This window comes from Streptomyces sp. NPDC004647 (assembly GCF_040609575.1).
Classification (GTDB): Bacteria; Actinomycetota; Actinomycetes; order Streptomycetales; family Streptomycetaceae; genus Streptomyces.
Genome location: NZ_JBEXKU010000025.1, coordinates 1 through 55221, shown reverse-complemented (window position 1 = coordinate 55221; position 55221 = coordinate 1). Strand labels below are relative to the sequence as shown.

The following is a 55221-nucleotide window of genomic DNA, read 5'->3' as shown; positions in this document are numbered from 1 at the left end:
GATGTTGCCGAGGTTGGCGGTCTCCGCGTTGTGGTAGTTCCAGTAGCTGGTGGTCATCCGGGAGATGATGTCCTCCAGCAGGTTCTCCAGGTCGTGCTGCGCCGTGTGGAACCAGGTCTTGATCTCGTCGAAGGTGCTGTAGGACGGGCTGGCCCAGTGGGTGCCGACCTCGTTCATCTTGGAGTCGATCGAGGCCATGGTCGCGGTGATGGACGCGGCCTCGCGTTTGACCGCGCCGATCGCGTGGTTCAGTGCCGCGAGGTCGGCGAGCCACTGCTCCAGAGTCGGTTGTTCCGCCATCTGCGGGACACCTGCCTTTCACCAGGTCCGAAGTCCAATCCCGCCGCGCGGTCGGCACGGTCGTCCCGTTCCGCGCCGCCGGCGGTCACAGCGCCTCCCCCGGCGGGAGGTCCGCGGGCAGCAGCGTGGTGAGCAGGTCCGGGTCCGCCGCGGCCAGGTCGGCGGTGCTCAGGCCCAGCTCGGCCACCCGCTGGGCGTGCCGTTCGGTCATCAGCTGGAAGACCTGCCGGGCGCTGCGCCCGTTGCCGAACCGCTCGCCGCGCGTCAGGGTCTCGAAGTAGCCGTGCAGCGCCTCGGTGGTCTCGGGCGCGACGGTGTACTCGTGGCTGTCGGCCTGGTGCCGCACGATGCGCACCAGTTCCCCGGAGGAGTAGTCCTCGAAGTGGAGGGTGCGGGTGAAGCGGGAGGCCAGGCCCGCGTTGGACTCCAGCAGCCGGTTCATCTCACCCGGGTAGCCCGCCACGATGACGACCACTTCGTCACGGTGGTCCTCCATCAGCTTCACCAGCGTCGAGACGGCCTCCGCGCCGAAATCCGTCAGGTGTCCCTGCGGCACCAGCGAGTACGCCTCGTCGATGAAGAGCACCCCGCCCAGTGCCCGCCGGAAGACGGCGGTGGTCCTGGGCGCGGTGTGTCCGACGTACTCGCCGACCAGGTCGCCCCGGTCCGCCTCCACCAGGTGGCCGCGGCTGAGCAGTCCGAGGGCGGCCAGGAAGCCGCCGTAGAGCCGGGCGACCGTGGTCTTGCCGGTGCCGGGGTTGCCGGCGAAGACCAGGTGGCGGCTGAGCGGCGGCGGTGAGAGCCCTGCGTCCCGCCGGACCTTGACCATCTGCATCAGCTTCGTGAGGGTGACCACGTCGCCTTTGACACCGTCGAGACCGACGAGCCGGTCCAACTCGGCGTGCAGGTCGCCGAGTTTGTCCGCGGCCTGCTCGGTGTCGCCGGACGCGTCCTGGTCGCGCGCACCGCCGCCGTCCGCTCCGGCCGGACCCGCGGCGTGCGCGACAGCGGGCACGGCGGTGCGACCCTCCCCCGACCCCGCGGGCGCCAGCGTGGGCAGTAGCGGCTCGGACACGCCCTCCACCCGGCAGTCCTCGGCTGTCACCTCCGACTCCTCGTCCCGCACCAGGTCCTGTTCGGTCCCGTCCACGGTGCAGTGGCGCAGCAGGACGCGGGAGCGGGCTCCCGCGTAGACGGCGGGGAAGCGGCTCCCGGTGAAGCGGCAGTCCTCGTAGCGGCCTTCGCCGCCCTCCTCGACGAACAGCCCGTTCTTGGCGGCCGATGCGACCGTCGTGCCGCGTATCCGGGGCCGGGCTCCGGCACGGACGACGATGCCGCTGCCGGCCGGTTCGCGGACCGCGCCGCCGTCCACCACCGCCGTGCTGCCCTCCTCCAGCAGGAGACCGGCGGTGCCGCTGCCGGTGACCGTCACGTTCTCCAGCTGGGCTCCGGTGTCCCGGCCGATCCGCACCCCGGTCTCCGCGGTGCCGGTGATCTCGCAGTCGGCCAGCAGCGGACGGTGCGAGGTGCGCAGCCGCACCCCTTCCCGGGTGCCGCTGATCCGGCAGCCGCGCACCGCGGCGTCGCCGCCCTCCACGCACACCCCGGCCAGCTCGGCGCCGGTCACCTCGCAGTCGTCCGCGAGCAGTTCGGCCCGCTCGGTCACCCGCATCCCGTACTCGGGGCTGTCGGCGACGGTGCAGCCGCGCACCCGGGCGCGGGCTCCGCCGCCCAGGTGCAGGGCGGTGTAGGCGGTGTCGCGCACGGTGCAGCCGGCCAGCGACACGTCGGCCTCGCCGACCGCGTACAGCCCGTTGGCGGCGGTGCGGGCGAAGGTGGAGTCGTACGCGGCGACCGTGCCCGAGCCGCTGACCACGAGCGCGGTGTCCTCGCAGTCGACCGCCCGCACCGCCGTCAGCTCCGCGGCGGCCTCGGCGGTGACCAGCACCGCGGCGCCGGAGGTGTGGTGCACGTGGCACGTGTCCAGCAGGACGGCGCTGCCGCCGTCCGCCAGCACTCCGGCCCCGGCGGTGCGGAAGATCTCGCAACCGCGCAGCCGCACGCCCTGGGTGGCGCGGGTGGCGCGGGGCTCGGTCCCCGGGGGAAGGGCCGAGCCCCCGTTCCTGGGATGCGGGTCGCTCTCCCGCAGCGGGCCGCCGTCCGGGCCGGCGCGGCGGCCCGCCGTGCCGCGCAGCCAGACGCCCTGCCCGCCCGTCTCGTGCAGCCGGCACTCGCGCAGCGCGGCGCCCGCGTATCCCTCCGCGAAGAGGGCGGCGGCGCCGCTGCCGCGTATCTCGCAGCGGGTCAGGGTCGCGTGGGCGCCGGCGGTCAGGACAACGCCGCGCCCGGTCACTCCGTCCAGCAGCGCGTCGGTCAGCTCGGCCCGCGCCTCGTCTCCGGCCACCAGGCCGTCCCCGGCGCAGCCACCGACGGTCAGGCCCTCCAGCGTCGTGCGGCTGGTGCCCGTGAGCCACAGGGCCGCACCCTCGGCCTGCCGTACGGAGCAGCCGGTCAGCAGCGGTGCCGCCGCTCCGGCGACCTCGACGCGGCCGCCGGTGATCTCGCAGTCCCGCAGCACCGGTTCGCCGCCGCGCAGCAGCACGGCCGCCTCGCGTGGCGCGGTGGCGGACAGGACGAAACCGCGCAGTTCGGCGCGGCCGGCGTGCACGGTCACGGCCGGGCCCCGCGCGGCGACCAGCCGCACCTCGCCCTTGGCGACCAGGCTGACGTCCTTGTCGAGCACGACGCTCTCGGTGTAGGTGCCGGCCTGGACGGTGATCAGGGCGCCCGGCCGGGCTCCCCGCACCGCCGCTCCGATGGTGCGGTGCGCGCCCCAACTGCCGGGCGCCACTCGCTGCGCGGCCGCCTTCACCGTGAGCCCCCCGCCGTGGCCCGGGCCCGCACGCGGCGGCCGGTCACAGACTGCTCCCCAGGTCGGCCAGCCAGCCGAAGAGGCCGAAGACGCCGACGGCCAGCGGCAGACCGGCCACCGCGAGGAAGGTGGCCACCGCCGACGGCCACGTGGGGCGCTCCTGCTCGACGGGGCGCAGCGCGGCACCGAAGGCGAGGAACAGACCGCAGCCGACCAGCACCAGCCCGGCGGCGAAGGCGGCGAGCGGCCCGGCGGCGCGGGAGTCGAAGAGGTACTCGGGCAGCCGGATCGCCAGCGCCAGCAACCCGATTACTCCGGCGGCCAGTTGCGGCAGTACGGCGGCCAGCACCCGCACCGAGCCTGCCTGGAGCAGCAACCCGACGCTGACCACGGCGACCAGGGCGAGCGCGCAAGTACCTCGGGAGGCGCTCAGGACCAGCAGCGCGGCGGTGAGCACCGTCGCGGTCAGCACGCTGAACAGGGTGAGCAGCGCCTTGCCGCGGCGCACCACGGTGGCCACGTCCGCACTGTCCAGGGCCGGCGCCCCGGTGTCCGGTCCGGTGGGGACGAGTACCGCGATCTGGCTGGTCACCCGGGGCAGCAGGCCGGCCACCAGGTACAGCGCCAGGGCCAGCAGGGCGGCCGAGCCGGTGAGGCCCGCGTGCAGCGCGGTCAGCGGCACCACGCACAACGCGGCCACGGCGGTGACCAGTTGGAGGACGACGGTGGACGGCGCCGGCAGCGCCACCAGCCCGGCGAGCGCGCCGAGCGCGGCGGTGACCGCGACCAGCACCGGGGTGGCCACCGGCCCGTGCAGCGGTGCGGCCAGTCCGGCGCAGGCCAGCAGTGGGCAGGCCGTCAGCGCCAGGAGCTGGCGGACACCGCCCGGCAGCGGCCAGTTCTTGCGGGTCGCGTACCAGGCGAGCAGCGCCGAGGCCAGCGCGGCGAGCGCGAAGAGCAGCACGGCCGGACCGGCCGGCCGGTGCGCCCCGAGCCATCCCGCGGCGACGACGGTCACCAGCAGACCTGCCCCCAGCACCGCCTGCGCGCGGCGGCGGGCGCTCCACAGACCGCTGTCCTCACGCGCCGCGGTGACCTGTTCGTCCAGGTCGGTGACGGTCAGCTCGCCCCACTCGCCGTCCCGGTGGTCGCGCAGGTAGAGCGTGGCCCCGTCCATGATGCCCGCGCCGGCCAGCGAGTCGCCGGGGGCCATGGGGGAGCCCCCGGACTCGACCAGCGACCAGACGGGAGGCATCGCCTCGGACTCGGGCTGGCCGCACAGGGCGGCGAGCCGAGGAGCGTACTCGGCGATCGGGGCCTGCGCCGGGAGCGCGAGGTCGACGCGCCTGCGTTCACCGACCACGGTGACCCGGCAGCGTTCATCGGGCACGGACGATTCCTTCGGTGGTGTCGAGCTTCGGGGCCGCGGGGCCGTGGCGGGGCCCGCGCGCCGCAGGGGAGTCAGTGCCGCCAGGTGGATATGTTCGACCACTCGGCGTCGCTGTAGTTGTTCCAGTTCACGTGCATGGCGTGGGCGATGCGGCCGAGCACCCCGTCGGGTCCGAACAGGCCGTTGGCCGCCAGGTCCCACTCGTTCTGCATGTCCTGGTAGTAAGTGGCGGCCTGGCTCTCCCGCCAGGCGTCCGCCAGCGGGGCCAGCTGGGCCTTGAGGCCCTGGAGTTCGCCGGAGATCTCGCCGGCCCTGGTGTTCAGCCAGCCGCCGGCCGCGGCGAGCCCTTCGCCCACGTAGATCGGGGTGCTGTCGACATCGGCCATGAATCGCTCCTAGTGAGTGCGCCGGGATCGGCGGAGGAACACGTGGCTGTCAGGAGAAGTTGGTGCCTGCCGGTGGCTTGGGCACGTCCCCGCCGAGCGCGGCCAGGTTGTTCAGGTTCTGCTGCTCGGAGTCCTTGTAGTTGACGTAGTTGCCCTGCAGCCCCTTGGAGATCCCCTCCAGGGCGTCGTGCAGCATCCGCGCGTAGATGTCGTACTCGGCCATCAGCGTCTGGAACTGGTTGTGGGCGATGCCCTGCCAGCTCGCCTCCAGGCTGGTCACGTACGTCTTCAGCTCGCTCAACTGCCCGGAGATCTCGGCCGCCATGGACGAGGTGCTGCTGGAGGCGTTGGCCAGGTACTCCGGTGTCACCCGGTAGGTCACACCGCCGACGCTCACGGAAGGCTGGTCAGCCATGGTGGGGTCCGCCCCTCTCGCTCGACACCCGTGCAGTGAAACATCGCCGCGGCCCCGGCCGGGCTGTCGCGGACCCAAGTGAGCAGCGACTGAGCAGGTTCTGAGCTGCGGACGCCCGGCGCCGCGCGGTGGCTGCCCCGGTCAGCTCACCGCTGACGACTCGCGCTCACTCTGGCGCGGAGCCCGGCTTGTCGATCCCCAGCCGTCTGGTGCGGTGCCGCACGCGTGAACCTGTCGGTCTACGAGTACGGCACCCCTCACGGGCGAAGCTCCTGCGATCTTGTGATGCCGCCACGGATTTGACAGCGGACCTTCCTCGGTCCACCCTTTCGCTACTCAATTAGTGAAAGGGTGGTCTGCCGGATGGTCGAATACCGTATCGACCGGCGCAGCGGCGTTGCCACCTATCTGCAGATCGTCCAGCAGACCAAGCAGGCCCTGCGGCTCGGCCTGCTGGAGCCCGGTGACAAGCTCCCCGCGGCCCGCGAGGTCGTGGAGGCCACTGCCGTCAACCCGAACACGGTGCTCAAGGCGTACCGCGAGCTGGAGCGGGAGGGGCTGGTCGAGGCCCGGCGCGGGCTCGGCACCTTCGTCCGCAGGTCGCTCGGCACCGCACCGGGCGACTCCCCGCTGCGGGCCGAACTCGCCGAGTGGGCGCAGCGGGCCCGGGCGGCCGGGCTGGTGCGGGACGACGTGGCCGCGTTCTTTGCCGCCGTACTGGACGAGTACTTCGAAAACACCCGAGAGGAACAGCGATGAGAACGACCGCCATCGAGGCGACCGCGCTCGGCAAGCGGTTCTCACGGCGCGGGGACTGGGCGCTGCGCGACTGCACGTTCCAGCTACCCACCGGACGCGTCTGCGCGCTCGTGGGACCCAACGGTGCGGGCAAGTCGACGCTGATCGCCCTCGCCGCCGGGCTGATCGCCCCCACCGAGGGCACGGTCACCGTGCTCGGCGGGCACCCGGCCGACGCCCGGCCGAATATCGGGTACGTCGCCCAGGACAAGCCGCTGTACCCGCAGCTCACCGTCGCCGAGACGCTCCGCATGGGCGCCGACCTCAACCCCGGCCGCTGGGACACAGCCACCGCGGAGCGGGTCGTGGCCGGCGGCGACCTGGACCCCAGCGCCCGGATCCGCTCGCTCTCCGGCGGCCAGCGCACCCGCGTGGTGCTCGCCCTCGCCCTGGCCAAACGGCCCGAACTGCTGCTGCTGGACGAGCCGATGGCCGACCTCGACCCGCTGGCCCGGCACGAGCTGATGGGTATCCTCATGGGCACAGCCGCCCAGTACGGCACCACGATCGTGCTGTCCTCGCACATGATCGCCGAGCTGGAGGACTCCTGCGATTACCTGCTGTTGATCGGTGACCGCCGCGTTCGCCTGGCGGGCGACATCGACGACCTGCTGGCCGCCCACACCCTGATCACCGGCCCCGCACGTGAGACCACCACCGGCACTGGCTGCGACCTGGGCCCGAACACCGTGGTGGAATCCCGTACCACCGGCCGCCAGCTCACCGCCCTCATCCGCCCCGCGGGCCCCCTACCCGACGACTGGCAGACCAGCGAGCCCTCCCTGGAGGAGCTGGTTCTCGCCCACCTGCGCAGCCCGGCAACGCCCCCACTGACGCTCGACCCCATACGCATCCCCGCCAAGTCCCAGGAGACGACCGCATGACCGGCCTTGCCTCCACCGCCCCCGCACCACCCACCCGGCGTCCTTCCGCTGCGCCCCGCCAGACCCGGTGGCTGCTGCGCCTGCACCGCCCGGCGCTGTGTGCCTGGGCAGGGCTCGTGCTCGTGGTCTCGGCCGGGCTGCTGTGGCTCGGCGGCCCGTTCACCGACGCCGCTGCGGCGGCGTGGCGGCAGTACGACGCATGTGGCATGGCGGCGACGTGCGCCTACGACCAGCTCGCAATCCTGCACTACAGGGACTTCTATCAGTACGCCATGGTCGCCGTCCTCGCCGTCCCCTTCCTCGTAGCCGCCTGGGCCGGCGCCACGCTGACCAGCCGGGAGCTGGAGACGGGCACTGCCCGACTGGCCTGGACCCAGTCGGTGTCCCCGGCCCGCTGGCTCGCCGCCAAGCTCGCCGTCCCGGCCGCGCTCATCGCCGTCGGCACCGGCCTGCTGGTCGGGCTGTATCACCTCGCCTGGTCCGCCGGGCGGGGCCGCTCAATCGACTCGGCCAAGCCCTGGTACGACAGCTCGAACTTCTTCGCAGGCGGCCCCACCACCGTCGCCCTGGCCCTGGCCGGCCTCGCCGTCGGCGCCCTGGTCGGCCTCGTCTGGCGCCGCTCCCTGCCGGCTCTCATCACCTCCGTCGTCACCACAGCCGGCGTGTTCGGCATCATTCACCTGGCACTGCCCTACCTGTGGCCCAGCGTGACCCGTGTCAGCAGGCTGACGCTCGACGCCCCGGCAGGCACAGGGCTGACGGTCGACGAGGGCGTCCTCACCTCCACCGGCGCCCGGCTACCCGACCCATGCGACAGCAGCAGCTTGCAGCAGTGCCGCGCCACGTACGACGAGCTCGACGCCGTCAGCTACTACCGCGACTACCATCCCCTCTCCCACTACTGGCCCCTCCAGCTCACCGCGACCGCCCTCACTCTCGCCATCGGCGCCTTTCTGGCCCTCGCCGCGTTCCGCATGCTGAAGCGCCATACCGGCGGGATCTCGCCCCGCGAGAAAACCCCCGCATGACCGCCGGTCTTCGCCATCCGCAGCCGCCAGGCGAAACGGCGGGCAGCACGGAATCTCCGACCGGCGGCGAACGACCGTCTCACCGGCTGATGTCTGCCCGCCCCACCAGTCCGGCCCGCGGTCCGTACGCCGGCCGGGCTGGTGGGGAGTCTGCGTCCCCGGCAAGACCTAAGAGGTTGGTGGTTGCTGTTCGCCGGGTGCGACTGGTCGGGCCGGTGCCTGGACGTCGGCGTCCTCGACCGTTCGGCTCCAGCGCGACCTCCCGCGCGGGCCCCGGCCAGGACCAGGCCGGGACGGTTGACGACACAACGCGGGTGACTGCGAGCGCGTCGGCAAGCCCGGCGAGCACAAGTAGCCCTGCGGTTGTCGTAGAGGTGGGCGGGCCCGGCCTCTTGAGACGGCAGGTCAGAAGGTCAGAGCAGGCGGCGAAGCAGGCGCTCCTTCCAGTTGGTGAAGGGCGGGTAGGCGAGCCGCACAGTGTCGAGGAGCAGCGGCTTGTCGAGGACGGCCCTGCTGTGGCTGAAGGTGTCGATGGAGTGCTTGCCGTGGTAGCGGCCGATGCCGCTCTCGCCGATTCCGCCGAATGGGAGTCCGGGGACGGTCAGATGGGCGTTGGGGATGTTGAACGACAGTGCGCCGGAGGTCGGAGGAGGTCTTGGCGGTCAGGCGGCGTCTGCTGTCCGAGGAGGCGGTGAAGGCGTAGAGGGCCAGGGGTTTGTCGCGTGCGGTAATGACAACGGCGCGAGCGCCAGCATCACCGGGTAGTTCCAGGGGCTGATGATCAGCACCGTGCCGAGGGGCTCCCGGACGATCCGGGCCCGGGCGGGCAGGAGTGTGAGCGGGACACGGACCCGGCGCGGACGGAGCCACGCGGTGAGGCGGGAGAGCGTGTGGTCGATCTCGTTGACGGTGAAGCCGATCTCGGTGACGAACGCTTCGGCCCGCCCCGTGCCGAGGTCGGCCTTCAACGCGTCCTGGAGTTCGGTCTCGTGGCGGCCAGCACGTCGCGCAGCGCGCGCAGTTGGGCGCGTCGCCAGGCCACAGGCTTGGTGCGGCCCTCGGTGAAGGCGGCGCGCAGACGGGAGACGGCGGTGGCGACGTCGGTCGGAACGTCCTGGTGAGGTGCGGCATGGCTCTGGGGCGCCGGCGCGCGTCAGCGGTCGGCCGCAGCGGAGCGGGTTGGACGTACAGCCCGTCCAGGAAGGCCAGCAGGAGTTGTTCCCGCAGTGCGGGCGTGGCCGCGTTCAGGAGGTGGTTGACAGTGGCCATGCGCTGCGGAAGCCGTCCGTCACCGCCGAGGTCGGCGCCGGCCAGGATCGCGGTGTATTCGTCCGGCGTGAGGGTGCTCGGGTCGAGGCCGGCGACGAGAGCGAGGGTGTCGGCGTCCGGGGTTGCCGGGCCGGCTTTCAGGGCGGCCTCGTTCGCCTCGGCGAGACACCTTCGGAAGTCCGCGAGGCTGTCGAGGGTCGCGCCGTGCAGCGAGATGTGGAGGTTCGCCGGGGAGGACTCGTAGCGGAACTGCGGTTGGGTGAACCAGCCGCGGCTTTTCAACTCGTCGGCGAGCACGAAGATGTCGAGTTCGGGATCGGTGCTGACAAAGGCGGCCATGTTGCCGATGGGGTCGCCGAGCACCTTGAGGCGGGGTGTCGACCGCAGGTGGTCGATGACCTGCCGGGACGCGGTGCGGGTGCGTCGCGCGATGTCGAGGTAGCCCTCGTGGCCGAGGTAGCGCATCACGGCCCAGGCGGCACCGGTGGCACCGGCCGAGCGGCTGCTCTGGACGGTGGTGTTGATGATCGTGTAGCCGGACCAGCGCGAACAGGCGAAGTGGGCGTGGCGCCGCAGTTCCGCGTCGCGGAAGAGGACGACGGACGCCCCCTTCGGGGTGTAGCCGTACTTGTGGAGGTCGGCGGACATGGAGGTGACTCCGGGCACGGAGAAGTCGAACGGCGTTATGTCGTCACCGAGTTCGCGGAAGAACGGCAGGACGAATGCGCCCACGCAGGCGTCCACGTGGCACGCCACGCCGCGGGAGGCCGCCGTCGCGGCGATCTCCTCGACGGGGTCGAGCACCCCGTGGCCGTAGGAGTAGGCCGAGGCGACGATCAGGACGGTCCGCTCGTCGACCGCGGCGGCCATGGCCGCGGGGTCGGCCGTGAAGGTCTCCGGGTCGACGGGCACGCTCACGGCGTCCAGCCCCAGGTACTGGGCGGCCTTGTAAAACGCTGCGTGCGCGGTCTCCGGCAGCACGATCGACGGCGTGGAGACGTCCGGCCGGCTGTCGCGTGCGGCGCGGACGGCGAGCATGATCGACTCGGATCCGCCGGTGGTGAAGATCCCGCGGGCGTCCGCATCGGCGTTGAGCAGGTCGGCTGTGGCTCCCACCACCTCGTTCTCCAGGACGGGGGTGCTCGGGAAGGCGTCCGGATAGAGCGCGTTGTTGGCCAGCAGCCGGGTGAAGGCGGTGGATCCCAGCTCGACCAGGTCGGGGTCACCGGAGTTGTAGGCGTAGGCCATCGCGTGTCCGTCGGTCACCCGCAGGTCGTGGACGCGGATGGCCTCCAGGGCCTCCAGGACGCGGGCTGCCGGCTGGCCGTGGGACGTCAGGCTCATGGGAGCTCCATTTCAAAGAGTGCGTCGGCGGGTGCCGACGCTGGTTCGGGAGAGGTCGGGCATCGTGCGGGAGAACAGCAGGAGTAGCGGCACGGAAGCGAGGAGGAATACGGCCGGTACGAGGCCGACGCCGAGGACGATCGCCGTCTGACCGGGGCCGTGCGGGCCGGGCGTCTTGCCGGCGGCGAACGAGCCGGTTGCCAGGACAGCGGCGAAGAGGGCCGGTCCGAGGGCGTTGCCCGCGGTCTCCGCCCCGGTCCAGGCGCCCGCGAGCGCTCCCCTTTCTCCGTCTTCGCCGCCGGACGGCCGCGCGGTGAGCCGGGTCAGTAGCGCGAAGGGGATGAGTTGTTGGGCGGCGAAGCAGCAGCCGAAGACGACGGAGCAGCAGACGACGAGCGCGGTCGAACGGATCTGCGCGCCGAGACTCAGGGCCAGTGCCGCAGCCGCGTACGCGGTCACGGCCGCGGCCAGGCAGGTCACCGGGCCGAACCGCTCGGCCGCGCGCCGCCAGACCGGTGTGAGGAAGAGCGCGGGTACGAGGGCGGCGGCGAAGAGGACAGACGTCAGGGCCGTGGACTGGAGCCGGTAGGACGCGACGTACGGAATCCCGGCGAGGGCCATGGCGATGGCGAGCGTCTGCACCACGTAGGAGCCGGCCAGCAGGACGAACGCGCGGTTGCCCAGCACGGGGCGTCGCCCGGCAGTTGGTCGCGGCCGCTGAGGTGGCGACCGGACACCACCGGTCAGTGCCGCCCGTCCCGCGGTCAGGGCGGTGACGAGAGTGGTCGCGGCGATGAGCGTCGCCACCGTGACACCCATGACGAGGTAGCCGGACCGGCCCCCGCCCGCCGCGTCCACCAGCAAGGAGGCGCCCGCCCCCGCCAGCAGAATGCCTGCGATGAGACACACAGTCCGCCAGGACAGGAGCCGCGTCATGGCGGCGGGATCGTCGGTCAGCTCGCCGGGCAGCGCCACGTACGACGCCTGGAAGCAGGCGTACCCGATACTGGCGACGACCGACGCCACGGTCGCCCAGACTGCACTGACCCACACGGTGCCCTGCGGCGCGGAGAACAGCAGTGCGAAGCCGGCGGCCAGGCCGAGCGCACCGCCGACCAGCCACCGGGTGCGGCGCCCGCGTCGGGCGGCGCTGCGATCCGACAGCCTCCCGGCCACCGGAGCGGCCAGAACCTCCCAAGCCTTGCCGATCACGAGCACGAGCACGGCACCGCCGGGCGGTATGCGCAGCGTGTCGGTGTAGTAGAAGACCAGCAGCAGCCCGGACACCGAACCGAACGCACCGGTGCCCACCGCGCCGACACCGAACAGACCCGGTGGCATGGCCCTCACCGGGTCGCCCCCGCGGCGAAGGGGTACCGGTGTCGCCAGGGCCGGGCCCGCTCCAGGCGACGGGCCAGCCTCAGCAGGAGCCCTTCGCCTCCGGGGCGCCCGATGAGCTGGATACCGACCGGCAGGCCGTTCGGGCCTTCGCCCGCGGGGACGCTCACCGCCGGCAGGCCCGCGAGGTTCGCAGGCAGGGCGAAGGGCTCCGATCCCACGTGGCTGATGTCGACACCGTCCACCTCGGTCGGGGCGGGGCCGTCTGCGGGCCACGCCTCGCCCACCGCCATCGGTGTGGCCAGGACGTCCACCTGCTCGAAGACCGAGCGCAGCGCGTCGGCGATGCCGGCGCGCTCCTGCCGTGCGCCAGCCAGATCCGCCGCGGTGAAGCCGTCCGCCGCCTCGAGGGCCATGCGCGTCAGCGGAGCCAGCGCCCGCGACTTCCGCGGCCACACTCCCCGCCGAGCGAGGTGCTCCTTGAGGAACGCCAGGTGGGTGACCAGGAAGACCGGGTAGGGGTTCGGCAGTCCGACCGCCAGGTCCACCTCGTCGAGCGCCGCGTCCTCAACCAGCACGCGGTACGCCTCGTAGACCACGTCGGTGACGGCCCTCCCGCACCGGGCGTAGCCCAGATCCGGCGACCAGGCGATCCGCACACCAGCCGGCAGCGGCTCGTCGAGGCGTGCCAGTACGGGCTGACATGCCCCCTCGGCCAACACGTCGAGCAGCAGCGCCGCGTCGGCGACCTCGCGGACGAGCGGGAACGCCGCGTTCAGGGAGTCCCCGTCCTCGCCGGGCAGGAGAGCCTGGGCGGGCAGCAGTCCGACCAGACCGCACAACGACGCCGGCGTGCGCAAGGAGCCCCCGGAATCGGTCGCCGTCGCGAACGGCACAAGCCCGGCAGCCACCACGGCCGCCGATCCCCCGCTGCTGCCGCCCGGCGAGCGGGCCGCGTCCCAGGGACTGCGCGTCACCCCGTTCGCCGGAGTGGCGGTGATGCTGTCCAGGCCGAACTCGGCGGTGGTCGTCTTGCCCACCGGCACCGCCCCCGCAGCGAGCAGACGCGCCACCCACACCGAGCTATCACGCTCCGGCCCGGCATCGGCGCAGGCCAGTGAGCCGAACCCGGTCGGCGCCCCCGCCAGGGCCTGGAGGTCCTTCACCGCGAAGGGGACGCCTGCGAGCGGGCCGGGGTCCCGGCCCGCGGCGACGGCCTTGTCGATCCTCCGTGCCGCAGCGCGAGCCTGCTCCGGCGTGTGGAGCGCGAAGGCGTTGATCGAGGGTGAGGAATTAAAGGAGCCCGTGGAGGCCGAGGAGAGCGACTGCACGACCTCCTCCGCCACCGCACGGGCCGACAGTGCCCCCGTCCGGATAGCGGAGGCGAGCTCAATGGCGGACTGCGAACCTGGAGATTGCATGGCGGGGACGTTAAGCTGTGCAAACACTGTTGTCAACGGCGTTAGTGCAAGTAGGATGGGGCCCATGCCATCGACGAAACAGTCCCGCCGGCGCCTCACCCGGGGCGAGATCCTCCAGGCGGCAGCGGCCATCGCGGACCGTGTCGGGCTGGAGTCCCTCACCATGCGGACCCTGGCGACGGAGATCCGATCCGACCCGACCGCGGTCTACCGGCACTTCCGTGACAAGCAGGAGTTGCTCGACGCCCTGGTCGACCATGTCCTTGGCGACCTGAGGTACCCGTCGGGCGCGCAGGACTGGCGGGCGATCGCCCGGGAACTGGCCCTCTCCCTGCGCGACCTGCTGCGCGCCCATCCCGGCGTGGCCATGCTGATCGCAAGCGGCCCGCCCACCCCGGGCAGCGTGGAAGCCACGGCCAAGGCGCTGCACCTCCTGGACGCCGCCGGCGTGCCCCCCGAACTGGCCGTACGCGCCCATCGTTCGGTGATCAGCTACGTGGTGGGGTGGGTGCTGATCGAGCAGAACTCCGGCGCCCAGCAGGGCTCGTCACACTTCGCCGCGGCACTGCTCCTCGCCCAGCAGCACCCCAGCACGGACCCCACGGCCGTGGCCCGGGCGACCGCCCCGGACCGTTCGGCGCCGGGCGAGTTCGAGTTCGGCCTCGACGCCTTCCTCGACGGACTCACCGCCCACCTGCCGGCCAAGCTCCGCGCACCGGCGTAAGGAGGCCGCGGCTCCGGCGTGCACCTGCGCACATGGTCAGCCGCCCTGCGCGGGTGACGCCGGCCGGCCACGACTGGGAGTACGGCCACGGCCACTGAGACCCCGCCGGGGAGCACGGAGGGCGCGTCGCCGCCCTCGACCTCGGCCCCGCCTTCGGGTACGGCGACCGCGCGGAACTAGCCGGCGACCGCCTCGTCCTCGCTCGTCACCCCGTAACGCACCAGCACACCCTCGCCCCGAGTGTCTTCGGCCTGCCCCATGCCAGGTCTCAAAAAGAACAAAACATGAGAAACCAAGGGTCACTTGCGCTGAAGGACCTGAGCCGACGGAGCCCGTCCTGGACGTGGTCGTCCCCGTGTTCAATGAGGAGAGAGATGTGGAGCCGAGCGTGCGGCGGCTCCAATCTCACCTGTGCGAGACATTCCCCTATCCGTTCCGTATCACCATCGCCGACAACGCCGGCACGGACAGCACCCCGCGGATCGCCGCTCGGCTGACAGACGAACTACCCGAAGCACAGTGGCTTCGGCTGGCCGAGAAGGGTCGCGGCCGGGCGCTGCGTACCGCCTGGTCGCTCTCGTCGGCCCCCGTACTCGCGTACATGGACGTGGACCTGTCCACGGAACTGACGGCGTTGCTGCCGCTCGTGGCCCCGCTGCTCTCCGCCCACTCCGATATCGCCATCAGCACCCGCCTGGCCCCCGGTTCCCGGGTGGTGCGCGGCCCCAAGCGAGAGATCACCTCTCGTTGCTACAACCCCTCCTGCGCTCCGTCCTCGCCGTGGGCTTCTCCGACACGCAGTGCGGATTCAAGGCGGTGCGGCGTGATGTGGCCGAGCGACTACTGCCCCTCGTGCGGGACTCAGAGTGGTTCTTCGACACCGAACTGCTGGTGATCGCCGAGCGTGCCGGGCTGCGCATCCATGAGCCGTGGCGCTGATCGCCGCCGTCGCGGCCCGGCTCGCGCTCTACCGTCTCCGGGACGGCATCCTGCGTCCGGTGGCCGCGATGGCCGTCGCCCCGCTCGGCCTCCTCGCCCATCTCGGCTGGGTGGGTCACCAAATGGGCGACTACGGCGGCTACTTCAGGCTTCAGTCCGGTGCCTGGGCCCACGAGTGGGACTACGGCCGGCACACCCTCGACGTCCTCACATCCGTCCCGGTGGGCCACTTCGACTATCTCTCCGCCTGGCCCTTCGCGGACCTGATCGGCGTCGGTGTCGTCCTGCTCGCGCTCGCACTGCTCCCGCTGCTGATCCGGCTGCGTCCCCCGGCCGTCCTGATGGTCTACACCGTCCTCACCGTCGTCCTCGTCCTGGGCAGCCAGCAGATATTCGGCAACGTCTCCCGCCATACCCACCAGCTCATGCTCCTCGGCATCGCGGCCCTGGCTTCCGGCTCGTACGCGGGCTACGGCCTTTTCGAACTCGGCGTCCCGTAACCGACGGACCCAGGATTGGATGCCCGATGACCACGACCCTGACCACCGCCAAGCAGTCGGCCTCGAGTCCGGCACACCGTGCTCCTACACGCGATCCAGGTCCCGTACGGAACCCCACCGGCGCCCCCGAGCAGGGCGACTGCTCGACCGACTGACCCCCACGGACCTCCGGGTGCTCCGGCTCTACCTGTTCACGCGCCTCGGGCTGTGGCTCGTCGTCTACTGCACCGCCTGGCTGTCCCCTGCCGGATCCGACGCAGGACACCCGCCCCATGGCTGTCCCGCTGGGAGCAATGGGACTGGGTGCACTATCAACACATAGCCTTCCGCCACGGCGAGGTTGACCAGCCATGCGGTGGTGGACGTTGCTGCCGGGGTTGGCCATACCGTCGAGGGCCGGGGGGAACGGAACGAGGACGTCGCAGTCTTCGAACAGCAGGTCGGAGCAGGAGGGCCAGCTTCACCGGTATTTTGCGAACCATCCGGCCCGGGTCTGCGTCCTCCTCGCCGAGTGTCTCCGGCATACCCCGTCCGTCCTCATCCGCAATCAAGGAGAGCCATCATCGACACGCTCAGATCTCCCCTGCCCAGCCGATCTGCGCGGCCCCTTCGGCTCGGCGTCCTCCGCCCGGCGCTGCTGGGTGGTGCCGCGGGCGCTGTAGTGACCGTTGTATTCCTGACCGCTCTGTGGTGGCCACGGTCCGAGGTGACGTACCGCAGCAGCGCTCCCTCGTCGGTGACCTACGAAGATGCTGAGCCCCACTATCTGGGGCTGGTGCACGAACACAGCCTGTCCGGGCAGCACTCCTACGAACTGGTGATCGGCAGGGATCCCGGACTGTCCTATGGGCACAGGGTGGGTGTCGACACCGATCTGGGCGCGGACGGGGTCGAATCCACCACGTGGACGGCCTCAGGGGTACGCGTCCGCTTCCCAACCGGTCACGAGGTCTTCGTCCCGGCGGAGTTCTTCCTGCACGGCCGGTGACTCCTGGGCAGTGCCCCTACGAGGCTCGTCGAGCAGTGGAGGTGACCGTCGTTGGGCAGAGGAGCACCGCTCGTGGTCGGCATATCAACTGGAGCAGTGGCGCAGTCGTCTGGGGCCCGGGAGCGGGTCGGGATCCATGCCTCCCGAGAACTGGAATCCCAAGATCGCTCGCGAGCTCTGGAGCACCCTGGAGGTTGCGCAGGCCGGTGGCGCGGGCGGCCTGCGCAACCTGCCCCTGCACGACGCCGCCCAGAACCAGATCTGGCTGGAGATCGTTCAGCTCGCACTCGACCTGCTGGCCTGGCTGCCGATGCTCGCCCTGACCGGAAAACCCCGGCTCTGGGAGCCCCGTCGCCTGCGACTACGGCTGTTCTCCGCCGCCGCCCAGCTGGTCACCACCGCCCGCCGCCGGCACCTGAGATTCACCCACCACTGGCCCTGGACCAGCGTCATCACCAGCGCGATGCAGCGGCTAGCGGCTCTCCCGAACCCCGGCTGACCAGCAAAAACGCCCTTTCCCTACGGCCACAGCACCGACCGGAGACGTGGAACCCGGCGCCCATCCGACGCGACAGCCGGGCCACCAGCCTGGCCGCAATCCCCCGACCAGCCGAAACGGCGCACCGGACGACCCGACGAACCGTCACGAAATTTCGAGGTCAAGCAGATACAACCAGCCTGAACGCACTTCCCAATGTTCAGGCGCCTCTTGCCCATGAAGGCACAAGTGGCTACCTGGTTCTACGCATTCAACACTGGCACCAGTGGCACGAGGCATAGCCGACGCGCAGCAGCACGGGCACTTCGCGCCGCCGCGCCTCCGCGAACGCCTCAGCGGACCACGGCCACCAGTCGACCAGGTTGTGGGCGTGCTGAAGGAGATGCGGGGACGTTTCGTGAGCCAGTCGGTTCGGCATGTTCCCATCCTGTCTCATTGAGCCGTATCGGGGAGTTATCCACAGGGCTGCCGGAAAACTCGAAGAAGCGGAAGACTTGCCGCTGGAACGATCGCTGCTGGAGGGGGAAGCACATGGCGGGCTCAGTGGCCGTGCTGCGGGAAAGCCATCGGGCGGAAGCGGAGCAGCTGTTGATGCGCACCGTGGAAGAGGAGGTGCGCCGCTCCGCGGGCGCCTCCCATGCCGGAGGGCATGGGGGAGGGCCCCCGGACGGGGCGGTTCTGCTGGGGCGGGCGCGAGCGGCGCTGGACGATTTGGCGGCGACCGCAGCGGAGGAGTACGGCGCCTATGTGCGGGCCCTGGACGAGTCGGCGGAGGGCCGGAGGCCGCTGGGCGATCGGCTGTCGCGTGACGCGCTGGGCACGCCCGCGCTGGTGACGGTGGTGGCGGCGGTGGCCGCCTGCTGCACGGACCTCGGGTACGGCACGTCGGCGGGCACGGCGCTGGGCGCGGGCGCCATGGTGGCGGTGGCCGGCGCGGCGACCACGGTCGTGAAGCTCACGGCGGGGCACTGGCCCTCTGCGCAGCGGGACGCGGGGCGGCGCAACCAGCCGGGCGGCGCGGAGCAGTTGAGGCTGCAGTGGCTGACGGCGCTGGAGGTGCGGGGCATACGACCGTTCCTGGACCAGCAGCGGATGCTGGCCGCCGCGACGCGCCGCGGCGGCGGCTCGGCCGGGGTGACCTCAGCCGGGGGCCGGCGTTCCGGCGCCGCGGCGTCGCGGGGCCCGCAGCTACGCGGCGGGGACAAGAGCGCGGCGGCGAGGCGGCGGAGCGTGCTCGGGCAGTCCTTCGGCCACCTGCCGGAGGAGGACGGGCCGTTCGCGGGGCGGCGGGCGCAGCTGTTGCAGATAGCCCAGTGGGTGCACGCCTCCCGGGCGAGCACGGAGACGAAGCCCACGGTGGTGGTGCTGCACGGCCCGCCGGGCTCCGGCCGCACCACCCTGGCGGTGCGGGCCGCGCATCATCTGCGGGACCAGTTCCGCGGGGCATGCGTGGTGGACCTGCGCGGGGGCAGTCCGGAAGAGCAGCCGCTGCCCACCCGGGACGCCCTGCTGCATCTGCTGAACCGGCTCGGCGCGCCTCGTGAGCAGTTGCTCTTCCGGGAGCGCTCCTCCACGGAGCAGCAGCTCAAGCGGCTGGGCGAGCTGTACCACCAGCATGTGACGGGGCTGCCGGTCACGGTCGTCCTCGATGACGCCTCCGATCCGGAGCAGGTGCGGGTGCTGCTGCCGGAGCGTTCGGACAGCGTGCTGCTGGTCACCTCCCGGGTCCCGCTCGACCTGCCGGCCGACCTCCCGGCGCGGGTCCACCAGCTGGCCGTCGAGCCGCTGGAGGCCGCCGGTGCGGAGGAGCTTCTGCAAGCGGTCGCGGAGCAGTCGACGGGGCCGTACGACATGGAGGCCGGGGACCGCATCCGCGAGCTGTGCGGAGGGCTGCCGCTGGCCCTGCGGGCAGCGGGTTCCTCGCTCGGGAGCCGTACGCCGAGCGGGCTGGCCGCCGATCTGGAGGCGTACGGCCCGATGGACCCGGTGGAGCGCGCGCTGAGGCTGCGCTACGCGGACCAGCCGGACAGCGCTCGCCGCTTGCTGCGCCGGCTGTCGCTGGCGGGACGGGCGAGCCTGGGCGCGGCCGCGGCCGCCGCGCTACTGGCCACCGACGAGCAGGCGGCGGAACGGGGGCTGACCGCCCTGGCCCGGGCCGGGCTGATCGAGCACGTCCGGGGCAGCCGCTACCGGCTGCACGACCTGGTGCGCGGCTTCGCGCACGCGCGGCTGATCGACGAGGAGGACCCGGGTGAGCGTTCCGCGGCGCAGGAGCGGCTGATACGCAGCTATGCGGAGCTGGCGGATTCGGTCATCCGGCTCGTCGACGGCAAGACGTCGACCCGCGCGGATCAGTTCGGTTCGCATGGCTTCACCTCGCTGGACGCGGCGCTGCGCTGGCTGGACGACGAGTCGAGCTTCATCACGGCCGCGCTGCGGCACGCCGAGGACGTGGACCAGTCGGCGGTGCTGCATCTGCTGGGCGCGCTGTGCGACTACTGCCTGCTGCGCGGCGACCTGTACCGGCTGGGCGAGCTGAGCGAGCTGACCAAGGCGGCCGACCGGGGGCTGCTGGTGCGGTCCGTGCAGTGGCGCACGGGTGTCGCGGCCCGCCAGCTCGGCGAGCTGGACAAGGCCCGTACGACCCTGTCGTCGGTGGTGGATCTCTACATCGAGGCACAGCACCCGGCGGGCGCGGCACGCGCGCTGCGTGATCTCGGCATCACGCTGCACCACCAGGGCAATCTGCCGGAGGCAGCCGCGAAGCTCCGGGAGGCCCTGGCGATCCAGACGGGCGAGGCGCTGCGCGGCGACCGGGCGTGGACGCTGCACGCGCTGGGGGCGGTGGAGCGCGACCGGGCGCATCTGGCGGAGGCCTTGGAGCTGCTGCATTCCGCGCTGGAACTGCACCAGGGCAGCGAGAGCCTGCACGGCCAGGCGTGGACCCACTTCCAGCTGGGCCAGCTGTATCTGCGCATGGGCGAGGTGCCCGATGCGGAGGAGCAGCTGCGGCAGGCGCTGGACGAGTACGGGAGCACGCGCGACGGCCGCGGCGAGGCCTGGGCGCTCACTCAGCTGGCCCGCGCCCGGATGGTGGCCGGGGACGCGGAGGCGGCGGCGGACGGGCTGCGACAGGCGCTGTCACGGCACCGGGAGAACGAGGACGCGCGCGGCGAGGCCTGGACGCGGTACTACCTGGGCCAGGCCCTGGAGGAGCGCGGCGAGCACGATGTGGCTGTCCGCGAGTTGGAGGGGTCACGCACGATGTTCAGCCGGATGCGGGATGTGTACGGGCTCGCTTGCGCACGGCACCACTCGGCCCGGGTCACCCGCGACCAGCGCGCGGAGCGGACGGGCAGCCTGCGCAACAGCGGTTTCGCCCGGCAGCTGCTCCAGGACGCACGGCAGGACTTCCACCGGGTGGGCGTGGCGCACGGTGAGGCCTGGTCGTGCATCGAGCTTGCGGTGATCGACGCCGGCAACGGCCGGACGGCCCAGGCGCTGGAGCTGACGGAAGAGGCTGGCCGGCTGTTCGCGGGCTACGGGGACCGGCGCGGCGAGGACTGGGCGCGGTTCCTGCGCTGCACGCTGCTGCCGTTCGCCTCGGCCGGCGGCTCGGTCGTCGGCACGGCGGTCGCCCAGGAGGAGCTGACGCAGCTGCTGCGGGACTCTCACCCGGCACGCGAGGGGAAGCTGGAGGACTACGCGGAGGCGTATGCGCTGATATTGGAGCGGGGCGTCGAGCCCGAGACCGGCTGGCAGGCCTGGAGCCTCGGCATGGTCCCCGACCGCCACTCCCGTGAGGTCATGGGGGTGAGTGTCACGGCGCTCCCCGGATAGCCCGGGCGTCCGCCATGGCCTGCCTCTCAGCCATAGCCCGGGCGCCCACTATGGCCAGGGCCGGGGCGTCCACCTGGTCCGGCCATGGCGGAGAGCGCGGCGGCGGCGCGAGCGGACTGATGCGGTCAGCCGCAGAGCACCGGACCGCCCGCCCGGCGGGATGCACGTTCGGCACCAGGGCGGGCCACCGGGGCGTCAGTCCCGTTCCGGGGCGGCCGGGCCATCCGGGCGGGAGGCTGCCGGCGCCTCCTCGAAGTCGACGCGCTTCATGTGCTTGTTCATGCTCTTCATCAACAGCCACACCGCCCCGCCGATGAGCGCGAAAACGATAAAGCCGAGGACGCCGGGCGTCACCTTGTTCTCGTCCAGGTCCTTGGCGAGGGGGACGAGCTGCGTCATGGCGAGGTGGGTGGTGGGAAACGTCATGGGGTCAATTCTCGCGGATGCCCGCGAAGAGGTCGTCCTCGGGGAGGGAAGTGTCCACGAGCGACCTCACGAGCTCGTACTCCTCCGTGGGCCAGACCTCCTGCTGGATCTCCATCGGCACACGGAACCAGCCGCCGTCGGGGTCGATCTGGGTGGCGTGGGCGAGCAGGGCCTTGTCACGGATGGGGTAGAACTCCGCGCAGGGTACGTGCGTGGTCAGCGTCCGCTCGGCTCGCTGGAACTCCTTCCAGCGCTCCAGCCACTCGCCGTACGGTGACTCGATGCCGCGGGCGAGCAGCGCCTCGTGCAGAGCGACGGTGCGCGGCCGGTTGAAGCCCTGGTTGTAGTAGAGCTTCAGCGGCTGCCAGAGCTCCCCCGCCTCCGGGTACCGCTCGGGGTCGCCGGCGGCATCGAAGGCCACCATCGAGATCTTGTGGGTCATGATGTGGTCGGGGTGCGGGTAGCCGCCGTTCTCGTCGTATGTGGTGATCACGTGCGGCTTGAACTCGCGGATCAGCTTCACCAGCGCGCCCGCGGCCTCGTCCACATCCTGCAGCGCGAAGCATCCGTCGGGCAGCGGCGGCAGCGGGTCGCCCTCGGGCAGCCCGGAGTCGACATAGCCCAGCCAGGACTGCCCGACGCCGAGGATCTGACGGGCTTCGTCCATCTCCTTGGCCCGCACCTCGTGGATGTGCGCCTCGATGTAGGGGTCGCCCTGCAGCTTCGGATTGAGGATGGAGCCGCGCTCACCGCCTGTGCAGGTCGCGACCAGCACGTCCACCCCCTCGGATACGTACTTGGCCATCGTGGCCGCGCCCTTGCTCGACTCATCGTCGGGGTGGGCGTGGACTGCCATCAGTCGCAGTTGCTCGGTCAAGACTCGATCCTCAGATCCTCAGTCACTGGTCGCACCCTCTCCCCCGTTTGGAGAAGGCGCCTTCTATAGTGACCGAAACGAGGGCCGGTAAATTCCACGGTCCACATCGCGGGAGGAACGCCGATGATCGCCACGCGGGAGGGGCTGCCGCCTGGGCGGTACGGCCGTACCGCCGACGCGCGCGCGGACCGCAGGCTGAAGGTCGTCGGCGCCGTGCTGGGCGCCGGGCTACTCGCGGTGATCGCCTGGTCAGGTGCCTCGTACATCTCCGGCCAGGCCGTCAGCGGTGAGCTGATCAAGTTCAAGGTGGTCTCGGACTCGGTGGTCGAGGCGCATCTCGAGGTCCGCAAGGACGCCGGCGCTCACGGAGTGTGCACGCTGCGTTCGCTGGCCGAGGACGGCAGCGAGGTGGGCCGGAAGGACATCCGCTTCGATGAGCGCGAGGGCCGGGTGGACAAGGTCGGGTCGGTCCGCACGACGCAGCGCGCCACGGCGGTGGAGCTCGTCGGATGTAAGGCTGTAACCTCGGGTTGACCTGCGGAGACGCGTTTCTTGCGGTTTTCCTCCTCCCCCTTTCCTGTCTGAATTGTTAGGCTCGTGGTTTCGCCCACCGGTGAAGGCGCAATCCTCCGGGTAGGGCGTTGCTTTGTATTCCCAGTACCGACGAGGAGCACCTGTGACCCAGACCAGCGACAACGTCACCTGGCTCACCCAGGAGGCGTACGACCAGCTCAAGACAGAGCTGGAGTACCTGTCGGGTCCCGCACGTACCGAGATCTCCAAGAAGATCGAGGCGGCCCGGGAAGAGGGTGACCTGCGGGAGAACGGTGGGTACCACGCCGCCAAGGAAGAGCAGGGCAAGCAGGAGCTTCGGGTGCGCCAGCTGACTCAGCTGCTGCAGCACGCCAAGGTCGGCGAGGCCCCGGCGGACACCGGTGTGGTGGCCCCGGGCATGGTCGTGACGATCGCCTTCGACGGCGACCCGGACGACACCGTGACCTTCCTGCTGGCCTCCCGCGAATACGCGAGCTCCGACGTGGAGACCTACTCGCCCCAGTCCCCTCTGGGGAGCGCTGTGCTCAACAAGAAGGTCGGCCAGAACGCCGAGTACGAGCTGCCGAACGGCCGCAAGGCCTCGGTGAAGATCCTCGAGGCCAAGCCGTACCAGGGCTGAGCGCACTCCGCGACGCCCCGACGGACACAGCGAAGCCCCCGGCACACGGTGCCGGGGGCTTCGCCCTTACCGGATCAAGCGGTAGCCGAGCGGTACTTGCGCACCGCCAGCGTCCGGAAGACCACGATGATCACGATCGACCAGAGGACCGACGCCAGCACGGGGTGCTGCATGGGCCAGGCGTCCGGCACCGGGTAGTTGGGCGGCAGGTTCCCGAACAGCTCGCGGCCCGCCTGCACAGTGGCGCTGAACGGGTTCCACTCGGCGACGTGTCGCAGCACCGTCGGCATTCCCTCCGAGGGCACAAAGGCGTTCGAGATGAAGGTCAGCGGGAACAGCCAGATCAGACCGCCGGACGTGGCCGCCTCGGGTGTACGGACGGACAGGCCGATCAGCGCGCCGATCCAGGAGAAGGCGTAACCCAGCAGGAGCAGCAGGCCGAAACCGGCGAGCACCTTGCCGAAGGACTCGTGGGTGCGCCAGCCGATGATCAGCGCGACGGCCGCCAGGACCACCAGCGTCAGCGCGGTCTGCACGAGGTCGGCGATCGTACGGCCGGTAAGGACCGCACCGCGGGCCATGGGCAGCGACCGGAAGCGGTCGATGAGCCCCTTCTGCATGTCGTCCGCGATACCCGCGCCCGCACCCGCCGTGGCGAAGGTGACGGTCTGCGCGAAAATGCCGGCCATCAGGAACTCACGGTACTGGCTCGGATCGATCGGGCCCTTCTGTCCCGGGAGTTGGACGGCCCCGCCGAAGACGTAGGCGAAGAGCACCACGAACATGATCGGCTGTATCAGCCCGAAGATCACCATCTCGGGGATGCGTGACATCCGGATCAGATTGCGCCTGCCGACCACCAGCGAGTCGCGGATGGACTGCCCTACGGCACCGCGCTGCTGCAGAGCCGCGACCTCGGGCGCCTCGTCGGTCGCAGTGCTCACTTGGCCACCTCCTTCTTGACCGTGCGCTGGTCAGCGCTCTCGTCCGTGCCCTTGTCCGTGCTCTTGTCCGTGCTCTTGCCGGCAGCCTTGACGGGGCCCTTGCCGATGCCGTTCTCCTCGTCCGCCGTCTCGGCCGCATGGCCGGTGAGGGAGATGAAGACATCGTCGAGGGTCGGGCGGCGCAGCCCGATGTCGTCGATCTCCACGCCCCGGGCGTCGAGTTCGCGAATCACCTCGGCCAGCAGCTTCGCTCCGCCCGCGACCGGCACGGTGATCTTGCGGGTGTGGTCCTCGACAGCGACGTCGCCCTTGCCCAGGCCCCGCAGGATTTCGGAGGCGGTGGCGATGTGCTCGCGGTCGTGTACGACGACCTCGACACGCTCGCCGCCCGTCCGGGCCTTGAGCTGGTCCGACGTGCCACGGGCGATCACCCGGCCGTGGTCCATGACGCAGATGTCGTGCGCGAGGCGGTCGGCCTCCTCGAGATACTGCGTGGTCAGCAGTAGCGTCGTACCGGCCGCGACCAGCTGTTCGATGACTTCCCACAGCGCCTGCCGGTTCCGCGGGTCGAGGCCGGTGGTCGGCTCGTCCATGAACATCACGGGCGGGCTGACGACCAGTGCGGCCGCCAGGTCCAGCCGGCGCCGCATACCGCCGGAGTACGTCTTCGCGGTCCGGTCGGCAGCGTCGGCGAGGCCGAAGCGTTCGAGCAGCTCGTCCGCGCGGACCTTCGCGTCGCGCGAACTCATCTGGTAGAGCTGGCCGACCATCTGGAGATTCTCACGCCCGGTGAGGTACTCGTCGACGGCGGCGAACTGGCCGGAGAGGCCCATGGAACGGCGGACCTTGTCGGGGTGTTTGAGGACGTCTATGCCCGCCACGACTGCTTGCCCGCTGTCGGGCCGGAGCAGTGTGGTGAGCACCCGCACGGCGGTGGTCTTCCCGGCCCCGTTCGGGCCCAGCAGTCCCAGCACAGTGCCTTCGGGTACGTCGAGGTCGACGCCGTCCAGAGCCCTCACGTCGCCGAAGGTCTTGACCAGACCTTCGGCGTAAATGGCGCCTGGCATGAAGTTTCCCCCAGTGGTTTGGGTTGATTCCGGAAAAGTTCAGTACTTCGCCGAAGTTGCTCCGGCTTTCAATCATTTGTCCGTCGCAAGACAGGAATGGAAGAGGATCGGCGGACCCCAACCCTACACTAGACGCGATATATCGCGTAACCCCTCAAGGCATGGAGACGGTCAAGCCATATCGCGACGGTCACGCCAACACGGTGTAGCCCGCCTCGCTCAGCGCCGTACGCACGTCGGCACAGTGCTCCGGACCCTTCGTCTCCAGATGCAGCTCCACCTCCGCCTCCGTGAGCCCCAGCCGGGGGTTGGTCCGTACGTGGCTCACGTCGAGGACGTTAGCGTCGACCACTGACAACACGCCGAGCAGCGTTGCGAGGGCCCCCGGACGGTCCGTCAGCCGCAGCCGCAACGACAGGTACCGGCCCGCCGCCGCCATGCCGTGGCGCAGGATGCGCTGCAGCAGCAGCGGGTCGACGTTCCCCCCGGACAGCACCGCCACCACCGGCCCTTCGAACGCGTCCGGCTGCGACAGCAGTGCCGCCACCGGGCTCGCCCCGGCCGGCTCGACCACGAGCTTCGCCCGCTCCAGGCACAGCAACAGCGCGCTGGAGAGGTCGTCCTCGGAGACGGTACGGACCTCGTCCACAAGATCGCCAACGATTTTGAACGGCACGTCTCCCGGCCGCCCGACCTTGATCCCGTCCGCCATCGTCGCGACCGACTCCAGCGCCAGCGGCCGTCCGGCGGCCAGGGAGGGCGGGTACGCGGCCGCACCCTCCGCCTGAACCCCCACGATCCGCACATCTGGCCGCAGCGCCTTGACCGCCACCGCGACCCCGGCCGCCAGCCCGCCGCCGCCGATACCGACGACGATCGTCCGGACCTCCGGACACTGCTCCAGGATCTCCAGCCCCACCGTGCCCTGCCCGGCCACCACATCCCGGTGGTCGAAGGGGTGGATGAAGACCGCGCCCGTCTCGCGCGCGTACTCCTGCGCGGCGTGCAGCGTCTCGTCAACGACCTGGCCGAGCATCCGTACATCGGCGCCGTACTCCCGGGTCGCCGCGACCTTCGGCAGCGGGGCGCCGACCGGCATGAAGACGGTCGAGCGCACTCCCAGCAGTGAGGCCGCGAGGGCGACGCCCTGGGCGTGGTTGCCCGCGCTTGCCGCGACCACGCCCGCCGCCCGCTCGTCGGCGCTCAGACCCGAGATCCGCACGTACGCCCCGCGCACCTTGAACGAGCCCGTGCGCTGGAGGTTCTCGCACTTCAGATGCACCGGCGAGCCCACCAGCCGGGTCAGGTGCCGGCTCCCCTCCATGGCGGTCACCCGGGCCACTCCGGAGAGCATCTTGTGCGCCGCGCGCACCTCGTCGACCGTGATCTCGGACAGCGGAGCGGACGCCCGTGCCGCGGCGTCCCCGTTGGTTTCAGCCATGTGGCCAAGTCTCGCAGTTCCCCCCGGACCCGGCGGCCGGGGAGAAAGTGAGTCCGGTGTTCACCGGATTGTCCCGCCCCCGTACGGCCTCCGCCCCGGCCGCGTACCCTGTGCCCATCCACAAGCCCACCTTTACGAAGTGAGCCCAGGCCATGGCCACCACTCCGGACATGACGACTGCTCCCCCAGCCTCAGGCCGGGGGGTGCTCCCAGACAGCGGCCTTCTCGACGACCTCCAGCACCAGGTGGCGCTCTTCGCCCGTCGCGCGGAGCAGACCCGGCTCGGCGGCGTCGGACAGGTCCGCAACACCATGGACCGCGCCGCTTACCTGCTGCTCAACCGGCTCGACAAAGAAGGCCCGATGGGTGTCAAGGCACTGGCCGCCGGTATGGGCATCGACTCCTCGACAGTCACCCGGCAGGTCGCCCCGCTCGTCGACACCGGGCTGGTCAAGCGCACCTCGCACCCCGAGGACGGGCGGGCCGTCGTACTCCAGCTCTCCCCTCGCGGCAAGGCCCGCCTGGAAGAGGTGCGGTCCTCGCGACGCCAGCTGATGGCCCTGCTGACGGAGGACTGGGCGGAGGACGAGCGCGATGTCTTCTGCACACTGCTGACCCGCTTCAACGAGGCGCTCTCCGCCCGGATGGCAGCGGCCCCGCCGCCGCCCGAGGCCCCGGAGGCGCCCGTCTCATGACGGATCTGCCGACGCGGCCCTGACCTCTCTGCGCCTGTCCTGCGCCCTGTCGCCGCACCCGGGCGAGCGCGTGACGAGCGTCCCCGGGAGTTCCCGGCTGCCTTCCCGGACGACACCGCTCGACGCCCTCCCGACGACGCTGCCCCCGGCCTCTTGACCAGGCACCGGCGCCTGCCGTCCCATGGAGGCTCAGGAGGGCGCGGTGCGAGAGCGGCGGGCAGAGCAGGATCGCCGCCGGGCCCGGGAGTTCGAGGCATTCGTCGCGGGCGCGGCAGGCCGGCTGTTGCATGCCGCCACGCTGCTCACCGGGAACCATGAGGACGCCGAACGCCTGCTGACCGCTGCCCTGGCCCGTACGTACGCGGCGTGGGACCGGCTGCACGGCGAGGATCCGTACGATCGCACCCGCCAGGAACTCGCCGCCCGCTTCGCGCATACCGCCTGGCGCCACCGCCACCCCGGATGGGGGTCCCCCCGGACGAAGTCCGGGGGAGGACTCCTCGACCGGCTCACCCCGCAGCAGCGCCTGGTGCTGGTGCTGCGGCTGTACGAAGGCGTCGCCGAGGAACAGGCGGCTGCCCAGCTCGGCCTGCCGACCGAACGCGTCCGCGCGATCTGCCTGCGTTCGGTCGCCATGATGCGCAGCCGGGCGTCAGGGCCCTCGCAGGGGAGCTCCCAGGAGGAGCGCCCGGGCGGCGGTCCGGATACGGCGGGCCGGGAGAGGGGTCCGTACAGCCGCTCCGCCGGAGGCGGCCCCGGGGCCGGAGTGGCTGCGCCATGAGCCTTCCGGACCGCAAGGAGGCCGAGGTCCGCCGCATGCTGGACGTACCGCATCCGGCGGTGCCGCCCGACCTGGCGGCGCGGGCGGCCGAACGGGGCCGGCGCATTCTGGTCCGCCGTCGCGCCGTACAGGCGGTTGCCTGGGCGCTGCTTCTGGCCGCCGTGGCGGCCTTCGCGGTGTGGGCGGCGGTCGTCGAGCCCTGGGTCGTCCCGCCCGCCGACACGACCCCGCCGCTGGATGGCTGGTAACCGCACGTGAGCCACGGTAGTCACCAGCCCTGCGTGCGGCGCGGCGAACCGTCTCGGCCGGCGGTGCGGCAGACCGGCCGACCGGACAGCCCGGTCCCTACGGCACGCCCGGAGCGAGCCGTCCGCCCGGACTGGACGGACCGAACAGGCAGAACGGACCGAACAGTCGGAACGGAACGCGCAGGCCGAACGGAACGCGCAGGCCGAACGGATCGGGCCGAGGGCCGCGGAAGGTCAGCCCAGGGCGCGGGTCAGATCCGCCAGCAGGTCGTCGGCCGCCTCGATGCCGACCGAGAGCCGCACCAGGTCCGGGGGAACCTCCAGCGCCGAGCCCACCACCGAGGCGTGCGTCATCCGGCCCGGGTGTTCGATCAGCGACTCCACGCCGCCCAGCGACTCCCCGAGCGTGAAGAGCTCGGCGCGGTTGCAGACGTCGACCGCCGCCTGCTCACCCCCGGCGACGCGGAAGGAGACCATGCCGCCGAAGGCCCGCATCTGCTTCGCCGCGATCTCGTGCCCCGCGTGCTCCGGCAACCCCGGGTAGTAGACCGCGGTCACCTTGGGGTGGGCGACGAGGAGTTCCGCGACGCGCGTGGCATTGGCGCTGTGCCGGTCCATACGGACGGCGAGCGTCTTGATGCCGCGCAGCGTCAGCCAGGAGTCGAACGGCCCAGCGATCGCGCCCATCGCGTTCTGGTGGTACGCGAGTTCGTCGCCGAGTGCGTCGTCGTTCACCACGAGCGCGCCGCCGACGACGTCGGAGTGCCCGCCCATGTACTTGGTCGTGGAGTGCACGACGATGTCCGCGCCGAGCGCGAGCGGCTGCTGGAGGTACGGGCTGGCGAAGGTGTTGTCGACCACCAGCCGCGCCCCGGCGCCGCGCGCGACATCCGCCACGGCCGCGATGTCGGTGATGCCGAGCAGCGGGTTGCTGGGCGTCTCCACCCAGATGACCTTTGTACGGTCAGTGACCGCTGCCCGTACGGCCGACGCGTTCGAGGTGTCGGCGACCGACCACTGCACGCCCCAGCGCTCCACGACCTTCGCGAAGAGCCGGAAGGTGCCGCCGTAGGCGTCGTTCGGGATGACAACGTGGTCGCCGGGCACCAGGAGTGCGCGCAGCAGGCAGTCCTCGGCCGCGAGGCCGGAGGCGAAGGCCAGCCCGCGCCGGCCCCCCTCCAGCGCGGCGAGGTTCTCCTCCAGCGCTGTCCGGGTCGGATTGCCGGAACGGCTGTACTCGTAGCCGCCGCGCAGCCCGCCGACGCCGTCCTGCTTGTAAGTGGAGACCTGGTAGATCGGCGGCACGACAGCTCCGGTGAGCGGGTCGGCCGTGTTCCCCGCGTGAATGGCGAGGGTCTCGAAGCTCCGGTCTGCGTGCTGGTGTGGGTGGTGGTCACTCATGAGGACCGAGAGTAGTCCCCGTGACGCGGAACCCCTGAGCCCTCTGCGGTGTACAAGAGGGCAGAAGGCAGACTTGGAACTCCCTACCGCCCCACACGACCACGACCGCACACGACCACGACGACTCGATACGGGACACCTGGACAGCTCATGGAGATTCTGATCATCCTGCTCGGCCTGACCATGATCGGCGGGATCCTGGTCGTGCCCGCATTGCTGCGGCTGCGCGGCGGCCGGCAGGCGCTGCGCGGCTACGGCGGCGCCGTCAACCCCGAGCAGTACGGCTTCGTGCACCCGGACCGGCTCGACGTCCGGCTGCCGGGGCCCGACCGGGAGCTGACGGACGTCCTGGAGGAGATCCGGCGCAGCCAGGACTGGCGCCCCGCGGCACAGCTGCTGGCGACGACGGCCGGGGAGGACGAGTGGGAGCTGCGCTGGCAGCGCGTGCAGACGCTGGCCGGTGCGGCGGCCGTCGAGCTGGCGGAGGCCCCGGGCGAGGGCGGCCGGTGGTTGCGGACCTGGCGGCTGGAGGCGCCGAAGGAGGCGGGGGGCGCGGTGGTGCACGCGGAATTCCTGGTGCGGCAGGCACGGCAGTCCCCGGGCGGGGCCGAGTCCACCGAGTACCGGATTATCCTGGAGGAGGCCCGTACGGTGTGCGCGGACGCCGCGCTGCTCGCGCCCGGCGACCCGACTCCGTACATCGTCGAGCTGGCCATCGCGCGTGGGCTCGGTTACCGGCAGGCGGACTTCGAGGAGCTCTGGAGCACGGTCACGGCCCGCGCGCCGCACCACATGGGGGCGCATCTGGCCGCGCTGCACTACTGGTGCGAGAAGTGGCACGGTTCAAAGGAACTGGCCTACGCCTTCACCCATAGCGCGGCGGCCTCGGCGCCCGAGAAGAGCCTGCTGCCCGCGCTGCCGCTGTTCGCGGTCTTCGAGCACCTGCCCGAGGTCAATGTGGTCAGCGGCCTGTACCGGAGCCAGGTCGTGTCCCAGGCCATCGAGGGCGCGCTGTTCGCGGCCCGCGCCGTACCGGCGGACCACCCGGTGCTGCCGCACATACGGCACCTGCTGGTCTGGTTCCTGGTGCGGGCGGAGCGCTATGCCGAGGCGATGCAGCAGTTGCGGCACGTCGATGGGCATGTGGGCGCCGTGCCGTGGTCGTACGGGCCCGATCCGGCGTCGGAGTACACGGCGTACCGTGCGCTGGCCGTCGCGGGCTGGGAGCAGACGGGCGGCAGCCCGGCGACGCTGCCGCACTGACGCTGCACGCCCGGACGAGCCCTTCCCCGGCCCCAACCGGGACATCGGCCCGGCAACCCCTACCCCGAACCCGCCATTGAACGGAACCCACCCCATGACGCGACTCATCCCCCTGATCCTCATAGGCCTGTGCGTCTACTTCTGGCTCAAGACCAGGAAAAGCGCGGCGTCACTGGCCGAACGCTGGATGCCCGAACGGAACGCGGAACCGGGCGGAGGCTCCCCCGCCGTAGAGCCGGCTCTCCGGCAGCAGGACCAGCACGAGACGGACCGGCAGGGCAGCGGAGCGCGGGCGCCCGACGACCGCGTGTAGCCGCCCGGGTACCGGTATCCACCGGTCCGGGGAGGCCGCGGTCATGAGCCTGCCCGCACGCCGTCCGGAATCTTCGGGCCCGCCCGTACGTTGTCCCGATCGGAGACCACGCCGAGGAGACTTTCATGTTCCTGCACAACCGCCGGCCCCAGCTGCCCACTGCTGAGGAGGCCCTGAGCGGCCGCGACACCCCGGAGTTCCCGGTGCCCGGCCGCCACACCGTCCTCGGCAACCCCCTTACCGGCCCGTACCCCGAGGGCCTTGAGGTGGCGGACTTCGGACTGGGCTGCTTCTGGGGTGCCGAGCGGAAGTTCTGGCAGACCCCGGGCGTCTGGACCACCCTCGTCGGCTACCAGGGCGGCCACACCCCGAACCCGGCGTACGAAGAGGTCTGCAGCGGCCTCACCGGCCACACGGAAGCGGTCCGCGTCGTCTTCGACGCCTCGGTCGTCTCGTACGCCGGCCTGCTCAAGCTCTTCTGGGAGTCCCACGACCCGACCCAGGGCTTCCGCCAGGGCAATGACGTCGGCACCCAGTACCGCTCGGCGATCTACACGCACTCCCCGGAGCAGCAGTCCGCGGCGGAGGCCTCGCGCGACGCGTACCAGCCGGTCCTGACCAAGGAGGGCCACGGCGAGATCACCACCGAAATCCTCCCGGCGCAGGACCGCCCCTTCTACCCGGCGGAGCCGTACCACCAGCAGTACCTGGACAAAAACCCCAACGGCTACTGCGGCATAGGCGGCACGGGCGTCTCCTGCCCCATCGGCGTCGCCCCGGTGGATGGCTGAGGACGAGCGACTCTCGACCGACGCGGCGGCGACTTCGGAGGTTCTACTCAGCGGGTTTGACCCCGTAACACGACTGTCCAGCGCCTCGGGTAGGCGTGTAGGCCGTCGTTCACGTCCCAGTGACGACCGCTCCTCGGCACATCGGGCATCGGTCCTTGCCGTCCCACCTGTCCCATCCGAAAGCCGCGGGCGAGAGGGACTGGCCCTCCAGCTCCCTGCGCACTGCGACCCGGTAGGACCAGACCGCGCCGATGTAGGGGTGGTAGGCATCATGGAAGGCGGATGATGTCGGATCAGCGCCTGCCGCGACCGCGCGTTGAAGAGCGCGGAGCTTCTCGAACATCGCCTGACCGGCACGGGCGACCACGGTGGTCGCGTCGATGAACAGTCGTTCGCGCGCTTCATAGATCGCGGCATCGCTCAGCGCCGCACGGGTGGCCCTGTCCGGGTCGACTTCGGTGCTGGGGGCCTGGGCGATCTGGCGTAACCGGGCGTGGCATGCCTCAGCGGCGGTGATGAACTGGATGTAGACGGCCCGCCGCTGTTCCCCGACTCCGCGGTCATCCTCGTGGCGATGGCGTAGGTAGTCAGCCAGAACGGTGCCAGAAATGGCAATAGAGCCACCGCTGACCGTCGCGACGAGCGTCCCCCAGTCCACGTGAGTCCTCCCAGCAGTGATCACAACGTAGAAATCTGGAATCTACGCGCGGCTTCACCCGAGGAACAGAGGTCGGGCCTACTTGGAGCGCGCGGCCGTGATCAAGAGGTGCGATGATTCAGCCGCCTCCAGCAGATGAGTGAGCGGGCGAACGAGAAGAAGGCGTCGTGGAGTTCAGGGCGACGTTCCCAGCGGACGGCGGGGCGTTTGAAGTGGTGGAGCAAGGCGAAGGTCTGCTCGACGACATAGCGGAGCTTGCCCAGGCCCTTGATGTTTCGGGGCACCTTTGCAGGAGATCACGGGCACCAGCAGTACCTCGACCGCAATAAAGACGGCTACTGCGGCATCGGAGGCACGGGCGTCAAGCTACGTGCCCCTTCGGAGACCAACTGGGGCCGCTCCTGCCCGACCGGCATCGGACAGATCACAGTCCGGCAGCTGCTGGTGCACGAACTGCCGGGCACAAGCCAGACGAACGCTCCGGTGTTCGCGGAACAGGTCGACCAAGACCGGCAGTGTGTTGGCATGCTGCGCCAGCCGCAGCTGCCGCAACGCCGCTGCCCCGGACACCACTGGCGCCACCACCGAGACCACTAAGGCCGCGATCTCCACCATGCCCCCCGACAACTGCCCTCAGCCCTCCTGGGCCCTTCCGTTCCTCCACCGCCCGGAGCCCGACCACGCGACGAACCGTCAGAAGGCCCGAGCGTCGGCCGCAAAGGAGCCAGTTCGTGCGTGAGGAGCCAACCGCCCCCTTTGAAAGCGCACACGGCTCCGGAGAGATTGCGCCGATCACACCCCACAACCTATGTGACCTGCGGGGCAGCTGGTCAGATTGCGCGTGGCGACACAGAGTGTGTCGGAGGTGTGTCGGATGCCCCTCGCACGGCGCTCATTCCTGGCTCTCACCACTGCGACGGCGCTTGCCGGAGCGGCTCACCAGTTCGCCCGCCGCGATCGTTACGGTCGCCACGACGCGGACCCATCGGGGGCCGCCCCTCGCCGCCCACACCACGCAGACGCACCCCGCGATGACGAGCAGCAGGACGCCAAGCAGCACAATCATGGTCATGGGTCTTCCCCCCTGTTGTCTGTGCGCCTCGATCTTCTCAGCCGGAGGGTGGCGCCGAAACTCGGGGTTGAGGCAGGGAGAACTCCCTGGGGTGCCTCCCTCTCCCTGAACCGACGACCTCTTCGTCCCGAAACTACTTGGGCGACTGCTCTACCTTGGGCTGGTGTGCCTCCCAGCTGTGGCGATGATCCGCAGGCGTGCGCGTCCGTCCGCTGCTGTACGTCGGCGTTGTCACGCAGTTGGACACTCAGCTGCTGCCATTGGGAATCGGCGCGGCTGACTTGTCCCACTGGGTGGGGTCGGGGACCCGAGCAGTGCCGGAGAAGCAAAACAGGTACAGGTTCTCGGAATCCGCGTTCCCGTCGGGTCAGAGATCATCCGTGTCATCCGATGCGTCGAGGCTGATTTCCGCACCACCATCGGCTGATTCGTCGTCCAGGATCGACTTTCCCATCGCTGCCGAGATGCTGGTGAGCAACGCGGTCTTGCGGGCGCCGAAGAAGCCGTCGAAGTCGTCGGCGGCCATGAGTTCCGGTCGGCTGAAGTGCGTCCGGATGTGGTCGGCGACGCACTCGGGAGTGGTCTCCGCCGTCTTGGCCAGACGCTGCAGGTAGTCGGAGGGGGCAGCACCCCCGATGATCCTGTTCGTGCGGGCGGTCAGCGGCGTCTTGTTGACGATCGAGTTGTACAGGTTGGCTTCGTAGCCGGCTTTTTCGCACCATGTCTTGGGAAAGATGTGGTGGATGTCGATGGACTCGTCGAAGTAGCCGGTGACCTCGGCCTTCTCTCCAGTACGCCAGTCCACGGCCCCCGCTTTGAGCAGCAGGGCATAAATTCCCTTGTACGCAGCACTGTTGCGGGTTCGGAGTGTCAACAGGCGCCCGGCGGCGAACTGTGCGGCGGTTACGGTCCGGGGCTCGGCCGTAACCCCACGGATCCAGTCGACGACATCCGGCAAGTCCTGGCTGAAGCGGGTCTCAGTTGAGCCGCCGTACAGCTCCCCAAACACCCCGCACCAGTACCAGCGGGCGAGTTTTTGCTGAGCCCCCGCGCTCTGTGTGGCCTCCCCAGCCAGGGCCAGGATGGCTGCGAGCGGGATCAACTGGGTCCCGTACGGGAGAAACTTCGTATCGAAGAGGAACTGCTGGTGCAGGAACTTCGCCGCCGCCTTGAATCCAGCAATGACTGACGGCGCGAAGCGTACGTAGTCGTCCAGGTCGAGCGCGAGCATGTCCTTGCGTTTGCAGCCGATGCGCGGCAACCGGTCTTCCTCCGTCCCCCGTTCCTTCTCGCTCCTGCGTCGCTCTGCTGTGGCCAGCAGGGTTACCGCCTGGAGGAAGTCGGTGTTGGAGACCTCACGCAGCACCCGGTACTCGGGTGCCTTCCAGGCGGCCCGGCACTCGTGCTCCCAGTGCTTGCGCAGATCGAACTCGTCCGCCGCATAGGTAGCCGTAAGCAGCTCGAATACGGTCAGGGTGACGCCGCCGGTGTTGACCTTCTCGAAGACTTGGCACACGGCCTGGCGCGGGGTCGCCTGCCCCAGCTCGATGACCGGGACGTGATAGCGGTCGAACGGTCGGACGAAGGCCTCGTTGAAGTCGCGCCACAGTTTGCGCTTGACCTTGTCGCCGTCCCAGTGGTCGGTGAACTCGTAGCCCCAGTCACCCCCGTCGAACACCGCGTGGAGCGGGAACAGGTGCCCTTCGTATTCGCGGTCAGGGGTTGAGTAGTCCTCGACGATCTCGCCTCGGAAGCTACGTACCGTGCGCGATTCGGGCAGGAAACGGATGGCATCCTCACGGTCGCCGTTCTCATCCAGCGCCTTGACCATGTCGACGTAGAACCAGCCGGACACCTGCCGCTTGCGCAGATCCTGCGTGACCACGGGGTTCTTCAGCTTCAGGGCCTGGAACAGTGAGGTCAGCCGCTGCTGCCCGTCGAGCACGAGCGATTCCGGCTCGGGCTCTCCCGCCGGAGCGGCCCCTTCGATCGGCCGGTACTTGAACCGGACGTCACCCCCTGCCTTGAGCAGCATGACGGTGCCGACGGGATAGCTCATCGAGATCGACGCGAGGAGACTCGCAATGTTCGGGTAGGGCCATACCCAGCCCCTCTGGAACTCCGGCAGCTGGGCCTTGCCGACCTCCACCTGCTGCAGTAAATCGCGCAGCGGCCGCTTGTCGATGCTGAACGCTTCGTCGGCCACACCGGCTCCTCAGAATGGCCGGCCTCCAGGGAGCCATGCCCGGGGCCGGGTATCGCAAGTCACGTACCAAATTACAAGGTCACGAAACCCGTTGGGAACCTGCCACCATGGCTCCGTTCAAGGCTGCTGCACGCTGCGGCTGTTCGCCGTCGTTGACGTCAGCTGTGGATGTCAGCCCGCGGTGATGGCGGATCCAGCATGCTTGCCGAAGTGGATCATCAACCCAAGGAGTGAGGCATGGCGGACCGCCCGAGCACGCAGGACAACCGGAACGACGAGGACGACGTACGGCGCATCGAGGAGATCTTTTCCGAGTTGGAGTCGGCCTTCGCCGATCACGACGCGGCAAGGTTCGACGCCCGGTTCACCGCGGATGTCGTCTTCACCGCCGTGAACGGCACACGGTTCGTGGGGTGGGAGGAGCTGCACACCTACCACCGGGAGCGCCTGGTCGGGCACGCCGAAGGCATCAAGACCTGGTACGAGATCGAGAACATCACCTTCCCGACCCCGGAGGTCGCCGTCGTCGTCTTCCGGCAGCCCATCGTCATCGCGGACCACAAGCGATCCAATGTCGGGACGTGGGTACTGGTCAAGAAGGACGAATCCTGGTGGATTGCCGCCGGTCAGAACACTGGCGTCACTGCGGGGGCGTGACCTGACGCATCCGCGCGGCGGATCGCGCCGTAGATTCCGTCGGTGGGCTGAGGAGCCGCCCGGTCCTGAGGCTGCGTCACGTCCCCGTAACGGTGGGCCGAGGCGTTCACGCGCGCGAGCCTGCGGATGGCAGAGAGCATCGCGTCTCCGAGAACGGTTCCGACGACGCTCTCGACCAGGTCATCGACCTGAACCCACCGTTCCACGTACGTCAGATCGGCTTCGGCGATCCGCTCGCAGGCCTCGGCGTAGTCGTCGAGCAGCTCTATGAAGCTGCCGTGCCCGATCCGGTCGAGGCCGTCAGTGCCACGGCGAGCGCTTCGGCGGCCGGATTCTGCGGCGACACCTTCCATCCGCGGCGGGCGACGAGGTCGTCCACCGCGGCACACGCCGTGTCGGACTGTTCATCCGGCTGAACCCCATGGCGTGGCGACGCTGCCGACGGCAGCGCCCAGCACCTTGTGCACCGGCTTGGCGGAATCGGCGACCGCCGCGGGCACGTCGGTGATGCTTGCCACCGACATGCCGCCCACGTCGAGCAGTGCCCGGATCAGGCGCAGCCTGCGCTCGTGGGACTCGTCGTAGTTCGCCTGGTTCCGGCTGGTCAGCTGCCGGGCCGGGAGCAGTCCTTCCCGTACGTAGTACTTGATCGTCGGTACGGGGACTCCCGTCCTGCGGCCCAACCCGCCGATACGCACAGCGCGTTCCCTTCCTCCGGCCTTGCCATGGCCCCCACCGTCATAGATAGTGCCATTGTCGATAGCGAACAGTGCCGCTATCCATTTGGGAGGTATCCCTATGCCAGCCCCGCCCTCGACCCTTCAGCGCGTCCTCCAGTGGCATCGGCCACTGGTGTTCTTCTCCGCCGCAATGGTCCCTCTCGCCATCGTCTCGGCGGTGGGCATGGTCGTCGACGAACGCGTCCTGGTGGGCTCGCCCATCTGGTTCAAGCCGCTGAAGTTCTCGGTGTCGTTCGCCGTCTACGCCGTGGCCCTCGCCTGGATGCTTTCGCTGCTCACACGGGGGCGGCGGACCGGCCGGTGGGCGGGCATCGCGATCGTCGCCGCCGGGACCGCCGAGATGGCGATCATCACGGGACAGGTGTTACGCGGCAAGCGCAGCCACTTCAATGTCGAAACCCCCTTTGACCGCGCCCTGTTCATCGCCATGGGCGTGACGATCGTCGTGCTGTGGACCGGCACGTTGCTGATCGCCTTGCTGCTGCTCCGCGAGCGCCTCACGGACCGGGCCGCCGCCTGGGCCGTCAGGCTCGGCGCGGTCATCGCAGTGGTCGGCCTGGCGCTCGGAGCGCTGATGGTGCTGCCCACGCCGGAGCAGCGAGCGGCAGCCGGCGCCGGCGTGCAGACGGTGGTGGGCGCGCACAGCGTGGGGCTCCCCGACGGCGGTCCCTCCATGCCGGTCACCGGCTGGAGCACGGTGGGCGGCGATCTGCGCATCCCGCACTTCATCGGTATGCACGCCCTGCAGGCGCTGCCCCTGTTCCTGCTCGGGCTGACGGCGCTGTCCACCCGTGTCCCACGGCTGCGCTCCGAGCGGGTGCGTCTGCGGCTGGTCCTGGTCGCTTCCGGCTCGTACGCAGCGGTGCTCGCCCTGGTCACGTGGCAGGCACTGCGCGGGCAGCCCCTGATCCACCCGGACGCGGCGACGCTCTGGGCGCTCGCACTGATCATCGCCGCCACCGCGGCAGCTTCCCGCACCGCGCTGCGTGCCTCGCCCGCCGCCCCGGTCGCGCTCCCCATCGACGGCAAGGAGCCCGTGTCATGACGGAATTCCTCTTCGAGCTCTCCTTTTGGCTGGCCGCCCCGGTCTGGCTGGTGATGATCCTCGCGCCCGCCTGGCGATGGACGGCGCGTATCGCCGCCTCACCCCTCACGGTGGTCCCCATCGTCATGGTGTACCTGGCGCTCGCTGTCCCCGCCTTCCCCGAACTGTGGGCTGCGGTCAGCCGCCCCGACCTGGAAGGCTTCCAGGCGCTCCTGGTGCTCGACGGCGGCGCGGCGGCGATCTGGGCGCAGGTCATCGCATGGGATCTCCTCATCGGCCAGTGGATGTACCGGGAAGCTCGCAGGCTCGGCATCCATCCGCTGCTGATGGGGCCCCTGTTGGTGCTGACGGTCCTGCTGTCACCGATCGGTGTGGTTGTGTTCCTGGCGCTGCGTGCCGCAATGATCCGTTCCGGGGCGAGCACTCGCGACCGGGCGGACGAGTCGTCCGACGGCTTGCCTCCGGGCTCCCGGCTCCCCGTCTGACCGGGCCGCCGGTCCCTGTCCACAGGCCAAAGGCACTGCGACTGTCCCCGGCTGTCTTGGGCGAGTGGTGAGCACGGCCGGTCGGGGGGAACACATGAATGACAGCCGCCTTGACTCCGAGTCGGTTCTGGGCTCGGGCGTGCCCGCCTTGGTGCTGCTTGTCTGCCCGGTCCTCGAGGGCGGGGTGCTCTCGAACTTGCGCGGCGGGTGCGATCAGCGCGACCGGGCTCGCGGCGGCTGGAGGGAGATTCGTCCGGCTGCGATTTGGTGCCGTTGGTCGCACACGGCTGCCTGCACCGTGCCGGCCGGGGCCTGGGTGGCTGCTCGCGGGCACGCCTCGTGCAGGAAGACCGCCGCGTGACCGGAGTGGGCCGCAACCGGGGGCCGCCCCCGCACCGCAACAGCAATCCGTGTGCGTACAGTCACTCAGTGGCATTATCCGTGCGATCCGGTTGCCGCGCGGGACCTCCGGGTGTGCTCTGGTACTGAGGGGTGAGAGGAGTCCCGCCATGTCCACTCAGACAGCCATGCCGGTACGTCACCACCACGCCGCCTCCTGGGCCGTTCCCGTCGTGTTGGGCCTCGCCTTCGGCCTGTACGTGGCCTTCCTCGAGAGCAACAACGGGGCGTCCGACACCAGAACAACCGTATCCAGCACCGTCGGCGGGGCAGTCTGCGCAGTGCTCTGCTTCGCGATCGGCCGGGTGCAGACCCGGATGTCGCGGGAGCGCCGCGCCGCGGCGTACGGAGCGGTCTTCGGCGGCGCCCTCGGCTACATGCTCAGCATCAGCGGTCAAACCGCGCTCGAGGCCTCCCTGGTGGGCCTGTTCCTCGGGCTGTCGATGGCCCTCGTCACCTTCTATATCCGCTACACCCAGGAGGCTTGATGGCAGGCGGGGCACCATGATCGACCACCTGTCCCTCCAGGTAAGGGATTTGTCGGCCGCCGCCGCTTTCTACGACGCCGTACTCGCGCCGCTGGGCGGCCGTCGTCTGCTGGAGTTCGGCGAGGTGATCGGCTACGGGGCGCAGCGGCCGGAGTTCTGGCTCGGGCCGCTGAGCAGCGGGGCCAGAGGGAGCGGCGGCGAGGCGCGCGAGGTCCATGTGGCGTTCAGTGCCGCGGACCGCGCGACTGTCGCCGCTTTTCATGCCGCGGCGCTCGCGACGGGTGCCGAGGAACTGCACCCGCCGCGGCTGTGGCCGGAGTACCACGAGTCGTACTTCGGGGCTTTCGTACGCGACCCGGACGGCAACAACGTCGAGGCGGTCTGCCACACCCCGCCGGAGGCATGAGCGGGGGTCAACCCGCACCTTCCTGGAATCGCACCTTCCACGTATCGCGCCTTCCACATATCGCGCCTTCCAGGAATCGCACATTCCGGGAATGGCGAACCGGCTCCTTCCTCGCGCACCACTCCTCCCGTCCCTCGGACACACATCGCGCCGGGCGTGCCGACGTCAGGATCCCGTCGGATGTCCACTGTCAGCCCCCCATGCCAGGATGCGAGAGAACAGCGCAGGGCCGCACGGGATGGAGTCGCGGATCGTCCAGGGCGGCGGAGAACGGAATGCAGCAGCGCCAAACGGGGAGTCCGGACATTCGCACGGCAGAGACAGGCACCGCACCTTCCGAAAGGGACGACATGACCCAGCCGTTCACCGTGACGATCACCGTCCGCGGTTATGAAACGGACTCGCAGGGGCACCTCAACACCAGCGTGTACACGCAGTACGCCGAGCACGCCCGCTGGACGCTCGTCCAGGCCGCCGGGATCCGGCAGAGCGAGCTGATCGAGAAGAGCGTCGGCCCGGTGAACCTGGAGAGCACGATCCGGTTCCTGCGCGAGCTGCGGGCGGGTGACGAGGTCGAGGTGTCCTGCGCGTTCCTGTGGGGCGAGGGAAAGACGTTCCGGGTCGAGCAGGAATTCCGGCGCGACGGCGAACTGGTCGCGACGTTGCACAGCGTCGGCGGGATGATGGACCTCCGGGAGCGCCGACTGCTGGCCGACCCCCGCGAGGGCTTCCGCCAATTCGCCTCCAATCCTTCTGCACTCGGCCTCTGAGGGCATGCCCGGGGGCCGGCGGGCCGCGCGGGGGCCGCGCGGTTGGAAGGCGCCCGTCGCATCGCGGGCGGAGACGGCCGGGTGCCGCGAAAGCGCCCCGTACTCCGCGCGGAGCGCAGTACGTTCCCGGCATGACATTCGCAGCGGATACGTTCAGCGCCGTCGTGCAGCTCGGCGGCCGGTTCATGACCTCCTCCGAAATGACCGCTCGGGGAGCCGAGTTGGGTCTCGCCGACCGGCTGCTGTACTTCCGTGGCAGGGCCGCCGTGCTCGGCACGCCCTCACCGCGCCTGGTCGCCCAGGTGCTCGGGATCTTCCCGGGCTGGATCATCGACTACACCTGGGAGAACAGCGAGGCCGTCCGCCCCGACCAGGCCGTGGAGGCGTACTCCCAGGGCTGTTGGGAGTGGGGCCACAACCACCTCACCGGCACCCCGGAGGCAGTCCGTACGGCGCGGCTCGCACACCGGGTCGTGGATGCCGCCGACGGCAGCGCGCTGCCGCTCTTCGCCGGCTGGCGGATGGCGGCGCGCCCGTACGACACCGACGGTCCGGCCTCCCTCGCGCACGCCCTCATGCTGCTGCGCGAGTTGCGCGGCGGGCTGCACTTCGCCGCGCTTCGGGCGAACGGGATCGGCGTCACCGAGGCGGTTGTCGCGGACCCTGGTGGCGGCCGGGCCCGGCTGCTGCGTACCGCCTGGCCGGAGGACGAGGCGGATGCGCTCGTGGCGCGGGCCGGGAAGATCCCGGATCTGACGGAACGGTGGCAGCGGGCGGAGCGCATGACGGAGGAGGCGTTCGACCGGGCAGCGGCCGCGGCGCTGCCGGAGGGGGAGCTGATCGAACTGCGGGAGCGGCTGGTCGCCCTCGGCTGAGCGGCTGAGCGAAGAGCGAACGGCCTGAGCGGCGCATCTCGATGTCCCGAGGCTCGTACGCGGCGTCTCGGCGGCCGGGGACTTGCGCGCGCGGGGTCGCGGGGCGGGAAGCCGTCTCAGGCACGTGCGCGACGCGAGAAGCCGCCGAAGAACGCCCGCGGGCCGGAAAGCCGCCGGGCGGCGGCCGGTGTCGTGCCGGCCGCCGCCCGGCGGTGGGATTCAGGTCATCGGCCGCGGAGAGCCGAACAGGGGTCGTCGGCGTCAGCCGATCGCGCTGCCCGCGACCCACTCGTTCCAGTCCATGTTCCAGCCGTTGAGGCCGTTGTCCGGCGTCACGGTCTTGTCCGGGGAGTTCTTGACCTCCACGACATCGCCGATGAGCGAGTTGTCGTAGAACCAGGCACCCGGCTGCTTGCTGTCGCCGCCGCCCTTCACGTCGTTCAGGCCCACGCAGCCGTGGCTGGTGTTGGCGCTGCCGAAGATCGAGTCGGCGCCCCAGTAGTTGCCGTGGATGAATGTGCCCGACGTCGACAGCCGCATCGCGTGCGGCACGTCCTTGATGTCGTACTCGCCCTTGCCGTTCTTCTTCTTGAAGCCGACCGTGGAGCCGTCCATCCGGGTCTCCTTGAACTTCTCGGAGATCACCATCTGGCCGTTGTACGTCGGGTTGTCGGGGCTGCCCGACGAGATCGGGATGGTCTTGATCGTCTTGCCGTCCTGCGTGACCGTCATCTGCTTCGACTTGGCGTCGACGGTGCTGACCTGGTTGCGGCCGATCGAGAAGGTGACGGTCTTCTTCTGGACACCCTGTACGCCCGGGGCGGCCTCGACGCCGTCCAGGTCGAGGTTGAGGGTGACCGTGGAGCCGGCCTTCCAGTACTCCTCCGGCCGGAGGTCCAGACGGTTGGCGTTGAACCAGTGGCCGACGACCTTCTGGCCACTGCTCGAGGTGACCTTGATGCCGGACTCGACGTCCTTCTTATTGGTGATCGCCTTGTCGAAGTTGATCGACACGGGCATGCCCACGCCGACCTTCGAGCCGTCCTCGGGCGTGAAGTTGCCGATGAAGCTGTTGTCCGGCGAGACGGTGGTGATGGTGGAGTTCTCGGTCGCAGAGCGGCCCTCGGAGTCCTCCGCCTTCGCGGTGATCTTGTACTTGGTGGAGCGCTCCAGCTGGCCGCCCGGCTGCCAGGACCTGCCGTCGGAGGAGAGCGTGCCGGGGACGTCGGTGCCGGTCTCGACGGCGGTCATCGTCACCTTGGTGAGCTTGCCGTCGGCCACTTTGACCCGGACGTCGCTGTTGATCCCGGCGTTGTCGGCGCCGTCCTTCGGCGTGATCGTTATTCGGGCGTCGGAGGCGTCCTTGGCGGCTTGCTCGTCCACCTGGGCCTGCGATTTCGCGCGGTCGCCGGTACCGCCCCCATCGTCACTGTCGCTACAGCTCGTGAGCGCCAGCACGCCGCCGAGCAGCGCAGCCGCGGCCGCCAGGCCTTTGCGCCGCTTACCGTCCGTCATCACACGCTTCTCCATTGCTACTGGTTCCCCTGAATCCCCGAGCCGGGCGATGGGGCACACACGTCCCGGCTACTACCCTCTTGAACACCTATTCCTATTCGTCCGGTTCCCTGGTCGGCGAAAATTGTGGGGAAGGACACGTACGGCAGCAGCCTCGGCGCACCCTGAGTACGCCCCGGATTACGCCCGAGGTACGCCCGAGGTACGCCCGAGGTACGCCCGCAGTCTTCCGAGCCGACCCTCCGCCGTCCGGGTCGGCCCCTCACTTCACCTCCGAGCCGGCCCTCACGGCCTCCCGGCGTCGCCTTCCCCATCCGGGCGCTCTCCATCCTCACCGATCCAGCCGACATCACCGAAGCCGTCCTCCTCGTCGTCGTCGAGGCCCCACTCCACCGCGTCCGGGTCGTAGTCGATCCGTTCGCTGCTCCAGGACGCCTGCGCCAGCTCCACCCCGGGGACGCTGCTGACCAGGTCGAACGGGTCGACGAGATAGGCCAGCGCATCCGCGCCGTCCTCCTGGACCGCGGCCCGGGCGATGCCCCGCTCGTCGTCGGGCAGGGACTCGTCCCCGTCGATGTGATCGAGGGCGGCGCCGATGAGTTCACCCGTGTCGGTGACCTCCAGTACCAGTTCCACCCGAAGCCGTACGAACCGTGATGTCTCAGGAGTGCTCATGGGCGGAGCGTAGGCCGCCCGGGTACCGCGACTTTCAAACGACCCGCACGAGTCATTAACATCTGCCGGGACGGCCAATTCTCCAGCGCCACAAGGGGGTCCGTTCCGTGTCCGCACGCCGCCCGCTGCTGACCGCCACCGCCGCGGGTTCGATGTTGTTCGCGTTGTGGTTCGTGCCCTCCGCGAATGCGACCCCGGAGCCGGCCAAGTCCGATTCACAGAGCAGGCCACAGGCCACACAGGTCACTCAGGCCTCGCACGCCACGGCTTCCAAGGATCTTTCCCTCGCCGACACCGGCAGCGTCGACACGACCCCCTACCTGGTGGGCGGCACGTTCTTCCTCGGATTCGGCGCGGCGATCGTCGCCACCGCCGCGCGCCGCTCCCGCAACGCCGCGATCTGAACCCCGCCGCGATCCGGCCCCGGCGCGATCCGGCCCCGTACCGGTCCGACCCCGCCGCCGGACGGGCCGGTGATCGCGTAACAGGACCGGATCCGAACGTGCTGGCCCGCGGGACCGGGGCGGGCCTCCCCGGACCAGGTCCGGGGCGTACGTTCAGACCCGCCGCATCAGGCCAGCGGCCCGGTCACCGACTCCACCGCGTGGGACAGCCGCCCCGAGCGTACGAACACGTCCGCCGCCGCCAGATCCGGCGCCAGGAAGCGGTCACCGCCCGGGCCCTCGATACCCGCCTCGCGCACGGCCGTCAGCACCGCCCGCGTCGCGGGCGCCGGGGTGAGACCCTCGCGGAGCTCGATCGCACGGGTCGCCGCGACCAGTTCGACGGCGATGACCCGGGCGAGGTTGTCGACCGCGTGACGCAGCTTGCGGGCCGCGGACCAGCCCATGGAGACATGGTCCTCCTGCATGGCGGAGGACGGGATCGAGTCCACCGACGCCGGTACGGCCAGCCGCTTCATCTCGCTGACCAGCGCGGCCTGCGTGTACTGGGCGATCATCAGACCGGAGTCCACGCCCGGGTCGCCGGCCAGGAAGGGCGGCAGGCCGTGGGAACGGCTCCGGTCGAGGAGCCGGTCCGTACGGCGCTCCGCGATCGAGCCCAGGTCGGCCGCCACCACCGCCAGGAAATCCAGGACGTAGGCGACCGGCGCGCCATGGAAATTCCCGTTGGACTCCACCCGCCCGTCCGGCAGGACAACGGGGTTGTCCACGGCCGCCGCGAGTTCGCGCTCGGCGACGAGCCGCGCGTGGGCGAGAGTGTCGCGGCCCGCGCCGGCCACCTGCGGGGCGCAGCGCACCGAGTACGCGTCCTGGACGCGCGGCGCCTCGTCCTGGTGGTGCCCGGTGAGGCCGGAACCGGCCAGTACCTTCAGCATGTTGGCGGCGCTGGCGGCCTGGCCGGGGTGCGGGCGGACGGCGTGCAGCTCGGGCGCGAGAACCTTGTCCGTGCCGAGCAGGGCCTCCAGGGTGAGCGCCGCGGTGATGTCGGCGGCGGTGAACAGCCGCGCGAGGTCGGCGCAGGCCATCACCAGCATGCCCAGCATCCCGTCGGTGCCGTTGAGCAGCGCCAGGCCCTCCTTCTCCCGCAGCACGACAGGCTCGATGCGATGCGCGTCGAGCAGTTCGTGCGCGGGCAGTACGACGCCGTCGGGGCCCTCCGCGTCGCCCTCGCCCAGAAGCGTCAGAGCACAGTGCGACAGCGGCGCGAGATCCCCGGAGCAGCCCAGCGAGCCGTACTCGTGGACCACCGGTGTGATCCCCGAGTTCAGGATGTCGGCCATGGTCTGCGCGACCACCGGGCGGACGCCCGTACGGCCGGAGCACACGGTCTTCAGCCGCAGGAACATCAGCGCGCGGACGACCTCGCGCTCCACGCGCGGGCCCATGCCCGCGGCGTGCGAGCGGACGATGTTGCGCTGCAGCTGGGCGCGCAGCTCCGGGCTGATGTGCCGTACGGCGAGCGCGCCGAATCCGGTCGAGATGCCGTACACCGGGTCCGGCTTGGCGGCGAGCGTTTCGATGACCTCACGGGATGCGGCGAGCGCGGCCAGTGCCTCCGCGGACAGTTCGATCCTGGCCTCGCCGCGTGCCACGGCGATCACGTCCTCGGCGCTCGTCCCGGACGTCCCCACCACCACAGTCTGCATATCCATATTCAGGCACCTTAGAGACTGAAACCCTGGATGTCACGAGTGGGTTCGCACACGTCAGGGAGGCCGGGCCGGGCGGCGTCAGTCCCGGCGGAAGCGGCGGCGCTCGGGCCCGCCCTCGGGGGGCGACTCGGCCAGCCGTACGACCGGGTCGTCGGGTCCCTCCCGGCCCGCGACAACCGGCTTCTGGGAGCGCGCCGCCTTCGCCTTGTACTGCGCCGCGTCGGCGAGCCGGAACAGCCTGCGGGCGGACTGGAGGGGCCCGATGGGCTCACCGGTGGACGCCACTCCGCAGGCGACGCCCTCCCCGAACTCCAACTCGGATGCCCGGCGGCACAGTTCATCGGCCGCGCGCACCACGTCGTCGACCGGCGGTCCCACCGCCAGCAGGCAGAACTCGTCCCCGCCGAGGCGCGCCACCAGCGCGCCCGGCAGTATGGCGCCGCACAGCGACAGCACCGAGCCGAACCGCTCCAGGAGCCGGTCCCCGGTGGCGTGCCCCAGCGAATCGTTGACCCGCTTGAGCCCATTGAGGTCGCAGACGACCAGGCTCACGACCGTGCCCTCCTCCCGGTGCCGCTCCACCGCCTCATCGAGCCGCAGGTCCACCAGGCGCCGGTTGGCGAGCCCGGTCAGCGGGTCCGTGAAGGCGAGGTGCCGCGCCTCCTCCAGCCGCTCGGTCTGCGCGATCCCGGCCGCGGTCACGGCCGCCAGCACGGTCGCGAATTCCGCGTCGTCCCGGTCGAAGACGGGCTCCCCGGTCCGCCGCGCCACATACAGCTCGCCCCAGGCCCGCCCGTGCAGCACGATCGGCGCGACCACACAGCAACTGCGCCCACGCCTCCGCAGGGCGGCCACCCGCTGGTGGCAGTACGCACTGTGCGGCGGGCCGTCCGCGGTCTCCACCCAGGCGTTCGGCTCACCGCCCCCGCACCACTGCTCATGCAGAAACTCCGCGATCTCCGGGAACTCGTGCACCGGATAGGACTCGTCCTCCGGAAACTCCTCCTCGCCCTCCGCCAGTTCGCCGACATTGACGAGCACCCGTAGCCGCCCCAGCTCGCGCTCCCACTCGGAGATCGCGGCGAAGTCCCCGCCCAGCGCGCGACGGGCACCCGCCGCGGCGGCGCGTACGGACTCGCGCGGGGTCTGCGCGGCGGCCATCGCCTGGGCCAGACCCACGACGGCCCGCAGCCGCGCATCACCTCCGCCGCTCTCACCCGACACCGTCACCTCGTGTTCCGTCACCGCATGCACACCCTGCACACCAGCGTAGGAACATTTGGCGTCTTTCGCCCCGTTCGTGAGGATAAACGGAGCTACTCCCCCGGCCATGCCGGCTTCCGCTTCTCGTTGAAGGCCGCCACGCCCTCCGCCCGGTCCCCGGAGAAGGCCACGCTCCGCCAGGCGGCGTCCTCGACCTCGAGACCGGCCCGCAGGTCCAGGCCGTGCCCGAGCCGCAGGGCGCGCTTGGCCGCCCGCAGGCCGACCGGGGAGTTGCCGGCGATCCGCTCCGCCAGCCCGAGCGCCTCCACGCGGTCCTCGCCCTCGGCCACCAGCTGATCCACCAGCCCCAACTCCCGGGCCTCCGCGGCCGCCACGCGGCGCGCGCTGAAGATGAGCTCCGCCGCCCGGGCCGCCCCGACCCGGCGGGGCAGCAGCTGCGTACCGCCACCGCCCGGAATCACCCCCACGGACACCTCCGGCAGCCCGACGACGGCCGTGGGGTCCGCAATGATCAGATCGCAGGACAGCGCGATCTCGAAACCGCCGCCGAGGGCGAAGCCGTGCACGGCCGCGACGGTGGGCATCGGCAGCTCCAGCACGCCGGTGTACGCGGCCCGGGTGTGCGGACGCTGGCGTACGAGTTCGGCGTCACTGAGGGAGTTGCGCTCCTTGAGGTCGGCACCGACGCAGAAGGCCCGCTCATGACTCGACGTCAGCACGACGACCCGTACGGAGGGGTCTTCACCGAGCGCCGCGCAGGCCTGGGCGAGACACCGCGCCATCTCGGTCGAGACGGCGTTCATGGCCTTGACACGATCGAGCACCAGCTCGGCCACATGCCCGCCATGGCGCCGTACGACGACCCACTCCCCGTACCGCTGCTCGCTCATCCCGCGCCTCCGGTTAACGATCGTAAACCTGACGCGAGGCATCATCGCACCGGCAGCCGCCGACGCGCAGGAGGGACGGGGGCGCAGGGGTAGTGGTCGCGGGGGGCGGGGTGGCAGAGACGGGGATGCGCGGGGACGGGAGTGCGCGGGGACGGGAGCGCGCGGGGACGGGAGCGCGCGGGGACGGGAGTGCGCGGGGACGGGAGTGCGCGGGGACGGGAGTGCGCGGGGACGGGAGTGCGCGGGTCCGCCGGGCGGTCGGCCCGCTCACGTCCTCCGGGCCAGCAGCCAGGGCTCAACCACGCCGAGGCCTCGCACCGGCCGATGCCACATCGGCTGCAACGCGAAGCGGTACCCGGGCTCCAGCGCCTCGTCCTCCTTCGCCTCCGCCGCGGCTTGCGCCTCCGACTCCGGCGCGTCCCCGGAGCGCATCAGCTCCTCCGCGAGCGCCCCGTCCACCAGCACCGCGTCCTTCGGCGCTATCGAGGTCAGCCGGCTCGCCAGATTCACCGTGGTCCCGAAGACATCGCCCATCCGCGTGGTGACCGTCCCGAAGGCGATCCCGACGCGCAGCTCGGGCATCGTCTCGTCGTGCCCCAGCGTCTCGATGAGGCGCAGTCCGATCTCGGCCGCGATCCCGGCGTCGTCCGCGGCGAACAGCACCTCGTCGCCCAGCGTCTTGATGAGCCGGCCGCCGTGCGCCGCGACCAGGTCCGCCGCCGTGGTCTCGAATGCCTCGACCAGCTCGCCGAGTTCCTCCTCCTCCAGCCGCCGGGTCAGCCGCGTGAAGCCCACCAGGTCCGCGAACCCGACAGCCAGCCGCCGGGCGACCATCTCCTCGTCGTCCTGCGCCTGCACGACCCGCCCCGTCGCGGCCGCCAGCTGACGCCGCCACACATAGACCAGGAACTCCTGGAGCTCCGGCATCAGCAGCTCGATCAGCGGATACGTGACCTCGGTACGGGTCATCCCCGGTTCCGGGAGCTCGGTCAGCCCCTCCAGGAACGAATCGATCTGCCACTCCGCCAGCCGGGCCGTCGTCTGCCCGGTGGACCGCGCCACCTGCACAGCCATCGGCTCGCTCAGCAGCCCCGCCTCGACCAGACCCGCCAGCCGTCGCAGCGCCAGGACATCCGCTTCCGTCAGGGCCTTGGCCTGGCCGATGTCCGCGAAACCCATCGCCCGCCAGAAGCGGGAGGCGAGCTCCATGGAGACCCCGGCGCTGCGTGCCGCCTGGAAGGGGGTGTAGCGCCGCTCCGCTCCGAGGATCAGCTGTTCGAGCCGGAGAGCGAGCGGATCTCCCTCCACGGCTGCATCCTCGGCATCCTCCGCATCGGAGACTTCCGACGCATTCGACACATCCGCAGCATCCGGCCCGCCGGACACATCCGGTTCACCAGGCCCATGGGATGCATCGGACTCTCCCGACGCATCCGGCGCACCCGTCACATCCGATACGTCCGGAGCGGCGGCGTCGGTGCGGTGCTCCGGTCCGGGGGGCGTGCCCCCGGCCGCGCCCGGGTCGTCCACCGTCACCGCCCGCCCCCTGTCCGATCCCTGCGCACAGCCCTTCCGATCACTTCTCGCCGCTCCGCCTGGGGTCCCACCAGGCCTCAGCCTGGTCCGGAGCCATAACGATACGGCAGGTGTGCCCTAGCTCACTCTCATGTCGCGGAGCGGAGATGGACGATGTCACCCGCCCCGACCGGCTGCTGAACGCCGTCCTGTGTGGCGAGGACGAGCCGGCCGTCGCCATCCACGGCCACGGCCTCCCCGGTCAGCTCGCGACCACCGGGGAGCTCGGCCCGTACGGTCCGGCCGAGGGTCGCGCAGCCCGCGGCGTACGCCTCCTGGAGCCGGCTGGCCCCCGGATCGCCGCCGACGGCCCGCCAGTCGGCGTACCACTGCTCGATGGAACGCAGTACGGCCCGCAGCAGCGGGTCACGGTCCACCGACGTCGCGCCCGCGAGCGCGAGCGACGCCGCGCCCGGCACCGGCAGCTCGTCCTCGTGCAGCGACACATTGAGCCCGATGCCGATCACGACAGCGTCTCCCGCGGAACCTTCGGCCCGGGTGGAGGTGTCCTCCGCTGCCGCCGGGGAAGTACCGCCGGCCCGCTCGGCGAGGATCCCGCCGGCCTTGCGCTCCTCACCGGTCTCACCGGCCTCACCGCCGCCCCCGGCGGCCCCGCCAGGGGCGCCGCCGACCTGCACCAGCAGATCGTTCGGCCACTTCAGGGACGTATCGACGCCCGCAGCCCGGGCGACCGCGCTCGCCGTGGCGACCCCGGCCAGCAGCGGCAGCCACCCCCACCGCTCGACCGGCACACCCTCCTCCGACCCGGCCCCGGGCGATCCCGGCCGCAGCAGTACGGAGAAGAAGAGCCCGGAGCGCGGCGGTGCGGTCCACTGCCGGTCGAGCCGGCCGCGCCCCGCGGACTGCTCCTCCGCGACGAGCACCGCCCCCTCGGCGGCCCCCGACCGCGCCCGGTCCGCCAGATCGCTGTTGGTCGACCCGGTCACCTCGACCACGTCGAAGGAGGTCCACAGCCCTCCCGGGCGTACGAGCGCGCGGCGCAGCGCCGTCGCGTTCAGCGGCGGACGCTCCAGATCGGACCAACGGCCCGGGGGACGGTCGGGCTGCGGATTACCGGGCGTGCCCGGCGGCGGCGGCGTCATGCGGCCAGCGTAGGCCCCGTCCGCCCGATCCCGCCGGACCGGCCGACCGGCCGCTACCAGCTCAGCGGCCGTCCTTGAAGGGCGGGAGGTGTGGCCAACACCGCACTGCCATAGCGCAGCGTCGCCGATACGCTACGAGTCGGTAGCCCGAATAGCCCAGGGATCCGGGGCCGCTCTCGACCCATGTCCCCCATGACCCGGTTTCCCACCCAATCCCCTACCCCTATCCCCCATAGCCCCGAGGACGAGCAGGAGCCGCATCCCGATGTCCGAGCCGGAAATCGCCCCGCTTAACCATCAGAGCAATCACACCACCGCGGGAAAGATCGCGGACTTGCAGCGGCGCATCGAAGAGGCGACGCACGCCGGCTCTCAGCGCGCGGTCGAGAAGCAGCACGCGAAGGGCAAGCTGACGGCCCGTGAGCGCGTCCACCTTCTCCTCGACGAGGGGTCGTTCGTCGAACTGGACGAGTTCGCCCGGCACCGCTCGACCAACTTCGGCCTGGAGAGCAACCGTCCGTACGGCGACGGAGTCGTCACCGGCTACGGCACGGTCGACGGCCGCCCGGTGGCGGTGTTCTCCCAGGACTTCACGGTCTTCGGCGGCGCCCTGGGCGAGGTGTACGGCCAGAAGATCGTCAAGGTGATGGACTTCGCGCTGCGGAACGGCTGCCCGGTCGTCGGCATCAACGACTCCGGCGGCGCCCGCATCCAGGAGGGCGTCAGCGCCCTGGGCCTGTACGGCGAGATCTTCCGCCGCAACGTCCACGCCTCCGGTGTGATCCCGCAGATCAGCCTCGTCGTGGGCCCCTGTGCGGGCGGCGCCGTCTACTCCCCCGCGATCACCGACTTCACGGTGATGGTCGACAAGACCTCGCACATGTTCATCACCGGCCCGGACGTCATCAAGACGGTCACCGGCGAGGATGTCGGCTTCGAGGAGCTGGGCGGCGCCCGGACGCACAACAGCACCTCCGGCGTCGCGCACCACATGGCGGGTGACGAGAAGGACGCCATCGAGTACGTCAAGGCGCTGCTGTCCTACCTCCCGTCGAACAACCTCACGGATCCGCCCGCCTTCCCCGACGAGGCGGACCTCGAGACCTCGGACGAGGACCGCGAGCTCGACACGTTGATCCCGGACTCGGCGAACCAGCCGTACGACATGCACCGGATCATCGAGCACGTCCTCGACGACAACGAGTTCCTCGAGACGCAGCCGCTGTTCGCGCCGAACATCGTCACCGGTTTCGGCCGGGTCGAGGGCCACCCGGTCGGCGTCGTCGCCAACCAGCCGATGCAGTTCGCCGGCTGCCTGGACATCGACGCGTCCGAGAAGGCCGCGCGCTTCGTGCGGACCTGCGACGCCTTCAACGTGCCGGTGCTCACCTTCGTGGACGTGCCCGGCTTCCTGCCCGGCACCGAGCAGGAGTTCAACGGCATCATCCGCCGCGGCGCCAAGCTGATCTACGCCTACGCGGAAGCCACCGTCCCGCTCATCACGATCATCACCCGCAAGGCCTTCGGCGGCGCGTACGACGTCATGGGCTCCAAGCACCTCGGCGCGGACCTCAACCTGGCCTGGCCGACGGCGCAGATCGCGGTGATGGGCGCGCAGGGCGCGGTGAACATCCTGCATCGCCGCACGATCGCGGCGGCCGAGACCCCGGAGCAGGCCGAGGAGGTGCGGGCGCGGCTGATCGCCGAGTACGAGGACGCGCTGCTCAACCCGTACGTGGCGGCCGAGCGCGGCTACGTCGACGCGGTGATCATGCCGTCCGAGACCCGTCGCAACGTCGTCCGCGGGCTGCGTACGCTGCGCAACAAGCGCGCTGCGCTGCCCCCGAAGAAGCACGGCAACATCCCGCTCTGAGCCCGCTGGGAGGCGCGTATGTTCAAGGTTCTGCGGGGCAACCCGACACCCGAGGAGCTGGCCGCCGCACTGGCGGTGGTCCAAGCCCGCGCCGCGGCGGCCTCAGCCGCCTCGGTGGCGCCACAAGAGCTGGACGAGTGGGCGGACAAGGGGCGCAATGTGCCGCGCCGCGCGCTGCCGCAGCCGGGCCCCAAGGCGTGGCGCAGCACCTACTGGCCGAGGTGAGCAGCAGCTACTGGACGAGGTGAACGGTCCGACTGGTTCCTGCGGACGGTGCCGCCTGAGTACGCGTACTCAGGCGGCACCGTCTTTTCTGTCGGACCATCGAATCCATGCTCTGGTCCGACCCCACCGATGAGCCCTCGAAGGAGCTGCGCGACGTCGAGGCGATGCTCCGCCGCGCGGGCCGGGTTCTGGCGGTCGCCATGGTGATCATGATGTTCATCCTGGGCGCCTTCTGAGCCCGTCGGCCCGCTTCGCCCGGCTGTATACGCTGGCTTCCATGACCGAGAAGCCCATCGCCGCACACCGCCGCACGCTCGTCCTCGCCTCCGCTTCGCCCGCCCGGCTCGGACTGCTCCGGCAGGCCGGTCTGACGCCCGAGGTGCTCGTCAGCGGAGTGGACGAGGACGCGCTCACCGCGGACTCCCCAGCGAATCTGGCGCGGGCACTGGCAGAGGCCAAGGCGGCCGCGGTGTCGATACGCCCCGAGGCCGCGGGCGCGCTCGTCGTGGGCTGCGACTCGGTCCTGGAGCTGGACGGTCAGGCGTTGGGCAAGCCTGCCGACGCCGAAGACGCCACCGCACGCTGGAAGTCGATGCGCGGGCGCTCCGCCGTCCTGCGGACCGGCCACTGTGTGATCGACGTGGCGAACGGCCGCCGTGCATCCGCGACGGGGTCCACCACGGTGCGCTTCGGTGAGCCGACGGACGCGGAGGTCGCGGCGTACGTGGCGAGCGGTGAGCCGCTGCACGTGGCGGGCGCATTCACCCTCGACGGGCGCTCGTCGCCGTTCATCGACGGCATCGACGGCGACCCGGGCAATGTCATCGGCCTCTCGCTGCCGCTGCTTCGGCGGCTGCTCGCCGATCTGGACGTGCGGATCACCGACCTCTGGGCCTGAGCGCAACGGGCCCGAACGGCCGACATTTCGTGTCCCCGGTACGCCTCCCCCGCCGGAGCCGGGGACGGGCGGTCAGGCCGGGCTGGGGCCCTCGAGCGGCGCGGCGGGAGCGTCCTCGGGGCCGTGCCGCTCGCCGTACGCCACCACGCTCAGCACGATCAGGCCGAACACACCCATCATGAAGGCGAAGGCCAACCAGCCGACCAGCCCGACGGTGAGGGCACCGAGCACCCCGTGGACCACGGCGCAGCTGATGAGCGCGATACGGGCGTAGCGGCCGGGGGCGCGGTCGGTCATGGCGCAGCGCAGCAACAGGAATCCGCACAGCCCCAGGTAGAGGCCGAAGAGGGCGCCCGCGATCCAGGTGGACAGGCTCATCGCGCCCGGATCGAGGCCGGCGAGCGACATGTCCTGCCGGTCCACGACGATGCCGAGGATCATATGGACCACCGCGATGCCGATCGCTTCCAGGAACAGCAGCGCCGCCGCCACCGCGGCCACCGGTCTGCGCGCCACGACGCCCACCCACCTTCTCAGTTACCGCATGTACGGAAGACATCGCGCACGCTACTAACGGGTAATCCCATTCACAAGGGTTCTGCGCCATGCCCGGCAGACGGAACGGATGGGCAAAGATTCCGCCCCCCGTTCGTGGAGAGTCAACAAAGATCCGCTGCCTGCTAGTGGTCCACTGTGCAGAGACCTTGACCACATCGGGGCGCTGACGGCCCCACGGGTTTTCCCGGCGTACCGTGGAGCGACAAGGGATTTCGGCCCTTGGGCGACGATCGGATGACACTCCGTGTGGGCAAGGTCACCCCCTGGGTCGACTCGGCAGGACGTGTCGGCAGTCCCTAAACTCGCCTTGTTTCAAGGAGGGAGCCATCGTGCGCAAGGTGCTCATCGCCAACCGTGGCGAAATCGCTGTCCGCGTTGCCCGTGCCTGTCGGGACGCCGGGATCGGATCGGT

At 70.6% G+C, this 55221-nt stretch carries 55 protein-coding genes and 7 pseudogenes (1 of these 62 only partly in view); 32 read left to right on the top strand and 30 right to left on the bottom strand.

The window, feature by feature from the left end:
• From ABZW18_RS13900 to ABZW18_RS13880, 5 genes are all read right to left on the bottom strand, one after another.
• Positions 1-300, bottom strand: the 5' portion of a protein-coding gene (locus ABZW18_RS13900; protein ID WP_356186610.1) for a hypothetical protein. The gene continues 24 nt to the left of window position 1, outside the view; 300 of the gene's 324 nt are visible here — the first part of the coding sequence; its start codon is at positions 298-300; its stop codon lies beyond the left edge, outside the window.
• 85 nt (positions 301-385) lie between these two features.
• A complete protein-coding gene (locus ABZW18_RS13895; RefSeq protein WP_356186608.1) occupies positions 386-3172 on the bottom strand; it encodes a right-handed parallel beta-helix repeat-containing protein in 2787 nt (928 codons plus the stop codon).
• Between the two features lie 43 nt (positions 3173-3215).
• The gene (locus tag ABZW18_RS13890) at positions 3216-4562 is read right to left on the bottom strand and encodes an EsaB/YukD family protein (RefSeq protein WP_356186606.1); all 1347 of its coding nucleotides are present in this window, start codon (positions 4560-4562) and stop codon (positions 3216-3218) included.
• A 71-nt stretch (positions 4563-4633) separates the two neighbouring features.
• Positions 4634-4948, bottom strand: coding sequence for a WXG100 family type VII secretion target (locus tag ABZW18_RS13885; protein WP_356186604.1), 315 nt, complete (start codon positions 4946-4948; stop codon positions 4634-4636).
• A gap of 49 nt (positions 4949-4997) precedes the next feature.
• Positions 4998-5363 (bottom strand): WXG100 family type VII secretion target, encoded by a 366-nt coding sequence (locus ABZW18_RS13880; protein ID WP_356186601.1) that lies wholly within the window; start codon positions 5361-5363, stop codon positions 4998-5000.
• Between the two features lie 363 nt (positions 5364-5726).
• Between ABZW18_RS13880 and ABZW18_RS13875 the strand changes: the two genes are divergently transcribed.
• Genes ABZW18_RS13875 through ABZW18_RS13865 form a run of 3 tightly spaced genes read left to right on the top strand, consistent with a single transcriptional unit; the run spans position 5727 to position 8073 of the window.
• Entirely contained in the window at positions 5727-6122 is a 396-nt protein-coding gene (locus ABZW18_RS13875; protein WP_356186598.1) for a GntR family transcriptional regulator, read from the top strand.
• Positions 6119-7045 carry an ABC transporter ATP-binding protein gene (locus ABZW18_RS13870; RefSeq protein ID WP_356186596.1) on the top strand — a complete coding sequence of 309 codons (927 nt, stop codon included), beginning with the start codon at positions 6119-6121 and terminating at the stop codon, positions 7043-7045. The genes ABZW18_RS13875 and ABZW18_RS13870 overlap by 4 nt, the downstream gene beginning before the upstream one ends.
• Positions 7042-8073 (top strand): ABC transporter permease, encoded by a 1032-nt coding sequence (locus ABZW18_RS13865; RefSeq protein ID WP_356186593.1) that lies wholly within the window; start codon positions 7042-7044, stop codon positions 8071-8073. Before ABZW18_RS13870 ends, ABZW18_RS13865 begins: the two co-directional genes overlap by 4 nt.
• A gap of 413 nt (positions 8074-8486) precedes the next feature.
• Here the strand turns inward: ABZW18_RS13865 and ABZW18_RS13860 are convergent.
• From ABZW18_RS13860 to ABZW18_RS13845, 4 genes and pseudogenes are all read right to left on the bottom strand, one after another.
• Positions 8487-9151: pseudogene (locus ABZW18_RS13860) on the bottom strand (aldehyde dehydrogenase family protein).
• A gap of 554 nt (positions 9152-9705) precedes the next feature.
• Positions 9706-10590, bottom strand: a pseudogene (locus tag ABZW18_RS13855) (aminotransferase class V-fold PLP-dependent enzyme); the annotation flags it as partial.
• Positions 10591-10698: 108 nt separating this feature from the next.
• Positions 10699-12027 (bottom strand): MFS transporter, encoded by a 1329-nt coding sequence (locus ABZW18_RS13850; RefSeq protein WP_356186590.1) that lies wholly within the window; start codon positions 12025-12027, stop codon positions 10699-10701.
• A 5-nt stretch (positions 12028-12032) separates the two neighbouring features.
• A complete protein-coding gene (locus tag ABZW18_RS13845) occupies positions 12033-13445 on the bottom strand; it encodes an amidase (RefSeq protein ID WP_356186588.1) in 1413 nt (470 codons plus the stop codon).
• Between the two features lie 64 nt (positions 13446-13509).
• Between ABZW18_RS13845 and ABZW18_RS13840 the strand changes: the two genes are divergently transcribed.
• The 6 genes and pseudogenes from ABZW18_RS13840 to ABZW18_RS13815 all read left to right on the top strand — a co-directional run.
• Complete coding sequence (locus ABZW18_RS13840; RefSeq protein WP_356186586.1) at positions 13510-14169, top strand: TetR/AcrR family transcriptional regulator C-terminal domain-containing protein; 660 nt, start codon at positions 13510-13512, stop codon at positions 14167-14169.
• A gap of 337 nt (positions 14170-14506) precedes the next feature.
• Positions 14507-15096 (top strand): annotated as a pseudogene (locus tag ABZW18_RS13835) (glycosyltransferase); the annotation flags it as partial.
• Positions 15097-15098: 2 nt separating this feature from the next.
• A complete protein-coding gene (locus ABZW18_RS13830; protein ID WP_356186583.1) occupies positions 15099-15608 on the top strand; it encodes a hypothetical protein in 510 nt (169 codons plus the stop codon).
• Positions 15609-15634: 26 nt separating this feature from the next.
• Positions 15635-15763 carry a hypothetical protein gene (locus ABZW18_RS13825; protein ID WP_356186580.1) on the top strand — a complete coding sequence of 43 codons (129 nt, stop codon included), beginning with the start codon at positions 15635-15637 and terminating at the stop codon, positions 15761-15763.
• 506 nt (positions 15764-16269) lie between these two features.
• Entirely contained in the window at positions 16270-16596 is a 327-nt protein-coding gene (locus ABZW18_RS13820; protein ID WP_356186577.1) for a hypothetical protein, read from the top strand.
• 217 nt (positions 16597-16813) lie between these two features.
• Positions 16814-17095 (top strand): annotated as a pseudogene (locus tag ABZW18_RS13815) (transposase); the annotation flags it as partial.
• A gap of 259 nt (positions 17096-17354) precedes the next feature.
• On the opposite strand, the pseudogene ABZW18_RS13810 reads toward ABZW18_RS13815, so the two are convergent.
• Positions 17355-17513: pseudogene (locus ABZW18_RS13810) on the bottom strand (DUF255 domain-containing protein); the annotation flags it as partial.
• A 113-nt stretch (positions 17514-17626) separates the two neighbouring features.
• On the opposite strand from ABZW18_RS13810, the gene ABZW18_RS13805 reads away from it, so the two are divergent.
• Positions 17627-20935, top strand: coding sequence for a tetratricopeptide repeat protein (locus tag ABZW18_RS13805; RefSeq protein ID WP_356186575.1), 3309 nt, complete (start codon positions 17627-17629; stop codon positions 20933-20935).
• A gap of 195 nt (positions 20936-21130) precedes the next feature.
• Here ABZW18_RS13805 and ABZW18_RS13800 read toward each other — a convergent pair whose 3' ends face one another.
• Positions 21131-21361, bottom strand: a complete 231-nt coding sequence (locus ABZW18_RS13800) for a hypothetical protein (protein ID WP_356186572.1) — start codon at positions 21359-21361, stop codon at positions 21131-21133.
• A 4-nt stretch (positions 21362-21365) separates the two neighbouring features.
• On the bottom strand, positions 21366-22238 hold the full coding sequence (gene mca / locus ABZW18_RS13795; protein ID WP_356186570.1) for a mycothiol conjugate amidase Mca: 873 nt from the start codon (positions 22236-22238) through the stop codon (positions 21366-21368).
• A gap of 123 nt (positions 22239-22361) precedes the next feature.
• On the opposite strand from mca, the gene ABZW18_RS13790 reads away from it, so the two are divergent.
• Together ABZW18_RS13790 and greA are read left to right on the top strand one after the other, a co-directional pair.
• Positions 22362-22772 carry a DUF4307 domain-containing protein gene (locus ABZW18_RS13790; protein WP_356186567.1) on the top strand — a complete coding sequence of 137 codons (411 nt, stop codon included), beginning with the start codon at positions 22362-22364 and terminating at the stop codon, positions 22770-22772.
• Between the two features lie 142 nt (positions 22773-22914).
• A complete protein-coding gene (greA, locus tag ABZW18_RS13785) occupies positions 22915-23412 on the top strand; it encodes a transcription elongation factor GreA (RefSeq protein ID WP_356186564.1) in 498 nt (165 codons plus the stop codon).
• Between the two features lie 74 nt (positions 23413-23486).
• Here the strand turns inward: greA and ABZW18_RS13780 are convergent, their stop codons facing one another.
• From ABZW18_RS13780 to ilvA, 3 genes are all read right to left on the bottom strand, one after another.
• Positions 23487-24356: an ABC transporter permease gene (locus tag ABZW18_RS13780; RefSeq protein ID WP_356186561.1), complete on the bottom strand. Its 870-nt coding sequence runs from the start codon at positions 24354-24356 to the stop codon at positions 23487-23489.
• Positions 24353-25423 (bottom strand): ATP-binding cassette domain-containing protein, encoded by a 1071-nt coding sequence (locus ABZW18_RS13775; protein ID WP_356186559.1) that lies wholly within the window; start codon positions 25421-25423, stop codon positions 24353-24355. The genes ABZW18_RS13780 and ABZW18_RS13775 overlap by 4 nt, the downstream gene beginning before the upstream one ends.
• A gap of 190 nt (positions 25424-25613) precedes the next feature.
• Complete coding sequence (ilvA, locus tag ABZW18_RS13770) at positions 25614-26864, bottom strand: threonine ammonia-lyase (RefSeq protein ID WP_356186556.1); 1251 nt, start codon at positions 26862-26864, stop codon at positions 25614-25616.
• A 152-nt stretch (positions 26865-27016) separates the two neighbouring features.
• Between ilvA and ABZW18_RS13765 the strand changes: the two genes are divergently transcribed.
• The 3 genes from ABZW18_RS13765 to ABZW18_RS13755 all read left to right on the top strand — a co-directional run bounded on the left by ABZW18_RS13765 (position 27017) and on the right by ABZW18_RS13755 (position 28588).
• The gene (locus tag ABZW18_RS13765) at positions 27017-27559 is read left to right on the top strand and encodes a MarR family transcriptional regulator (RefSeq protein WP_356186553.1); all 543 of its coding nucleotides are present in this window, start codon (positions 27017-27019) and stop codon (positions 27557-27559) included.
• Positions 27560-27761: 202 nt separating this feature from the next.
• Positions 27762-28340, top strand: a complete 579-nt coding sequence (locus tag ABZW18_RS13760) for a sigma factor-like helix-turn-helix DNA-binding protein (RefSeq protein ID WP_356186550.1) — start codon at positions 27762-27764, stop codon at positions 28338-28340.
• On the top strand, positions 28337-28588 hold the full coding sequence (locus ABZW18_RS13755; RefSeq protein ID WP_356186547.1) for a hypothetical protein: 252 nt from the start codon (positions 28337-28339) through the stop codon (positions 28586-28588). Before ABZW18_RS13760 ends, ABZW18_RS13755 begins: the two co-directional genes overlap by 4 nt.
• A gap of 234 nt (positions 28589-28822) precedes the next feature.
• Here ABZW18_RS13755 and ABZW18_RS13750 read toward each other — a convergent pair whose 3' ends face one another.
• Entirely contained in the window at positions 28823-29989 is a 1167-nt protein-coding gene (locus tag ABZW18_RS13750) for a cystathionine gamma-synthase (RefSeq protein WP_356186544.1), read from the bottom strand.
• A gap of 150 nt (positions 29990-30139) precedes the next feature.
• On the opposite strand from ABZW18_RS13750, the gene ABZW18_RS13745 reads away from it, so the two are divergent.
• The 3 genes from ABZW18_RS13745 (at position 30140) to msrA (ending at position 32356) form a co-directional block, all read left to right on the top strand.
• A complete protein-coding gene (locus tag ABZW18_RS13745) occupies positions 30140-31252 on the top strand; it encodes a hypothetical protein (protein WP_356186542.1) in 1113 nt (370 codons plus the stop codon).
• 94 nt (positions 31253-31346) lie between these two features.
• Positions 31347-31565, top strand: a complete 219-nt coding sequence (locus tag ABZW18_RS13740; RefSeq protein ID WP_356186541.1) for a hypothetical protein — start codon at positions 31347-31349, stop codon at positions 31563-31565.
• Between the two features lie 125 nt (positions 31566-31690).
• Complete coding sequence (gene msrA, locus ABZW18_RS13735; RefSeq protein WP_356186539.1) at positions 31691-32356, top strand: peptide-methionine (S)-S-oxide reductase MsrA; 666 nt, start codon at positions 31691-31693, stop codon at positions 32354-32356.
• A 109-nt stretch (positions 32357-32465) separates the two neighbouring features.
• Here the strand turns inward: msrA and ABZW18_RS13730 are convergent, their stop codons facing one another.
• Entirely contained in the window at positions 32466-33014 is a 549-nt protein-coding gene (locus ABZW18_RS13730) for a CchlQ (RefSeq protein ID WP_356186536.1), read from the bottom strand.
• A 101-nt stretch (positions 33015-33115) separates the two neighbouring features.
• Positions 33116-33280: pseudogene (locus ABZW18_RS13725) on the bottom strand (IS5/IS1182 family transposase); the annotation flags it as partial.
• Positions 33281-33317: 37 nt separating this feature from the next.
• Here ABZW18_RS13725 and ABZW18_RS13720 point away from each other — a divergent pair.
• Positions 33318-33431: pseudogene (locus tag ABZW18_RS13720) on the top strand (peptide-methionine (S)-S-oxide reductase); the annotation flags it as partial.
• Positions 33432-33906: 475 nt separating this feature from the next.
• On the opposite strand, the gene ABZW18_RS13715 reads toward ABZW18_RS13720, so the two are convergent.
• The gene (locus ABZW18_RS13715; protein ID WP_356186533.1) at positions 33907-34086 is read right to left on the bottom strand and encodes a hypothetical protein; all 180 of its coding nucleotides are present in this window, start codon (positions 34084-34086) and stop codon (positions 33907-33909) included.
• Positions 34087-34453: 367 nt separating this feature from the next.
• A complete protein-coding gene (locus tag ABZW18_RS13710; RefSeq protein ID WP_356186531.1) occupies positions 34454-36292 on the bottom strand; it encodes a DUF262 domain-containing protein in 1839 nt (612 codons plus the stop codon).
• A 237-nt stretch (positions 36293-36529) separates the two neighbouring features.
• Here ABZW18_RS13710 and ABZW18_RS13705 point away from each other — a divergent pair, with 237 nt between their 5' ends.
• Entirely contained in the window at positions 36530-36949 is a 420-nt protein-coding gene (locus ABZW18_RS13705) for an SgcJ/EcaC family oxidoreductase (RefSeq protein WP_356186528.1), read from the top strand.
• Here ABZW18_RS13705 and ABZW18_RS13700 read toward each other — a convergent pair.
• Positions 36919-37302 (bottom strand): hypothetical protein, encoded by a 384-nt coding sequence (locus ABZW18_RS13700; RefSeq protein ID WP_356186526.1) that lies wholly within the window; start codon positions 37300-37302, stop codon positions 36919-36921. The genes ABZW18_RS13705 and ABZW18_RS13700 overlap by 31 nt on opposite strands.
• Before the next feature lie 51 nt (positions 37303-37353).
• Positions 37354-37647, bottom strand: coding sequence for a MerR family transcriptional regulator (locus ABZW18_RS13695; protein ID WP_356186523.1), 294 nt, complete (start codon positions 37645-37647; stop codon positions 37354-37356).
• A gap of 172 nt (positions 37648-37819) precedes the next feature.
• On the opposite strand from ABZW18_RS13695, the gene ABZW18_RS13690 reads away from it, so the two are divergent.
• From ABZW18_RS13690 to ABZW18_RS13665, 6 genes are all read left to right on the top strand, one after another.
• On the top strand, positions 37820-38734 hold the full coding sequence (locus ABZW18_RS13690) for a hypothetical protein (RefSeq protein WP_356186644.1): 915 nt from the start codon (positions 37820-37822) through the stop codon (positions 38732-38734).
• The gene (locus ABZW18_RS13685; RefSeq protein ID WP_356186520.1) at positions 38731-39219 is read left to right on the top strand and encodes an ABA4-like family protein; all 489 of its coding nucleotides are present in this window, start codon (positions 38731-38733) and stop codon (positions 39217-39219) included. The genes ABZW18_RS13690 and ABZW18_RS13685 overlap by 4 nt, the downstream gene beginning before the upstream one ends.
• A 509-nt stretch (positions 39220-39728) precedes the next feature.
• Positions 39729-40106 (top strand): hypothetical protein, encoded by a 378-nt coding sequence (locus ABZW18_RS13680; RefSeq protein WP_356186517.1) that lies wholly within the window; start codon positions 39729-39731, stop codon positions 40104-40106.
• Between the two features lie 16 nt (positions 40107-40122).
• Positions 40123-40512: a VOC family protein gene (locus ABZW18_RS13675; protein WP_356186514.1), complete on the top strand. Its 390-nt coding sequence runs from the start codon at positions 40123-40125 to the stop codon at positions 40510-40512.
• Positions 40513-40862: 350 nt separating this feature from the next.
• Positions 40863-41282: a thioesterase family protein gene (locus ABZW18_RS13670; protein ID WP_356186511.1), complete on the top strand. Its 420-nt coding sequence runs from the start codon at positions 40863-40865 to the stop codon at positions 41280-41282.
• Positions 41283-41413: 131 nt separating this feature from the next.
• Positions 41414-42157 (top strand): hypothetical protein, encoded by a 744-nt coding sequence (locus ABZW18_RS13665; RefSeq protein ID WP_356186508.1) that lies wholly within the window; start codon positions 41414-41416, stop codon positions 42155-42157.
• Positions 42158-42418: 261 nt separating this feature from the next.
• Here the strand turns inward: ABZW18_RS13665 and ABZW18_RS13660 are convergent, their stop codons facing one another.
• Complete coding sequence (locus ABZW18_RS13660; protein ID WP_356186505.1) at positions 42419-43687, bottom strand: Ig-like domain-containing protein; 1269 nt, start codon at positions 43685-43687, stop codon at positions 42419-42421.
• Positions 43688-43957: 270 nt separating this feature from the next.
• On the bottom strand, positions 43958-44347 hold the full coding sequence (locus tag ABZW18_RS13655; protein ID WP_356186503.1) for a hypothetical protein: 390 nt from the start codon (positions 44345-44347) through the stop codon (positions 43958-43960).
• Positions 44348-44454: 107 nt separating this feature from the next.
• On the opposite strand from ABZW18_RS13655, the gene ABZW18_RS13650 reads away from it, so the two are divergent.
• A complete protein-coding gene (locus ABZW18_RS13650) occupies positions 44455-44751 on the top strand; it encodes a hypothetical protein (RefSeq protein ID WP_356186501.1) in 297 nt (98 codons plus the stop codon).
• Between the two features lie 167 nt (positions 44752-44918).
• Here ABZW18_RS13650 and hutH read toward each other — a convergent pair whose 3' ends face one another.
• From hutH to ABZW18_RS13625, 5 genes are all read right to left on the bottom strand, one after another.
• Entirely contained in the window at positions 44919-46463 is a 1545-nt protein-coding gene (gene hutH, locus ABZW18_RS13645; RefSeq protein WP_356186498.1) for a histidine ammonia-lyase, read from the bottom strand.
• A gap of 78 nt (positions 46464-46541) precedes the next feature.
• Positions 46542-47624, bottom strand: coding sequence for a GGDEF domain-containing protein (locus ABZW18_RS13640; protein ID WP_356186641.1), 1083 nt, complete (start codon positions 47622-47624; stop codon positions 46542-46544).
• Between the two features lie 155 nt (positions 47625-47779).
• The gene (locus ABZW18_RS13635; RefSeq protein ID WP_356186495.1) at positions 47780-48577 is read right to left on the bottom strand and encodes an enoyl-CoA hydratase-related protein; all 798 of its coding nucleotides are present in this window, start codon (positions 48575-48577) and stop codon (positions 47780-47782) included.
• A gap of 267 nt (positions 48578-48844) precedes the next feature.
• Positions 48845-49936 carry an adenylate/guanylate cyclase domain-containing protein gene (locus tag ABZW18_RS13630; RefSeq protein ID WP_356186493.1) on the bottom strand — a complete coding sequence of 364 codons (1092 nt, stop codon included), beginning with the start codon at positions 49934-49936 and terminating at the stop codon, positions 48845-48847.
• A gap of 305 nt (positions 49937-50241) precedes the next feature.
• Positions 50242-51255, bottom strand: a complete 1014-nt coding sequence (locus ABZW18_RS13625; protein WP_356186491.1) for a biotin--[acetyl-CoA-carboxylase] ligase — start codon at positions 51253-51255, stop codon at positions 50242-50244.
• Between the two features lie 265 nt (positions 51256-51520).
• Between ABZW18_RS13625 and ABZW18_RS13620 the strand changes: the two genes are divergently transcribed.
• The 4 genes from ABZW18_RS13620 to ABZW18_RS13605 all read left to right on the top strand — a co-directional run bounded on the left by ABZW18_RS13620 (position 51521) and on the right by ABZW18_RS13605 (position 54251).
• Positions 51521-53128: an acyl-CoA carboxylase subunit beta gene (locus ABZW18_RS13620; protein ID WP_356186488.1), complete on the top strand. Its 1608-nt coding sequence runs from the start codon at positions 51521-51523 to the stop codon at positions 53126-53128.
• 18 nt (positions 53129-53146) lie between these two features.
• On the top strand, positions 53147-53353 hold the full coding sequence (locus tag ABZW18_RS13615) for an acyl-CoA carboxylase epsilon subunit (protein WP_356186485.1): 207 nt from the start codon (positions 53147-53149) through the stop codon (positions 53351-53353).
• 107 nt (positions 53354-53460) lie between these two features.
• The gene (locus ABZW18_RS13610) at positions 53461-53589 is read left to right on the top strand and encodes a hypothetical protein (RefSeq protein ID WP_356186483.1); all 129 of its coding nucleotides are present in this window, start codon (positions 53461-53463) and stop codon (positions 53587-53589) included.
• A gap of 41 nt (positions 53590-53630) precedes the next feature.
• Complete coding sequence (locus ABZW18_RS13605; RefSeq protein WP_356186480.1) at positions 53631-54251, top strand: nucleoside triphosphate pyrophosphatase; 621 nt, start codon at positions 53631-53633, stop codon at positions 54249-54251.
• Positions 54252-54323: 72 nt separating this feature from the next.
• Here the strand turns inward: ABZW18_RS13605 and ABZW18_RS13600 are convergent, their stop codons facing one another.
• Positions 54324-54776 (bottom strand): hypothetical protein, encoded by a 453-nt coding sequence (locus ABZW18_RS13600; protein WP_356186478.1) that lies wholly within the window; start codon positions 54774-54776, stop codon positions 54324-54326.
• A gap of 227 nt (positions 54777-55003) precedes the next feature.
• On the opposite strand from ABZW18_RS13600, the gene ABZW18_RS13595 reads away from it, so the two are divergent.
• The coding region (locus ABZW18_RS13595; protein WP_356186476.1) for a biotin carboxylase N-terminal domain-containing protein at positions 55004-55221 on the top strand (218 nt) is incomplete at its 3' end.

Excerpts from the sequence above, each read along its gene's own strand:
- ABZW18_RS13745 (WP_356186542.1), top strand. The coding sequence starts at position 30,140 with ATGGAGATTCTGATCATCCTGCTCGGCCTGACCATGATCGGCGGGATC.
- ABZW18_RS13800 (WP_356186572.1), bottom strand. The coding sequence starts at position 21,361 with ATGACGTTTCCCACCACCCACCTCGCCATGACGCAGCTCGTCCCCCTC.
- ABZW18_RS13605 (WP_356186480.1), top strand. The coding sequence starts at position 53,631 with ATGACCGAGAAGCCCATCGCCGCACACCGCCGCACGCTCGTCCTCGCC.
- ABZW18_RS13620 (WP_356186488.1), top strand. The coding sequence starts at position 51,521 with ATGTCCGAGCCGGAAATCGCCCCGCTTAACCATCAGAGCAATCACACC.
- ABZW18_RS13675 (WP_356186514.1), top strand. The coding sequence starts at position 40,123 with ATGATCGACCACCTGTCCCTCCAGGTAAGGGATTTGTCGGCCGCCGCC.
- ABZW18_RS13610 (WP_356186483.1), top strand. The coding sequence starts at position 53,461 with ATGCTCTGGTCCGACCCCACCGATGAGCCCTCGAAGGAGCTGCGCGAC.
- ABZW18_RS13655 (WP_356186503.1), bottom strand. The coding sequence starts at position 44,347 with ATGAGCACTCCTGAGACATCACGGTTCGTACGGCTTCGGGTGGAACTG.
- hutH (WP_356186498.1), bottom strand. The coding sequence starts at position 46,463 with ATGGATATGCAGACTGTGGTGGTGGGGACGTCCGGGACGAGCGCCGAG.
- ABZW18_RS13865 (WP_356186593.1), top strand. The coding sequence starts at position 7,042 with ATGACCGGCCTTGCCTCCACCGCCCCCGCACCACCCACCCGGCGTCCT.
- msrA (WP_356186539.1), top strand. The coding sequence starts at position 31,691 with ATGTTCCTGCACAACCGCCGGCCCCAGCTGCCCACTGCTGAGGAGGCC.
- ABZW18_RS13765 (WP_356186553.1), top strand. The coding sequence starts at position 27,017 with ATGGCCACCACTCCGGACATGACGACTGCTCCCCCAGCCTCAGGCCGG.
- ABZW18_RS13740 (WP_356186541.1), top strand. The coding sequence starts at position 31,347 with ATGACGCGACTCATCCCCCTGATCCTCATAGGCCTGTGCGTCTACTTC.
- ABZW18_RS13640 (WP_356186641.1), bottom strand. The coding sequence starts at position 47,624 with ATGGCCGCCGCGCAGACCCCGCGCGAGTCCGTACGCGCCGCCGCGGCG.
- ABZW18_RS13750 (WP_356186544.1), bottom strand. The coding sequence starts at position 29,989 with ATGAGTGACCACCACCCACACCAGCACGCAGACCGGAGCTTCGAGACC.
- ABZW18_RS13665 (WP_356186508.1), top strand. The coding sequence starts at position 41,414 with ATGACATTCGCAGCGGATACGTTCAGCGCCGTCGTGCAGCTCGGCGGC.
- ABZW18_RS13845 (WP_356186588.1), bottom strand. The coding sequence starts at position 13,445 with ATGCAATCTCCAGGTTCGCAGTCCGCCATTGAGCTCGCCTCCGCTATC.
- ABZW18_RS13715 (WP_356186533.1), bottom strand. The coding sequence starts at position 34,086 with ATGACCATGATTGTGCTGCTTGGCGTCCTGCTGCTCGTCATCGCGGGG.
- ABZW18_RS13705 (WP_356186528.1), top strand. The coding sequence starts at position 36,530 with ATGGCGGACCGCCCGAGCACGCAGGACAACCGGAACGACGAGGACGAC.
- ABZW18_RS13875 (WP_356186598.1), top strand. The coding sequence starts at position 5,727 with ATGGTCGAATACCGTATCGACCGGCGCAGCGGCGTTGCCACCTATCTG.
- ABZW18_RS13840 (WP_356186586.1), top strand. The coding sequence starts at position 13,510 with ATGCCATCGACGAAACAGTCCCGCCGGCGCCTCACCCGGGGCGAGATC.
- ilvA (WP_356186556.1), bottom strand. The coding sequence starts at position 26,864 with ATGGCTGAAACCAACGGGGACGCCGCGGCACGGGCGTCCGCTCCGCTG.
- ABZW18_RS13805 (WP_356186575.1), top strand. The coding sequence starts at position 17,627 with ATGGCGGGCTCAGTGGCCGTGCTGCGGGAAAGCCATCGGGCGGAAGCG.
- ABZW18_RS13880 (WP_356186601.1), bottom strand. The coding sequence starts at position 5,363 with ATGGCTGACCAGCCTTCCGTGAGCGTCGGCGGTGTGACCTACCGGGTG.
- ABZW18_RS13680 (WP_356186517.1), top strand. The coding sequence starts at position 39,729 with ATGTCCACTCAGACAGCCATGCCGGTACGTCACCACCACGCCGCCTCC.
- ABZW18_RS13625 (WP_356186491.1), bottom strand. The coding sequence starts at position 51,255 with ATGACGCCGCCGCCGCCGGGCACGCCCGGTAATCCGCAGCCCGACCGT.
- ABZW18_RS13755 (WP_356186547.1), top strand. The coding sequence starts at position 28,337 with ATGAGCCTTCCGGACCGCAAGGAGGCCGAGGTCCGCCGCATGCTGGAC.
- ABZW18_RS13790 (WP_356186567.1), top strand. The coding sequence starts at position 22,362 with ATGATCGCCACGCGGGAGGGGCTGCCGCCTGGGCGGTACGGCCGTACC.
- ABZW18_RS13825 (WP_356186580.1), top strand. The coding sequence starts at position 15,635 with ATGACCACGACCCTGACCACCGCCAAGCAGTCGGCCTCGAGTCCGGCA.
- ABZW18_RS13685 (WP_356186520.1), top strand. The coding sequence starts at position 38,731 with ATGACGGAATTCCTCTTCGAGCTCTCCTTTTGGCTGGCCGCCCCGGTC.
- ABZW18_RS13870 (WP_356186596.1), top strand. The coding sequence starts at position 6,119 with ATGAGAACGACCGCCATCGAGGCGACCGCGCTCGGCAAGCGGTTCTCA.
- ABZW18_RS13690 (WP_356186644.1), top strand. The coding sequence starts at position 37,820 with ATGGTCCCTCTCGCCATCGTCTCGGCGGTGGGCATGGTCGTCGACGAA.
- ABZW18_RS13885 (WP_356186604.1), bottom strand. The coding sequence starts at position 4,948 with ATGGCCGATGTCGACAGCACCCCGATCTACGTGGGCGAAGGGCTCGCC.
- ABZW18_RS13670 (WP_356186511.1), top strand. The coding sequence starts at position 40,863 with ATGACCCAGCCGTTCACCGTGACGATCACCGTCCGCGGTTATGAAACG.
- ABZW18_RS13635 (WP_356186495.1), bottom strand. The coding sequence starts at position 48,577 with ATGAGCGAGCAGCGGTACGGGGAGTGGGTCGTCGTACGGCGCCATGGC.
- ABZW18_RS13775 (WP_356186559.1), bottom strand. The coding sequence starts at position 25,423 with ATGCCAGGCGCCATTTACGCCGAAGGTCTGGTCAAGACCTTCGGCGAC.
- ABZW18_RS13850 (WP_356186590.1), bottom strand. The coding sequence starts at position 12,027 with ATGCCACCGGGTCTGTTCGGTGTCGGCGCGGTGGGCACCGGTGCGTTC.
- ABZW18_RS13700 (WP_356186526.1), bottom strand. The coding sequence starts at position 37,302 with ATGGAAGGTGTCGCCGCAGAATCCGGCCGCCGAAGCGCTCGCCGTGGC.
- ABZW18_RS13660 (WP_356186505.1), bottom strand. The coding sequence starts at position 43,687 with ATGGAGAAGCGTGTGATGACGGACGGTAAGCGGCGCAAAGGCCTGGCG.
- ABZW18_RS13615 (WP_356186485.1), top strand. The coding sequence starts at position 53,147 with ATGTTCAAGGTTCTGCGGGGCAACCCGACACCCGAGGAGCTGGCCGCC.